The sequence below is a fragment of the Brevibacterium sp. UMB1308A genome, assembly GCF_030230605.1.
Classification (GTDB): Bacteria; Actinomycetota; Actinomycetes; order Actinomycetales; family Brevibacteriaceae; genus Brevibacterium.
On record NZ_JASPDO010000003.1, the window covers coordinates 57,672 to 115,342 of the forward strand.

Consider the following 57,671-nt stretch of genomic DNA (forward strand, 5'->3'; position numbering starts at 1 on the left):
GTTTTGAGCGCGTTCTTCTTGGTCAAGTTCGCGTTTGTGGGCCCTCTCATCACATATGAGCGGCTTTCAGTCAAAGATGCTGTGAAGCGGTCATGGAAACTTACCAATCAAGGTTTCTGGCGGATTCTTGGCGAGTTAGCTTTAGGATATTTTCTGTCCAGCCAGGTGGTTCAGATCATCGTGACGCCGTTGGTCATCCTGGTCCCAATCATCATGGCCATTCTGACTATTGCGACCGGGTTCGGGACAGCCGCTTTTGAATCGGTTGTCCTTGCCATGTTTAGCCTGTTCTTCATCGCGTTGAGCATTGCCGTAGCGGGGCTCATGTACGGCTATTGGTCAGCGCTTGTAGTGGTCGTGTTCTTTGACCAAAAGATTCGCCTAGAAGGGTTCGATCTGGTGATGTTGCGCGAGGCAGAAGATGAGATTCGGGCGCGCACACGCAACGAGGGAGAATCGGTGACAAAAGATGAGTGGCTCACGATCCCGCAGGAGGCCACGTGATTTGTTCCCCAATTCTAACTCTTACCCCCGGGCGTGATGAGGCGCGCCGGTGGGCAGAAAAGGAACTGGCAAAACCGGAGTATCGCGACTCTGACATTTCGTTCTTTGAACGAATTGGTCGCGCTTTTCAGCGTCTAGTGAATGACGCCGTCGATAAGGCGCTCGATCTGAATAACCCGTGGCTCATCATTGTTTTCGCTCTGGTCATTGTGGGCATCATTGTGTTTTTTGTGTGGCGAGCGAATCGCGGTACGGGCGATGCTTTCTCACCGCAGCTGTTCGACAAAACTGACGTCGCTGGAGTTGAGAAACCCAGTGAGTATCGGAAACGGGCTGCTGATGCGGCGTCCAAGGGCGACTGGAATACCGCGGTTCAAGAAATGGTGCGTGCCAGTGTCGCCCATTTGGCTCGGGCTGGAGCCGTCGAGCTCAGAGCTTCGTCCACAGCACACGAACTCACGCAAAGCGCCGCCACAACCTATCCACACCTCGGGCAAGACCTCAGCGAAGCCTCCAACCTGTTTGACGCGGTGAGTTTCAGCACATACCAGGCCACCCAGGAGGACTACGCTTTTACCCAGGCTGTTGACGCCAAGGTCACTCAAGTGACTAAAACGACGCCAGAAAAGGTTGACGCATGAGCGCACATCTTGACGTTGCAGTGCGCGGAACCGTTGGCGACACCTCTGCGAGCGCAGGTCAAAAAATCGCTGCTTTCGGTAAATCCGCTGTCGTGTGGATCGTGGTGGTTGCGCTCGTCCTCATTGCCGCGATCATTGGTTTTTTAAGCTCCACGGACGCTGGAGAGGAACGCTACCTGCACTACGACAACACGGGCGAAGACGGTACGGCGGCACTTGCAGGTGTGCTCCGGTCTCACGGAGTGAAGGTCTCGACGACCGAAGACTATGAGAAAGCGCTCGCTGGCGCTAAAGACCCAGACACTACCGTATTGGTTTTCAACCCCGACACAGTTGAACAGGCCAAACGCAACAGAATTCGTGACGCAGTCAAGGAGCATGGTTCACATCTGGCGCTGGTCGACCCTGGTTTTGAAGTTGCCGGCTATTCCTCGCACGTGTTATTCGCGGGTGACTCGACCTATACAAACACCCACCCCGAACCGTCATGTGACTTTGGGCCTGCGTCTAGGGCGGGAAAAGTCGAACGTAATGGTGCTGGTTACCGAGTTCTTTCCGGGAATGGCTACGAAGGCTGCTACCCCACGGACGGGGATGCCTATTCGCTCATTCATGCCCCAGAAGGCAAAGGGTCTGTCACGGTCTTGGGCGAAAGCACATGGTTCACAAACGCAAAACTTCGTGAAGACGGCAACGCTGCCCTGTCGGTTGGAACCGCGGGGCTTAAACCCAATGTGGTCATCTACTTTGCGATGTACGACTTTGACGAAGGCGCCGACCCGCTAAGCACTGTCCCTGGATGGTTCTTCATGACGCTTCTGTGGCTATTGCCAATTGGCCTCGTTGCAGTCATCTGGGCAGGGCGCCGGTTTGGCCCGCTTGCCGTTGAAACTCTTCCAGTGACAGTGCCACCCATCGAAACCGTCACCGGTTTGGCTGGACTCATGCACCGCACGGGTAATCGCAGTGAGGCTCTCAGGATTCTTCGCGCATCTGCACTCGTCAAGATGGGGCGAACCCTGGCAGTTCCGGCCAATGCGGAAAGTGCCGAGGTGTGCCAGGCTGTCGCTTCCCGCACCGGGTACGATTACGCCGAACTTGAGTATCTTTTCATCACAGCTGTCCCCGAGAACGACGCACAGCTATCAGATCTTGCAACTCGAATCGCGAATATCGAAAGAGAGGTCCGCGCACTATGACCACACCTGAAAAGCCACAGACCCCCCCAGGTCAGCCAGCTCAGGGCCAGCCATATCAGCAGCAGACGCCACAGCAAGAGCCGTTTAACCCAGAGCAGGCTCCATATCAGCAGTTCCAGCAGCCACAGCAGGGAACGGATTACCAGCAGTTCCAGCCCCAGGGGCAACAGTATGCTCAGCAACAGATGCTTCCACAGGAGCAAGCACACCCGAACGCGCACTCAGAACAAGCTGACCAGCGCTGGGCCTCTGAGCATCAGCTCGACGAAACGGACCGTGAACTTCGTGAAAGCTTCGAAAAGGCGCGCGCAGAAGTAGGCAAGGCGGTTGTCGGGCAGACCGAGGCGGTTGAAGGGATTCTGGTTGCCCTCCTGTCCGGCGGGCACGTGCTTCTCGAAGGTGTGCCAGGTGTTGCCAAGACCTTGTTGGTCCGGTCGATCGCCAGCGCTTTGGACCTTGAATCGACACGTATCCAGTTCACGCCAGACCTCATGCCTGGTGATGTGACGGGGTCCATGATTTACAACGCGCAGACGTCGAGCTTCGAATTCCGCGAAGGACCTGTCTTTACCAACATTCTCATCGCTGACGAAATCAACCGAACACCGCCCAAAACCCAGTCCGCTCTTCTCGAAGCCATGGAAGAACGCCAGGTTTCGGTTGACGGTCTCACCCGGAAGCTCGACGAACCGTTTTTGGTAGCAGCTACCCAGAACCCGGTCGAATACGACGGAACCTATCCGTTGCCTGAAGCGCAACTGGACCGTTTCCTTTTCAAGCTCATTTTGGACTTGCCTCCACGGAACACCGAAGTCGAAATCCTCACCCGCCACGCAGCCGGTTTCAACGCCCACGACCTCTCCCGCATCGAACCTTCGCTGAGCCGTGACGCTATTTTGGAGGCCAGCCAGCGTGCTCAAAACGTGTACTGCGCACCAGAAGTGCTCGAATACATTGTGGATTTAGTGCAGGCTACCCGCCGCGCACCGTCTTTCGCTTTGGGAGTTTCTCCCCGAGGTGCCACCCGCCTTCTCGCTGCCACCCGTTCACGTGCGTGGTTGCACGGTCGCGCGTTCATCACACCCGACGACGTCAAAGCGCTCATGGGCATCACGTTCCGTCACCGTGTCCAGTTGCGCCCCGAAGCTCAAATGGACGGCATTGGAATTGACCAGGTGCTCGACTCGATTGTGTCAACCGTGGCGGTCCCCCGCTAATGGCACTGACGTGGCGTTTTCTGGTACTCACGGTCCTGCTCACGTTCCCCATTGCGTTGGGAGGATCGTGGGAGTTCCTTGTTGCCGGATTAGCGTTCCTCATTTTGGTGGGAATAGGTGACTTCTTTTTAGCCCCCTCTACCAGATCCATCCAAGCCTTGCGCTCCCCCGGTTCCAGAATCCGCTTAGGGGCTCCCACCTCGGCGACCTTGACCCTGGTCAACACGGGAAAACGCACGGCCCGCCTGCACGTCCGCGACGCATGGGCGCCCACTGCCGGTGCCAGTGACAACCGCTTCCGTGTGGTCATCAAACCCGGTGACACCTTTGAGAGGGTTCAGCACCTGCTGCCTGTCCGCCGTGGCGTCCTGCCAGCCGACAAACTCACCTTGCGGTCTACCTCGGTGCTGGGGCTGGTAGCGCGGCAAAAGAGTTTCGACGTTCCCGCGAACATCAGGGTGATGCCGCCGTTCCATTCGCGTAAGCACTTGCCGTCGAAGCGACAGAAACTGCGTGAACTCGACGGGCGAACGGCACTCATGGTGCGCGGAATGGGAACTGAGTTTGATTCGCTACGCGAATATGTCCGTGGCGATGACATCCGGTCGATCGACTGGCGAGCTACCGCGCGAGCTCAAAAACTCATGACGAAGACGTGGCGGCCAGAACGTGACCGGCGGGTGGTCATTGTGATCGACTCGTCGCGCTTAGCCGCACGCCGGGCCGACACCGGAACCGTTTTCGACGCAGCAGTCGAATCGGCCATGTTGCTTGCCGCTTTGGCAGCTGGAGCCGGTGACCGGGTCGATGTCATCGTCGCCGATGCGCGCGTCCGCTTAAGCGTGGGTCCCCTTTCCGGAAAAGACCCCCTAGGAGTGCTCACCAACAAACTCACCCCTATTGATCCCGAACTCATCGATACAGACTGGGCGGCTCTCACCTCGGCGGTCATGGAAACCTCCCCCAACCACGCATTCGTCGTGTTCGTCACCAGCCTGGACGCGCTCACAATCGCCGAGGACGTGCTCCCAGCTATCCCGCTTTTGCGTTCGCGTCACACGGTCGCATTTGCCAGCGTCGAAGACCCGCAACTAGGCCCCATGAGCCAGAACACGTTTACCCCAACGCAGACATATCAGGCAGCGGCGGCCGCTCAACAGCTCATGACTGAGTCCTCACTTCAGGGTGCGCTCACCCATTTAGGGATTCATACGGTAAGCGGGTTCCCCGAAGACCTTCCGCCACGTCTGGCAGACCTTTACATTCACTTGAAGTCGATCGGTCGCTTGTAGAAGACCTGGTCGTTTAGTACACCCACAGGGCCCCTGCGCAACAGGCGAGTGCAATGCAGCTGGCGATGGTTCGCACGAGGTGTGCGCGTTGCCACGCTTGCGAGAACGCACCCCAGGCTTCTTGGGGCGGGCGTTGTGTGCGCGCCAGTTCCTCGTTGAGTGGAACGTTCATTGTCCTCGTCACCACGATGACTCCCAGGAGCTGAAGCCCTGCGGCAAGACCGAGCAAAATGGAAGCGACGGGAGCGCGTTCTATTGCGCATGCGATCGTTCCTACAAGACAGACCACTGGAGACGCGAAGAAGGGTATGAGGAACGCCGGAGTCAGTACTGATTCGTTGAGCGAACGCATCGACGTGACAGCGGCTGCAGGTGACACCTTGTCCAACGCGGGTAGCACGATGATTCCCCACGTACACCAGAAGCCTGCCAACACGGCAGTTACACACGTCGCGAGAAGAATAACGACCAGAGTCATGACCGTTTTACCTCAACCGGCTCGAAAACCACCGTTACGCTGCCGTCACCACGCGGTAGCCTGCGCGACTCTCTTCCAGGTCTCCCGTCAGACCCTGCTTCACCGCCGGGCGACCCAAGCCAATTGCGTACGCACAAATTCCCACTGTGAGGAGTGCGCCAAAGAACATCTTGACAGGAAACGGCATGTTAGAAGGCGTGACGAAACCTTCGATGAGACCCGAAAGAAACAACATGAAAATGAGCCCCACACCCACGGTAATGAGGGAACGCGCAGCGTGAGCCAGTGACTCCATGCGCGACATGTTGACGGGAATCATCCACGACGTAAAGATCTTGAGCCCGGCTGCCGCCGCAATCAGAATGCATGTGATCTCCGGAACGCCGTGAGGCAAGATGTACCCGAAGAAATCTCCGACACGGTCAAAGTGAAACATCACTGCACCGGAGATTCCCACGTTCACAGCGTTCATGACAAGCCCGATGATCACGTAGATTCCGGTTATCCCCAAAACAACCCACTGAAGAGCAATCCACGCGTTATTCGTCCACACGCCAACAGCGAACACACTGTTGGGGTTCTCTTTGTAGTAGTTCACGAAATCGTGTTCAGCCAGCCGTTTTGCGTCCTCGTACGGCACCATGGTGAACAGGGTCTGGGTGTCGTTAGCCAGCCACACGGTAGTCAGAATGCTGAGCCCTACGAACCCAATGAACACGCCCACAAAATACCAGCGAATCGAATACAAGGCCGCTGGGAGTGAGGTCGCAAAGAAGTCGAGCACAGTAGCTTTTGCTCCCCGCGGTACACCCGTGAGTTGCATACGCGACCGGTGAATAACATTCGACAGTCGCACCGCCACATCTGAATCGGGAGCTACCGACTGGACACGCGAGAGGTCCTTTGACGCCCGCCGGTACAGTTCGCGAAACTCAGTAGCTTGTTGCGTAGTGAGCTTCTTCTTGCCCGCGAGGACAGAAAGCCTGTCCCACTGACTTCCATGCATGTGGGCGAGCAGATTTGGGTCCATTTGGCTATCGTATCTGAGGTTGACCAAGTTCGAATACGCGTCACGGGTGTGGCAATATACAAGCGTGGACAATCTTGTGACCGGGGAAGCTGTTGAGCTGAGCATCCGCCCTGCTTCGCTCATGTCACGAGCCGTAGCCTGTGCTATTGACGCCGTAGTGTACACGTTCGTGTATATCGCACTACTCGTCACAATTATTTATTTTGTTATTGAGTACAGCCTGACGCAGGGCCTGCTAGTCAATTCGCTCATCATCATTTTCATGGCAGCCACCACGATCATGGTTCCGTGTACTGTCGAGATTCTGACCCGTGGAAGATCTCTGGGGAAACTCGTCATGGGACTCCGCATCGTCCGTGATGATGGAGGAGCAATTTCTTTCCGTCACGCATTCTTACGTGCGCTGATGTGGGACTTTGAAGTTTTCTCCAGTGGCGGTGGAATTGCCGCGCTCGCAGGGTTTTTGTCACCACGCACTAAACGTTTGGGCGACATGCTGGCGGGAACCATTGCGGTGAGTGAGCGCCCTCGAAAGATTGTTCACCGCTCGCTTCCGGTTTCTCCTCAGCTACACCAGTGGGCACAGACGGTGGACCTGACCCCAGTGCCATCGGGTCTGTTGTACCGGCTGACGCAGTTCCTTGATACGAGCGCAAAAAACACTGCGGAGTCGCGTTTGGAGCGGGCAATTGAACTGGCCACCGAGGTGAACCCGTATGTGGCTCCCCCTCCGCCAGAGGGCACCCACCCTGAAGACTTCATCGTGGCGGTCGTGGAACTCACCCGCACAGCCCAGTTCCACAAGCTCCGCAAGGCAGAGGCAACCGCCCATGCCTTTGCAGACCGCGTAGGGTCGTTACCCTATTCGCAGCGTGTCTAGGTGGTTGAGTAACGCCATGCTTTGCGCGCACCACTTATGACGTGCGGATAATTCCTAATACGCGTTCTGTCAGTTCACGTGTACACGCGGGATCTGCGGATTCGGCGTTAAACCGCACGAGTGGTTCCGTGTTGGACTTCCGCACGTTGAACCAAAAGTCGTTCGCAGTAAAGGTCACACCGTCCAAGTGGTCAATGTGGCCCTCACCAAATGCACCCGCTTGGCATTCCGCTTCGACACGCTCTAACACGTGCTCCGGGCATTCCACTTCAGAGTTGATTTCGCCGCTGAGAGCACCTGCGTTGAACGGTTCGAGAAGCTCTGACAGTGGACGGCCCGTTTCACGTAAAGCCGCAATGACGTGACACGCCGCCAGAATGCCGGAGTCTGCGCAGAAGAAATCTCGGAAGTAAAAGTGCGCTGAGTGCTCAACTGCGAAGACAGCGTTCTCTTTTCGCATCCGCTGCTTGATACCTGAATGCCCCACCGGAGTGCGAATCGCACGCCCGCCGGCTTTCGCAATTGCCTGCGGCACTGCGCGGGTAGTCAACACGTTGTGAATGACAGCAGGGCTCTCTTCGCCCAGGTTACGAGCGCGCTGGATTTCGCGCGTGGCCACCAAAGCACCAATCGCAGACGCCGAGGTGGGTTCGCCTCGTTCGTCAATAACAAAACACCGATCCGCGTCACCGTCGAACACGAGGCCGATATCCGCACCGTGAGCGCGAACTGCCTCCTGAGCGTCACGGAGCGTACTGGGATCTAAAGGGTTTGCAGGGTGATTAGGGAAGGTGCCATCAAGCTCTGTAAACAGGCCCACCAATGTCACAGCGTCACAGTCGAAAACGCGGTCCAGGAAGTTCCCGGCCATTCCATTTCCGGCATCTGCCACCACAGTGAGCGGGCGGGACGCTTCTGCCAGTCCTGTCAGCGTGTGAATACGCTGAGCGAACTGCTCAGCCAGTTCCGCCGCCTGCACGTCGTCAACCGGCCAGAGCGCAGTGTCAACAACGACCTCGGCGGTTTCCGCAACCTTTACAATCTCACCCAACGCGTCCTGACGCGAGATACCCCGGGCCTGCGGACCACACACCTTGAACCCGTTCCAGTCAGCCGGGTTGTGGCTTGCCGTGACCATGATTCCGGGCACGTTCAGCACGCCAGATCCAAAATACAGCTGGTCTGTCGATGCCAGCCCAATGTTGACCGGCGTACCCCCGGCTTGGGCAACACCGTGACACAAAAGTGACGCGAACTCAGCGGACTTTTCGCGCATGTCATGGCCAATGAGTACCTGGTTGCTCTGAAACTGAGCACGCATGACCTTGTGGGTCGCATACCCTACTGCTGTCACAAGTTCGTCGCTAAAGTCAGTGTGAGTGCGTCCGCGCATATCGTATGCGCCGCAGAGGTGAGCGAGTTGCGCTCGTCTGGTCATTCACGTCCCCCGATGACCCTCAGATGACCGTGCTTCCGACCTTGTGGCTGTTCCTGAGGTTTGGCGGCTTCACGTACCGCGTCTGCAATAGCGAGGAGATCGTCGCGGCTACGTTCGGGAGGCGTTTCGCCTGGTTCGAGTGAGATCAGCTGCCAACCGACCGGCGCTTTGAGACGCTGCGCGTGCTCTGCGCAAAGGTCATGTGCACCCGGTTCAGCGCGAACTGCCAACGGCCCAATCACGACGCACGCGTCAGCGTGAACGTACGTGAGAGTACGTGTTGCGGGCGCCCCGCAGTTGGGTTTGTTACAGGTTCGAAGCACGCCTTCCAGTCTATTACACCGCTATACAATGTGCTCATGAACGTCCGTTTGCGCCGTGACCGCCGAGGTCATAGCAGCTCCCGTTTACTGTTGCGTTCCGCGGTGCCGGCCCAGATCTCTCGACGTGAACGGTTCGAGCGCATAGCGGCCTCGGTCATGCGGAAGGTGCGTGTCAGAGCCCACGGCGAACTAGACAAGGTGCGCCTCACCGTCGACTACGTTCCGCCACTTTCGGCCGATCTCAGTCATGTTTTTGAAGCCACGCGCCACACGCCTGCCACGATTGTTGTGTACTACATTCCCCTGTCGCGCTTGGACGCCGATTGGAATGAGTTGTTAGGTGAGGTTGTGTCTGAGCAGGCGACGTTGCTCTGCTCCTACTCAGCTGAAGAGTTACGTCCCTAAGCCATGGTGTGGCTTACGCGTCTGTTTTGGGGGTTGCGTCGGTTTCTGGTGGCGCGTCCGTGCCCGCTTTGGCACTCTTACCTTTTAAGGCGAAAGCGATAGCCAAACCGATTCCTGAGCCAAGAGCGAGCCCATACCCTGCACAAACTGGCACATTCAGATCGGCGATCAACCCAACTGCAATGCCCACCACCAGGCCAATAGCATCTCCCACGAGTATTGCAACGTAATAGATCTTGCTATCTTTATGCGCCATCATCGAACTCCTGACTGTGCGCGTAGGGGGTAGCGGGTGACTAACTGTTTAAAGCATAGCCACTGGGCCCGCGCGTCGTGTGATGCGCGGGCCCTAAGAATTTCGTAAATGCACGCCATGTGATTAAACGATTTGCTTCTTCAAGCGACGGCGTTCGCGTTCTGAAAGCCCACCCCAAATACCGAAGCGTTCATCGTTTGCGAGTGCATACTCCAAGCATTCGCTACGCACTTCGCAGGACGCGCACACGCGCTTAGCTTCACGCGTTGAACCGCCCTTCTCCGGGAAGAACGCCTCTGGATCTGTTTGCGCACACAGAGCTTGGTCTTGCCACGCAACGTCATCGTCGGCTTCACCCAAAAGAAGTTGCAACGGCGACACGCTTGCAACAGATGGACTTCCACTTATTGGTAAAAGTTCTGCTGGATCTACGTCGAGTGGATCCGCGGTAGTTCCTGGCGCACCCTGCGGATCAACGAACCAGTCTTGAGCTGTTCGGCTACGCACGCCAGGCGTTTGAGTGCGCAGACTCTCTACGTACTTACGCGCTTCTGACACGTGTTTCCCCTTTCCTTGGTAGCTCGCGCCACCATATTCCCCACTAAAATTACACGCGTGTCATTACGGTTTCGTCAAGTGCGAAGGTGGTATAAAGAAGCCAGCAAACGAGATAATAGAACAAGAGTTCACTCGGAACTCGCCGATCACCACAACATCTAGTGGTGTCTCATTGACCCCGACACTAACTGCTGTGCTTGGGCGTGTCGGTTGAAGAATCTCATAATTTTTTCGGCGCACGGCGTGAATGAGACGTTTATCCCGGCCCCTTTGAGAAAATGGGCGCGAGCGCACTCACGCACACGATCGACAATTAGGTACGCATGAACTCACTTCTCACTGCCCTTTCTCTCAACCCCGGAACTATTACGCAGGGGGCAGACTTAGCGCGCATTTTGATCACCACAATTGACACTGCGCGGGTGAGCATAAAAGACGGTGACGTGATTGCCATCGACCACAAACTGGTAGCTATTGCGCTCAACGGAAGCACCTCGGGAGCGGGAGCAGAAGAGTTCGCGCGAGCGATTCGTGAGCATTCCAGCGAAACCATCGCAGCGCGCACATATGGCTACCCGCCATCCACCATGCGCCTGGTACGCACACCGCACAACACGGTCGAACTCAACGCGGGCATCAGCGTCACCAACGGCACCCTGATCCTCCCCTTAGACGACCCTCAATCTGCAGCCGAAAAGCTTCACGACACATTCCGTCGCGAATACGGCGTGCGTATGGGACTCATTCTCACCACCTCCCTCCCCCACCCTTTCCGCCACGGTCAGCGCCCAGCGGCTCTCGCCTCGGTCGGAATTGAAAGCCAACGCGTAGCCGACGAAATTGCTAGCGCGGCCTCACTCACCGACATCAGCATGGGCGTGGCAGTCATCCGTGGAATTGACGCCGGCATGTCCAATGAGCCAATCAACCACGACACCCTGGGGCCATTTGCCGACTGGTTCGCCCACGGCTCAGCTGAATCCGTGTACCTTGCCATGGGGGTTGATCCCAAGAAAACACCCGCCCTGTCAGGCGATGACACCGACGACATCCTCACTAAAGTCACGCGCGCAATTTCCGCGGTCCGTTTGGGAGCACCGCGGACCCCAGGGGAAAACGCGTGGCGCATCCGGCCAGCAGGCTCAGGGTCACGCATCGAAATTGACCCCGCGAACATCGAACTCACCTCCCACGCCGGTGGCCACCCCATGATGGAAGCGACAGTAGGGCTCGGCGCGCTGATCGACCGCCTCACAACCGCACTTTCCATCGAAAACCTCGACGTGAACGTCACATACGTGTGGGGAGACCGCGGAACGTCCGAAGGTGCCCACATTGATGTGAGCTTCCGAGGTGCACCATGATCGCGCGCACCGTTGAGGCGATCGCAGCCCGGACAGACCCGGTTATTGAGTGGACTGATCAGTACGGGCGATTAGAGCTCACTGGCCGCGTGTTCGCCAACTGGGTGTACAAGTCTGCTGGGCTCCTGCGCGACACTTCCCCGGATGCACTTGTCCTCAACCCCACCGGCCCCCTCCACTGGCGTGAGCTCGCGTGCATTTTTGCTGCATGTGGCAGTGATGTTCCCGTCATTGTGGGCGCCGAGGTTGGTGCTGAGTTGGGCACCGATTCGTGGGTGGGCATGATTGCAGCTGGGGACGATCTTGCGCCATTTGAGAACGCAGAAGAGCTGTGGGTTTTCGACACGGCACCACTGGCGCTGACCACTGAAGTCGAGCCAGGCGACACCGACTACATTTCAGCCGTGCGCGCATATCCCGATGTGGCCCCGCTTCTTGACGCTCCGCTCACGTATTACCGGCACGGCACTGCAGTCACGGCGCACCCAGTAGACGGTCCTGCGCGGGTGGCGGCCACCTCGGTCCCGGAAACCGATCAGCAACTTTCCGAACTGTGCCACGCCCTCACGCACGGACAACTCACAGTCGACCTCTCTTAGCCGTGTGATCTGCATCGCATGTATGGCAGAATGCAGACATGGACAAAGTAGTTTCGTCAGCAGCAGAGGCCGTTGCCGACATTTTTGATGGTGCACGCATTGCGGCCGGCGGGTTCGGAGTTTGTGGAGTCCCTTCCGTCCTCATCAATGCCCTGAAAGAACAGGGCGCAAAGAACCTGACCGTCGTTTCTAACAACTGTGGTGTCGATGGACAGGGCTTGGGCGTTCTGCTCGAGTCTAAGCAGATCGACACCGTGATCGCGTCGTACGTAGGTGAAAACAAGGAGTTCGCACGCCAGTACCTTTCAGGTGAGCTGCGCGTTGTGCTCACCCCGCAGGGCACGCTTGCAGAAAAACTGCGGGCAGCGGGCGCGGGCATCCCTGCGTTCTATACCGTCACCGGCGTGGGAACCCAGGTGGCCGACGGTGGGATGCCGCTGAAATACGACTCGGACGGCAATGTGATCGAAGAGTCGAAACCTAAGGTCACCCGGGAACTCGACACTTTCGGTGAAACTGAAACGTACGTGATGGAAGAATCCCTGCCATGTGACTTTGCACTGGTGCGCGCGGCAAAAGCCGACCGTCACGGCAACCTGGTGTTCAACTCCTCAGCACGTAACTTCAACCCACCCGTTGCGCAGGCTGGCCGGATCACCATCGTTGAGGCCGAAGAAGTGGTGGAACCGGGTCAATTGGATCCCAACGAGGTGCACCTGCCGGGCGTTTACGTTCACCGGATTGTGGAGCTCACGCCTGAACAAGCTAAAGACAAGTCGATTGAGAAGCGGACGGTGAGGAACTCATGAGCCTGACACGTAATCAAATGGCCGCCCGTGTTGCCCAAGAACTTGAAGACGGCAGCTATGTGAACTTGGGCATTGGCCTACCCACCTTGGTGCCCAACTATGTGCCCAAAGACGTTCATGTTGTTCTGCAGAGTGAAAACGGACTTCTGGGCGTTGGGCCCTACCCCACGGAAGACCAGGTCGACCCTGACCTCATCAACGCGGGTAAAGAAACCGTGACCATGCTTCCCGGCGCATCCTACTTCGACTCAGCTACTAGCTTCGGGATGATCCGCGGTAAAAAAGTGGACTTTGCTGTTCTGGGCGCTATGCAGGTGGCCCGCAACGGTGACATTGCCAACTGGATGATCCCCGGAAAAATGGTCAAAGGCATGGGTGGGGCCATGGACTTAGTCCACGGCGCTCGCACCATCCTTGTAGTCATGGAGCACGTCGCAAAGGATGACTCACCCAAGCTTCTTGACTCGTGTTCCCTGCCACTTACGGGTAAGGGTGTAGTCCAGCGCATCGTCACAGACCTTGCAGTCATCGACGTTCGCGACGGCGAGTTTGTCCTTGTCGAACGCGCCCCTGGTGTCGATGTCGACACGATCGCTCAAAAGACTGGGAGTACGCTCAGGGTTGAGGGCGATATTCCGGAAATGCAAGTGCCACAGGTTTAAGGCACTTTGCTCGTGTAGGCGTCACATCCGTGGCGCCTACATTTTTGTGTGCTCTGTTCAGCGCAGGTGCCTCCTACACCGAAGCGATAAACAACTTTCCGTCTCCTCGCACGTTGAGGTTGCCGTCGGTGGCGGGGACGAAAACCGATTCGCCGGTTTTTAAGATTGCGCTGTCCCCAGCTTGGGTGGACAGAGCGTAGGTGCCTTCAACACACAGAGCGATCGCGGGACCCCCAAGTTCAACAGTGGTGTCTGTACGTGTCAGGGGCATGAGTTTGAAATCGTCGGTTGCCCCTGTGAGCCATTGGCCTTCCCCACCATCGACGCAGTCGGGCTCTGTGGGTTCAAAGGTGACGACCGCGGTGAGTTCTTCAATGTCGATGTGTTTAGACGTGAGTCCACCGCGGAGCACGTTGTCTGAGCTGGCCATGATTTCAATTCCGAGACCACCCAAGTATGCGTGCAAAATTCCTGCATTCAACGCAATTGCTTCGCCGGGGTTGAGCGTGAGCATGTTGAGCATGAGGGCGACGAGGGCTCCCGGATCTGTGGGGAAGTCGGTGTTCACTCGCTTGAGTGTGGTGACCGGGTCATGTGCCGACCCTTCGAGCGATGGGTGGTTTGCGGCCACAGGTTCGTAGGTCAGCCGCGCCAATTGGTCGGCAAGCTCCCCGTAGCCCGGTTCCGTCAAGATTGTCGAAAGCGTCGTTTGAAGTGGGTCGGGCCCGTCAAGAGTCTGGATCACGCGGGCAAGAAACGGATTTCCCGAGGCGGTGTCCAGGCGTTCGAAAGTGGCCTTGATCGCGTGGGGCGGACGGAACCCGCACAGCGCATCAAAGGGTGTGAGCGCGTACATCATTTCAGGTTTGTGCCACGCGTCCTTGTAGTTGCGGTGGGGCGCGTCCACGCTGATGCCTTGTGCGTTTTCGCGTTCAAATCCCGCGCGCGCTTGGTCAAGAGTGGGGTGGGCTTGAATGGATAGGGCGGTGCGCGCTGACAGAATTTTTAGAAGAAAAGGGAGGCGGTCGCCGTACGTGCTACGCGCTGTTTCGCCCAAGTGTTCGGGGTGTGCGGTCACGTGCTCGAGTAGCGTAGATTCTGGGGTACGTGAAGGCGCTTTTGGATGCGCACCTAGCCAGTACTCGGCCGCTGGGGTTCCATCCACGGGAAGTCCCACGATTTGCTGAATCCCCTGCGTGTTACCCCACGCATAGTCTTGCACTGTTCCGCGAATCTCGAACATTTTCCTCCTTGTGTCCACGCCTAGCGTAGGCAGATACGTGTGAAAAACCAACGTGGGCGCTAGAGTTCACACTCTAGCGCCCACGAGGCATTCGCTTGAACTATTAGTCGTCCAAGTAACGGACGAACTTCGCTCCGCGCCTCTTCATCCAGTCGTAGCTACGTTCGGACGTGTTCGTCCTCCGCGAACCAGCGTCCAGCATCTTGCCCTTCTTGTCGGAGACGATCCCCACGTGACCTGGCGCCCAGATGATGTCGCCTGGCTTTGCTTCCTTCTCTGAAACAATACGGCCAGCGCGCATCTGTGCACTTGAGTGACGTGGAATCTTGATGCCAATCTTGTTGTACACGTAGCGGGTGTAGCCAGAGCAGTCCCATCCGTCAGGGGTGTTTCCGCCCCATACGTACGGAGTACCTAGGCCCTTTCTAGCCTCCTTGATGATCTCGCGACGAATGTCGTCAGTCGACTTCTTCTTTGGCTTTTCCTTGGGCTTATCTTTCGGCTTGTCCTCCGCCTTGTCCTTAGGCTTTTCTTCAGCCTTGTCACTTGGCTTGTTCTCTTGCTGAGGTGCTTCCGAAGGCTCAGGTTCAGGCTGAGGGTTCTGGTCGTTCGCTCCTCCGCGGATTGCCGGACCTGGGCCGTATTCTACGGTTCCGAATCCGTCGGTGTGTTGCACGCGAGCACCTTCGAAGCGCTGTTCCAACTGTCCAGCAGACTTTGTCACGTCAGACGTGGGGTATCCCATGTGTCCACGTTCAAAGCCTTTATCTTTCCAGTACTTCCAAATGACACCCCAGGTAGCGAACGCTCCATTTCCTGGCGACCAGTGGGTTGCTCCACGCTGGAACGCCTGGTAACTACCGCGCTGAAGTGGCTTTTCGTTCTGAGTGGGCAGACCCAGGTCGTCACGGTTGTTCTTCCATGCGCTGGCCATGCCATCGCGCAGGATGACCGCACCAGTTGCTTTGGTCCACGTGATGTAGCCACGGTCGTAGTTTTGTACGTACCCGTCGCCCCACTTGTATTCGTTACCCCGTGGTTGTCCCAGGGCTTTTTCATTGCCCTTGTACCCCTTTTGGATGGGGGTCAGGTTTTCTTGTTGAGGCTTGTTCTCTTTCGGAGCTTCAACCTTCTGGCCCTTCTGCAGTTTGGATACTGCGCTCCGGATTTCTCCCATTCGGGAGTAGAAGGCATCGCCAGGGCAGTCGGTGTTGCCTACGTCGCGGTGTGCGCTAATTGCGCTAATTGACCGACCGCCTACGTTTGCCCGGCTGTTGGCGTCGACACCGTTGAGCTTCCATGCGATAGCGTGTTCGACTGCGTTGAGGGCCTCGGCACTGGGGGCTTTCTTGTCGTAGTCACCCATGACCGAAATGCCGAAGGTTCCAGTGTTGTATCCCTGTGCGTGTGCACCTACAACTGGACGGTTAATATCCCCGGCACGTCCCTGCCACATGCGACCGTACTTGTCGACGAGCACGTTGTATCCCACATCGGCCCAACCACGTCCCTTGGTGTGGAATGTGTAGATTCCTCGGATGATTCCAGGAACGTCCCCCGCGGAGTAGTTGTTCGATCCGGCTGTGTGGTGGATGACCGCAGCCTTGACCTTTGGAGCGTAGGACGGGCTTCCCTTACGCAGACGCTCGTTGGCTCCCCATGCCTTTCGGCTAGCGATAGGTGGCTTGGCGACCTTTCCGGCCGACATGTTGCTTGCCGCAAACGCAACGTTTGTCGCGTTTTCAACACCCGTGCACCCGTTGTCATCGCATGCCGCGTTTGAGTTCGTTCCTTCGGCTGCTTCCCCGGCAGTCGCAGGAACTGGCGCATTGCTAGCAACGGCTGCCGAATCCCCGGCAGTCTTCTTTGGGTCGACCACGATCAGTTTTGCATCAGATGCGGCCGCATCCCCAAGGACACGCATCTGAATGTTCGAAGCCCCCGCTACCACGAATGGTTCGGTTCCTGGGCGCCCTTCGCCTGTGTTCTCTTGGTCGATTTCTTGCCATGCACCCCATGCGTCACCAGTCTTGGTACGTACTTCGAAGGTGACCTTCGCGTCACCGGTGTACGACACACCTACAACAGAGGGGTTTCCGGCAGGCACCTTAACGACCTTTGAGATCGAAGCGATGTTGACACCGTCTTCGGTCTTGTCCTTTGCTGATCCGGTGATTTCCGGAGCCGAGGTCGCAGGGGCCTGCGTCGGTGATGGTGCCTGAGATGGTGTACGACTCGGCTTCTGAGCCGGCGTTGGCTTCTGAGCAGGCTCTGTCGAGTCACTGCTAGAACCGCCCAGACCGTCTTGCGGTTCAGACGGTGCTTGAGAGTTTGCACCTAGACCCATGTTCTGGGCCATGAAGATACCAGGCAGATTACGTGTGCTGCGGTTCTGTGCGCTCGCGGTTGTATCAGATGATGCGCGTGCGCCGGGTTCGTCTATGCCGTTTTCATCAACTTTTGTGAGTGGCATTTCGTCCACACTTGGGCGGGCCGTTGACGCTTGTGCGTCTTGAGGCGCGCCCAGTGTACTGACCGCGACGGATGCGACGGCTAGCGCCGCTAAGGGCATTCTTATTCTCATAGTTCAAGCCTTTGCGAGGAAGTCGGGAAGTGAGGCTAACGCGGAGGCTGTCGCTGGCAACGACACTCCAACATCTCAAAATTGTTACATATATTTACGGCGTGTCGAGTTGAGAATAAGAAAATTTGAAAATTACAAGGATGTCGTTCCGCGTGTTGGCGGACAACACGCGGAACAGAAAATTGTTACTTTACTTCGCAGATTTCTGCGTCTTTTTCGTCACCATCGTTACTTTTGGGTTCAGCGAGGGTGTCTGAACCCATTGCGTAGTACGACACTTCTGGCGACGCCCCGAACCCTTGCTTGTCAGCTTTTGCGTCCTCTTGACTCTTCGTGATGGCTTCCTGCACAAGAGTGTGCGCCTTGTCGAAGTCCGGGTGTGAGGGCTTGATCCGAGGCGGGCTCAGGTTGAGCTTGCCAAGCTTGTGGTCCCGGGTCTTCTGTGCCAGGTCGACGAAGTAGTCGAGCTGGCTTCGCGGAACGTCAGTGGAGACAACGTTGGGGGCAGCCGAAGCGATCTTCTGGAACCGTGAAAGCACAGTGGCCGGGTCGAGCTGAGTGAGCATGGCTTCTTGCACGCATCGCTGGCGCGTCATGCGTTCATAATCTGAGGCGAACTCGCGGGAACGGGCGTACCACAGTGCGTGGTATCCGTCTAGGTGGATATTTTCGCCGGGTTCGATCCACCCTTTAGGCGGACCGTGCTTCCCTGTTCGTTTGTTGGTTTTCGACGAAATAGGGACGCGCACGTGACTGGTCAAGGTAATTCCACCCATCGCGTCGATGAGTTGTTCAAAACCTTTCAGGTCGATCATCGCGTAGTACTGGATTTTCAGGCCAGTAACACCTTCCATGGCCTGCTTGGTCGCTTGTACTCCCGCCGGAGGTCCTTCAGGGAACAGCGAGGCGTTCTCTTCGCCTAACTGGTAGACCGCGTTGAGCAAGCATTCGTCGCCACAGCTGTAGCCATTTGGGTATTTCTGGGCCAGCGGACTTCCTTTGGGGAATGGCACGTTCTGCATGTTGCGGGGTAGGCCAATCGAGACCGCAGCCCCGGTTTTTGCGTCGATCGAAACAACCGAAAGAGAGTCAGGACGAACACCGGTTCTTCCTTTACCGGCGTCTGATCCTAGAAGAGCGATGTTGTAGCGGCCATCGGCAGCTTTTTCGACTTTGCGCGAATTGAAGATGCTATCGAGCAGTTGACGGCCGGAGTTCAACGTAGTGACACCGTAGGTGAACGCACCTCCAACCACCAGAACACTGACCAGCGCAGCTGACAAAAAGGCTGGGCGGGTTCTCTTACCCAAGGACACCACGCGCACTAATCGCACGGTATCCAGCAAGCACAGAATCCACACAACGCCTAATAGCACAGCGAACGCCATGAGAGGGATCAAAACAAAGCTACTCGTGGCCAGACTTATCAGCCACTGTTTGCGAATGATCGCTAGCAGAAGAACGATGAAAAGAATCGCCCACGTGATGAGCGTGATGCGGAGGGCGAAACGCCCCATTTTCCGGTTTCCCAGCATGGTCTGCACAGATCCCGGAATGAGGGCGCTTGTGAGCAAAAGAACCCAACCTCGCCGATTGCGAACTTCTTCGGAGGCGAAGCGTGGATTTCGCAGCGGGTCGACGTACTTGAGCTGTCTGCTCACAAGCGTCCTTTCTTTCAGTTCAGGTTTGATTAGCCCAGGAGTTTACGACCCATGACCAAGCGCTGAACCTGATTTGTGCCTTCGTAAATCTGGGTGATCTTAGCGTCACGCATCATACGTTCGACTGGGTGGTCAACCACGTATCCAGCACCACCCAGAAGCTGAACGGCATCGGTTGTAATCTCCATAGCGACGTCTGAAGCGTAGGCTTTCGCCGCAGCCCCAAAGAAGCTCAAGTCGTCATCGTTACGTTCAGACTTAGCAGCCGCTGCGTAGGTGAGCTGGCGTGCAGCTTCAAGTTTGGTCGCCATGTCGGCCACCATGAACTGGATTGCTTGGAAATCAGCAATGCGCTTACCGAATTGCTTACGTTCTTTGACGTAGTCGATCGCATAATCCAGCGCACCTTGCGCAACTCCCACCGCTTGCGCTGCGATGGTCACACGAGTGTGATCCAGAGTCTTCAATGCGATCTTCAGACCCTGTCCTTCTTCACCGACCCGGCGGCTGTCAGGGATCCAGCAGTCTTCGAAGAACAGTTCGCGAGTAGGTGAACCCTTGATCCCCAGCTTGCGTTCTTTTTCACCGAAGCTGAACCCTTCGTCACCCTTTTCAACGACAAACGCCGTGATGTTATTACCGCGCTTTCCGTCAGGATCGGTCACAGCCATGACCGTGTAAAACTCGCTCACACCGGAGTTGGTGATCCACGTCTTCACACCGTTGAGCACCCATCCGTCACCGTCACGAACAGCGCGTGTCTTCATGCCAGCAGTGTCGGATCCTGCTTCACGTTCCGACAGACCGTAGCTAAAGCCTTCACCACGAGCCAGACGCGGAAGGTACGCCTGCTTGACTTCGTCGCCACCACCAATGATGACCGGCATCGAACCCAACTTGTTAACGGCTGGGATAAGCGAAGACGACATGCAACCGCGTGCAACTTCTTCAATGACAATCGCAGTAGCCAGTGCGTCTGCCCCTACGCCTCCGTATTCTTCACCTACGTGAGGAGCGAAGAAGTCGGTTGCGATGAGCGCGTCGTGGGCTTCCTGTGGGTAACGCGAATCGGCGTCAACTTCAGCCGCAAAAGGTGCGATCTTGTTTTCGACAACATCGCGTACAGCGGCACGAATTTCTTCGTGCTCTTCGCTGAGCTTGTACAGATCAAACATGAGACTCCTTCTGTGTGTGTTCAAGCTTCTGGGTAAGCGCCCGCCCTTTGTCGCGGGCCTGGGTGTACAGATCTTCACGGTAGGTGTCGAGGCGAGCACGTAGCGCGTTCGCTTCGTTGTCTACACCTGTTGCAAGAATACGGGCCGCCAGCAGCCCCGCGTTCTTTGCTCCACCTATCGACACGGTTGCCACAGGAACTCCCCCAGGCATCTGCACGATCGACAAGAGTGAATCCATGCCATCTAGGTATTTCAACGGAACTGGCACACCGATAACGGGAAGACTTGTCACTGATGCAATCATGCCTGGCAGGTGAGCAGCTCCCCCGGCGCCGGCGATAATCACCCTGACACCACGTTCAGCCGCCCTACTCCCCCACTCGATCATGTCGTGGGGCATCCGGTGAGCTGACACGACCTCGGCGGTGAAGTCGATTCCCAACTCACTGAGCACGTCAGCGGCGGCAGACATGACGGGCCAGTCCGAATCTGACCCCATCACGATTCCTACAGTCATGCTTTCTCCGTTCGGTTTGGCCAGGGGTTATCGTCGACCCCGGCGATGAATTCTGCTGCGTGGAGAGCGCGCTGGGCGACGTCCTCGGGGTCCTCACCTGTCACGTTGACGTGTCCCAGTTTGCGCCCCGGGCGCACCGACTTGCCGTACATGTGCACTTTGGCACGCGGATCGTGCGCAAGCACGTGGAGGTACGCGTGGTACAAATCGTCTCGGTGGGCTCCCAGAACGTTTCCCATTGCCGTGTACGGAGCCAACGGGCTGGGGTCGCCCAGTGGCAGGTCCAAAACTGCGCGCAAGTGTTGTTCGAACTGGCTGGTCACGGAACCGTCTTGTGTCCAATGGCCCGTATTGTGAGGGCGCATGGCCAGCTCATTGACCAGGTACCCGTCTGCGGTTTGGAACATTTCAAGGGCCATGACGCCAGTGACGTCAAGTGCGTGAGCCAGAGTCAAAACGTCCTGTGTGATTGTCCGCGCTAGATCCGCATCAAGACCGGGAGCAGGCGCGACCGCTTCGTAGCAGATCCCGTCCTTCTGTCGAGTTGCCACAACCGGCCACACTGCTGTCTGACCAGATGGCGAGCGCCCCACCATCACTGCAAGTTCACGGCTGAAATCGATGAGTTGTTCTGCTAGAAGGGGCCCTGAACCGAACCAGTCAGAGACCGCATCAAGGTCTGCTTCGGAGCGGATAAATGCTACGCCGTGCCCGTCATAGCCACCCGTGGGGGTCTTGAGGACGGCTGCTCCGTGTTCGCGCACAAACGCGCCGAGGTCGTCCACAGTTTCGATCTGTGCCCAGCGTGGGTTCGGAAGCCCTAGCTCGTCAATTTTGGCGCGCATTTTGAGTTTGTTTTGCGCGTACTGCAGGGCGTGTGGTCCGGGGTGGACGTTGAATCCTTCGTCAATGAGCTTGACCAGGTGCTCATTGGGAACGTGTTCGTGGTCGAAGGTGATGACATCCACCGTCCTGGCGAACTTTTTGAGCGTTTCGTAGTCCTTGTAGTCGCCCACGGTGACATGTGAGGACACGTGGGTCGCGGGACCGTCAGCGGATTCGGCTAGAACGTGGAAATGAACACCAAGAGCTTCAGCTGCTGGCGCCATCATGCGCGCAAGCTGTCCAGCTCCGATTACACCTACTCGTGGAAAACTCACGTTCTCACTTTAGCTACCGCGTGCCATGATCGTGTGGTGGCCCGCCGTGCTACTCACGTATCTTGTGTGAAATTGTCAGACCTTTCCACATCTACGAACTAGAATCGGCGTGGACCTTTTTCCAGTTGCAAGGGATGTAGATGAAGTTTCGCCGTGAAACGTTGCGGGTCGCCAAGTTTTCGGCAGTAGGCACCGTTGCGTTCATTGTGGACTTCTTAGTGTTCAATCTTTTGCGCCTGGAGGTTTTTCATTTAGGCCCGGTGTGGGCCAAGATCATTTCTGTGGCCTTGGCCACCACGGTTTCGTGGTTGGGTTCCAGGTACTGGACGTTCACGGATGGTCGCAACAAGTCAAAAACAAAAGAGGCCATCTATTTCTTTAGTGTCAACGGGGCGGGCCTTTTGATTGCCCTGGCGTGCTTGTGGGTATCGCACTATCTGTTGGGTTTCCGGTCTGCACTGGCTGACAATATTTCTGGCAATGTGGTGGGCGTTCTGTTGGGCAACATTTTCCGTTACTTCATGTACCGGTTTTTCGTGTTTAAACCAGCCCCTAAGCGGCAACGGCTCGACGTCTAGTTACTTACCCAGCGCAATAAGCGGGATCGCAAGTTCTTCTGCCGTGATTCCACCGTGATGGCCTCGGAGTTTCAACGCCGACGGACTGTCGTTGCGCGAGTCCACAATCGCGGTCCCGGCGTGGCTGATGGCCACGACATCGCCAATCCGGCCCAGGTTCTCAGGTCGCACTGGACCGAACCACCCGTCTGCCACCGCCTGTTTGCGGGTCATCGCGTAAACCCGTCCGGCTGCAATTTCGTTGATCGCCGAGGCGGTCTCAAGTGGCCGCGGTGTATAGAAGTGAGTTGCGCGGGGCTCCCCACCCACTGCACTGACAAGTTCGCATACCTCCGGGTGGTCGGCCAGGTCGATCCGAGCGTCATAGTCGACGTTCACCATGCCGTGATCGGCGGTGATGAGCAGTTGAGCGTCACGGGGCAGGCTGTTGGCCAGGCGCGCTAGCCCGGCATCGACTGCTTCGAGTTCATCTGTCCACGCGTGGGAGTCGGTTCCTTTTCCATGCCCTGTTTTATCGAGGGCACCCCAGTAAAAGTAGATGAGCCTGCGCCCTGGTTTTTTCGCTTCTTCCACCGCGTGTTGAGCCCGTTGATCAAATTGGTGCGAACCTCGGAAGGCGCCACCTCGCAGGGAAGCCGCATTGAGACCTCGGCCTACAAATTTCGGTTCCCCCAGGCTGACAACGTCAACACCGCTAGCGTGAAGGCGTTCAAACAGCGTGGCGTCAGGGACCCACGTGTGCGGATCCCGGGTGGTGTTCCACGTGAGCTGGTTGAACACGTCACCGGACTCTGGGTCCTTGAGCTTGTATCCCATCACGCCGTGGGCTCCTGGCAGTAGGCCAGTCCCCAGCGAAGACAAAGAGTTGGCTGTTGTTGAAGGGAAACCGGCGGAAAACTCGGCGACAGAGTCCCTCACTGACCTTAAGAATGGAGCGTACGCCCATGAGGCTCTTAAGAGTTCAAGCCCCATCCCGTCGATGAGGGCAACCACAACCACACGTGTTTCGTGGTCCAAGCCCACTTTTTCGGCACGCACACGCTGGCGGTCCTCAAGGATCTGACCGGCGCCCAACGTGACGGCGGCCGCGGGCACAATATCGGACAAGAGTCCTGCGTCCGCGTAGTCCGGTGGTCGCATTTATGAAGCGTCCCGTCGGGCGTAGTAGACAAGTTTCTTCAATGTGAGAGCGAAACGTTCTGCTTGATCCACGGCGTCTTGTCCTTCTGCCTGGGCAGACACTCGCAGGTTCACGTCTTCGGGAACCGAAGTTCCACCGTAGCCATGGTCCGCATCGCACTGCGGGTCGGCACACGACTCTGGGAACACTTCGAGCCTCCGCACCGATTCCCACCCCAGGCTGACTCCCACTTCCACGGGTTTCTGACCGGGCGTGAAGTGGGCGGGGTCTTGATAGATCCGGCTGAGAATCACTGTGCGAATCCTGTCGAACGGAATGTCTTCGACACTTGCTACACCACGCATGTTTTGTTCTGGACTACCCGGTTCGTCGTCGACATGAACCAGGATCAGCCGAGTTTCAGTCAGCACGAACGCTGTCACGTGACGGTGAATTGATTCGAAGTCCATGTGCGTTTCCATGTGCACACAGTGCTCAACAACAGGTTCATCAAAAAGAACGTCGTTGATGATATTCGCCGCGAGGTGTGGGTAGTACCCCGCGTCTTGCAAGTCACGAAGAAGCGCACCGGAAACAGACATGCACCCATTGTGCCAGTCCCCCCAACGTTTGCGGAAAAGACTATGCTTAAGACATGGTTACGTACCCGAAAAACTGGGAAGCCGATGTTGTCTTGCGTGACGGTGCGACGGCGCACGTCCGCCCGATTGTCCCCAGCGATGCCGACGGCATCCAACTCATGCACTCCAAACAGTCGCAAGAGTCGATCTACCTGCGTTTCTTTGCCCCCATGCCCACGATTCCGCCGCGGGATCTGGAACGTTTCGTCAACGTGGATTATCACGACCGTGTCGCACTCGTGATGGTCGCAGGCGAGGAGATCATCGGGGTGGGGCGGTACGACCGTCTGGATGAAACTTCCGCTGAAGTCGCGTTCAACATTGCTGATGCTCACCAGGGTCGTGGCATTGGTTCGATCCTTCTGGAGCACCTGGCTGCGGTGGCCCGGGAACGTGGTTTGAGTGTGTTTACCGCCGAGGTGCTCCCCCAGAACCGCTCCATGTTGCAGGTTTTCGCTGCCGCCGGCTACGAAATCTCACGCGAATTTGAAGACGGTGTCGTGGCGGTGCGCTTCGAGATCGATCCCACTGAACGGTCGAAGCAGGTGCTCGAATCTCGCGAGCACCGCGCGGAAGCACTTTCTGTTGGATCAGTTCTCAACCCCGCTTCCGTTGCCGTGATTGGCGCTTCACGTAAGCGTGCTTCCGCCGGTAACCTCCTTTTGCGCAACTTGGCGTCAGCGGGGTTCAAAGGGGAGTTGCACATTGTCCACCCGCACGCGCCAGTGGTCGCGGGAATGCCTACCGTGAAGTCGCTTGATGAGATCGAAGGAACCATCGACTTGGCAATCATCGCGGTCCCCGCACCTGCGGTGGTTGACGTGGTGAGGGATGCAGCTTCCCGAGGTGTCCGCGCAGTTGTCGTGATTTCGTCAGGTTTCGCTGAAACCGGGCCGGAAGGCCAGGAACTGCAGCGAGAAGTTGTTGCGACGGCTCGTTCACACGGAATGCGCGTAGTGGGACCCAACTCGTTTGGAATTGCTAACACCAGTACCGATGTTGCTCTTAACGCCTCACTGTCACCGTTCTTCCCCGAGCCCGGACCGCTGGGACTTTTCAGTCAGTCGGGGGCCTTGGGAACGGGACTGCTGGCCGCTGCGAAAAGCCGTGGTTTGGGAATTTCCACGTTCGTATCTGCCGGAAACCGCGCCGATTTGTCCGGTAACGACCTCTTGCAGTTCTGGGAAGAAGACGAAGCCACCCAGATTGTGGGGCTCTATTTGGAGTCGATCGGTAACCCGCGCAAGTTCGCCCGCATTGCCCGCCGTGTAGCCCGGCAGAAGCCCGTCATCGTTATTAAGAGTGACCTCACGGGACGTGAACTGCCCCCCGGCCACCAGGTACGCGTGTCCAGTTTGTCTGGGTCCGCACTCAACCAAGTGCTCACGCAGGCTGGAGTGATCCGCGCTGATTCGATTCACCAGATGTTTGACGTCGCACAGGTGTTCGCCACCCAGCCGCTGCCTTCGGGCGCTCGAGTGGGTGTGATTGGTAACTCCGCCGCACTTTCCACCTTGATCGTGCAACGTGCCCGGGCGGAAGGTCTGCGCATCGACACTCCTCCCGTTTCGTTGCACCCGGAAGTGACCACGGACGAATTTGAAGAGCATTTAGCAAAAATGTACAAGGACCCGTCCGTGCATTCGGTGATCGTAGCATTCGCTCCGTCAGCACGTGGCCAAGAACGCGAAATCACCCAAGTCCTGGCAGAGCAAGCCGCGGTGTCAGGCAAAACAACCGTGGCCTGTTTCTTGGGTCTCATGGGTGCTCAAGAGGAACTCACCGCGTACACCCGTAGCGCTGAAGGCAAGCGAGAGATCCACACGGTCCCCAGCTATATGGGCCCAGAAGATGCCGTGTGGGCGCTGGCCCGTGTTACCGAATACGCCCAGTGGAAACGCTCCGACCAGGGTAATTACCCCGAACTCGAAGGTTTCGACAAGCGTGCGGTGCGTGCCCTTATCGAAAAGGTCCTCCAGCGGGACTCTGAGCACGACGGTGAGGAGGGAACCACCTCGGCGACGGTCCGCCTCACGCGCGACGAAACCCAGGAACTCCTTCACGCGTGCAGCATTCAAGTCCTGCCGTACCACCCGTCTTCTACGGTGGAAGAAGCCAAGGAGATCGCGCGCGAAATTGGCTACCCGGTAGCGCTTAAAGCGGTGGACTCCCGTTTGCGTCACCGTTTGGACTTAGGTGGCGTGCGCTTGGACATTTCCAGCGACGAAGAAATGGATTTCTACTGGAAGTCGATACGCGATGTGATTGCCACCAGGCTCGACGATGACGCGGATACCCGCATCGATGTGCAGACGATGGCCGCACCCGGGGTGGCCTGTGTGGTCCGAGGTGGTGAAGACCCTCTGCTGGGCCCCATGGTGTCGTTCGGGCTGGCGGGAGATTCCTCAGAGCTACTCGACGATGTGCAACACCGTGTTGCCCCACTCACCGACGTCGACGCTAAGTCCATGGTGCGTTCGCTGGGCTCGTCTCCGAGGTTGTTTGGGTACCGAGGCGGGCCGGTAATGAACGTGGCGCCGCTTGAAGAGACAATCCTGCGAGTGGCAGCGCTAATCGACGAGTTCCCCGCGATTCGCTTAGTGGAGTTCAGGCCCATTTCTGTCACGGAAAGTGAACAGGATATTCTGTCGGTTCGTATCGAACTCAACCGCGAATCTGACCGCATCGATTCTGCACGACGACGCATGAGTGCCCACTAAATCCACGGTTTTTAGGGTCTTGGCTTATACCATGAGGGGAGTCTAATAAAGGAGCACGTGTGGCTGATCACATCGTAGATGTCGATGTTTCGCAGGAAATGGAATCCTCGTTCCTCGAATACGCGTACTCGGTGATCTACTCACGGGCCCTCCCCGACGCTCGCGACGGACTCAAACCCGTTCAGCGGCGCATCATCTACCAAATGGGCGACATGGGCTTGCGCCCCGACCGCCCACACGTGAAGTCATCCCGCATCGTGGGTGACGTGATGGGTAAGCTCCACCCTCACTCTGACGTGGCTATTTACGACGCGCTGGTGAGGCTCAGCCAGGACTTTGTGATGCGTGTTCCGCTGGTTGACGGGCACGGCAACTTTGGAACCCTGGACGACGGACCAGCAGCACCCCGGTACACAGAAGCGCGGCTAGACGACGCGGCACTCACCATGATCGCGGGACTGGATGAAGACGTTGTCGACTTCGTCCCCAACTACGACAACTCACTAACGCAACCGGAGGTCCTTCCCAGCGCGTTTCCCAACCTCTTGGTCAACGGGGCTAGTGGAATCGCCGTGGGAATGGCCACCAACATGGCCCCGCACAACCCCGGCGAAGTCATTGCGGCTGCGCGTCACCTCATCGAAAACCCGCACGCCACGGTGAGCGAACTCATGCGGTACGTACCAGGCCCCGACCTACCCACAGGTGGGCGCATTATCGGTCTCGATTCGATCCGTGAAGCATATGAAACAGGGCGCGGAACCTTCCGGACTCGCGCCACGGTGAAGTTTGAAAACGTTACGGCCAGGCGCAAAGGCATTGTGGTCACCGAGCTTCCCTACCTGGTGGGGCCGGAAAAGGTCATTGAAAAAGTCAAAGATCAGGTCCAGGCCAAACGTTTATCCGGGATCGCTTCCATTGACGACTATTCCGACCGCAAGCACGGCCTGCGCCTTGTCATTGGGATTAAAAACGGGTTCAACCCTGAAGCTGTTCTGGAGGAGCTGTACCGGCTCACACCTATGGAAGATTCCTTTGGAATCAACAATGTGTGCCTCGTAGAAGGGCAGCCACGCACCCTTGGTCTCAAGTCTCTTCTCGAAGTGTTCGTTGACCACCGCATTTCCGTTACCCGGCGCCGTACCGTCTTCCAGTTAGGGAAAGCAAAAGACCGCCTGCACTTGGTCGAAGGTCTTTTGATTGCCATCCTCGATATTGACGAGGTTGTTCAGCTCATCCGATCCTCAGATGATGCCGCTCAAGCACGTACCCGCTTGATGGACGTGTTTGACTTAAGCGAAATTCAAGCCACGTACATTCTGGACCTCCAGTTGCGTCGCCTCACCAAGTTTTCGCGCATCGAACTTGAGGCTGAACGCGATGAGCTGAAGTCTCGTATCGAATATCTGCAAGACATTCTCGACCACGATGAAAAACTCCGCGCACTGGTTTCTGACGAACTCCAAGAGACCAGCGACCGGATTGATTCACCGCGACGCACCGTTTTGGTCGAGGGAAACCTCAAAGAGCTTCGCGCTGCCAAAAAGGGCACCAAGCTCACCGTTGCCGACGAACCGTGCTGGGTACTGTTCTCAACCTCGCAACGTTTGGCTCGCACAACCGGTCAGGAACCTCTGTCGGCACAAGGCAGGCGCGCGTCCCACGACGCTTTGGTAAGCCAAGTAGCCACCACCTCGCGGTCCACAATCGCTGCCGTGACAAACACGGGGCGCGTGGTAGGTGTCGACGTTGTCTCTCTCCCCCAGCTTCCTCCGCAAGCTGCCCGCCCCACAGTGGCAGGTGGGGTTCGTGTGAGCGAATACTTCACGCTTGAAAAGAACGAAAAGATCATTGGGCTCATCGACCCTGAACGGGAATGCGTTGTGGGAACCAAGCAGGGAATCATCAAACGCATCAACGGCAATGACCAATTCAAGGACGGGTCCACCCTCATCAACCTCAAGCCCAAAGACGAAATCGTGGGGCTCGCTCAACCTGAGGACCTCAACACGCACTCCGCAGTGTTCATCACCTCGAACGCACAACTGCTCACGTTCGATCTCGAAGGCGTACGCGCGCAGGGCTACGCAGCGTCCGGGGTCGCCGGCATTAGGGTTGCAAGTGACGCGCACGTGATCGGGTTCTACGCTGTGGATCCGAACCACACCAACCAGGTGGTCACGATTGCTACCGGCATGAACTTCGACGGCAAACCCACGCAGTCCATCAAGGTTTCTGACTTCAACGAGTTCCCCCACAAAGGGCGTGGAACAGGTGGTGTGCGCGCCCACCGGTTCCTCAAAGACGAAACTGGACTGGTCCTGGGATTCGCCGGGCCATCGCCACAGGCCTCTGCCTCAACGGGTGGAGCCAGGCAGTTGCCTGCTGAACTGTCCAAACGCGACGCTTCCGGTCAGCCGCTCAACACCAAGATTGACGCGGTTGGAACCGTTCCCCTGGCCACCTCATCGCAGGAAACCACAGAGCCACCGGCCCACAATGAGGAAGCTGGGGCGACCTCGGGCACCAACACCGGCATGGCAACCGGCGGGCCAAACTTAGATGAGGACCCCACTGCCCACATTGGGCGCGAACGCGAAGACGACGACGGATCGCTGTTCTAAAACACCTACTGGGTCAGGTCTAAATCAATCGCGCGGGCAGAGCCACGGGTCATTTCGGTCACCGCGACTGTACCCAGCCCCTGCAGGGTGACGTTTCTGCGGTTCGAAAACACGTAATCGTCGCTGCGCTGGATGATCGAAGCGGTATCAACATCAGTCATGACCGTTCCCGGCTCTGTCATGGCCGTTAACCGTGCCGCCAAATTAACGGTGGAACCAAAAATATCGCCCATTCGCGACAGCACCTTGCCCCACGAGAAGCCCACACGCGCCTCGGGCAGTTCTGAATCTGCGCTGATCTGTTCTTGCAAAGACATCGAGATTTCGGCACCTGCGAGAGGGGTTTCAGCAGCATAGTAGACCTCATCGCCCACCGTTTTGATGATGCGACCGCCTCCAGTAGCCACGATCGCATACGCGAGATCCTGGAACTTCTTAACCAACTTTGCCAGCTGTTTCGGTTCCATCTGCTGTGACAAACGCGTGTAGGACACCAGGTCCGCAAATCCCACAGCACGAGCCAAGGGCATGGCTGAGTCAAACCAGCCTTCACGGTTCTCCATGGCCAGACCGTCGCCCACGTTGACATTCAGGCGACTGAGCACATTGGACATGTTGTGCTTCCACGAATACACCAGCAGGCCCTCTAACGGGTCTAACAGCTTTTCAAGAAGAGGCATGACTACCGAGCGAGCTTCCAAATCGGAAAAACCACGAGTGTCGGTAAGGAACTCAACCAAGGATTCCATCTGCCATACCACCAAGCGATCAGTGGTGTGCCCCACTGCACGCACCAAGGCCATTGCGGTGTCTTCGTCTAGCACTTCTTCGTCGACGAGGCTTGCAACAGCAGAAATCGCGCCCACGTCGTGCATGGTGTAGGCAACTTTCCCAGCAGGAATCTGTGGCAGACCCAAGGCCCGCCAGAACTTGCGGGCAGAATATGTAGACACACCAGCGAGCTGGGCGACTTCCTTGCGTGTGAGGACGCGCTTTCCACCAATCAGCGCTTCTTCTAGGTTCAGCGCGTTGGCTCGCAGCTGGGCTTCTGGCTCCAGCTCTTCGTGTTGCGGTTCCTCTGTTCCGAGGTCTGGTTTAGCCAGACGACCCGAAAAGTCAGTCATGCAGGCCTCACATGAACCACATCTCCTGCGCTCACATCCACCACACCGGAGTCGGTGCGAACACGCAGATCAGCTGAAGGAGAGATTCCAACTGCTTGGCCTTCCAGGTTTGTGTCGCCGGGAAGGGACACACGCACGTGTTGGCCCACTGTTGAAATGAGTGAGCAGGCTTGGGTCACAGCATGAGAGTGTTCCGGTTGGTCATTTTCAAACGCATTCGTCAGGGCATTTTGCAGGTGCAGCATAATCCTGGCGAGGAGCTCTGCTCGATCAATGGCACCGTGGCGGTGAAGCGAGGTGGCGGTGTCTACGGGCATGTTGCTCATGTGAACGTTGATGCCAGTTCCAATCACAATTGCGCCCGCTTCTGACACGTACCGGCACAAAATACCGCATACTTTTTTGCCATCGATCAGAACGTCGTTAGGCCACTTGACGCTAGCGTCCACGCCAAGGTCACGTATTGCCTGCGCAACTGCCCAGCCAGTGAGCAGTGGGACCCATCCCAAGTTCTCTGAGGCTTGTGCCCTGAACACTGTTGAAAAAGTGAGCGCTTCACCTGGTTGCACGGTCCACTGCCTATTCAGGCGCCCTTTTCCTGCGCTTTGAAACTCGGTTCCATAGATAGAAAAGTCGGGCCATGCGTCAGCGTCGCGCATGAGTTCGGACACGAGTTCATCATTTGTTGACCCTACGGATTGCGGCCACACCACGTGGGCGGGTTCGAAGCCACACGCGTGCGCTGCACGCTCAAATGCATGAGGAAAATGATGTGTCGACACCACTCAACTGTATTTTGTTTTGGTGCTCATTCACAATGGCCGGTCACCTGCGGATAGTCTGGGAGTATGAGTTCAGCAAAAACCACTGCGGCGAAGTTGGCCGAATTTATCGAACGTCGGCGCGTAGCTCACGCCGGTAACGAACGGTCCGTCGCCAACCAGCACAAGCGAGGGAAACAAACCGCCCGCGAACGCATCGACGCTCTTCTTGACGAAGGAACCTTCCAGGAGATCGACGAGTTTGTCCGGCACGACTCCACTGCGTTTGGAATGGAAAAGAACCGCCCCGACGGCGACGGCGTGGTCTGTGGTTTAGGGACGATCGCGGGTCGCACGGTAGCGGTCTTTGCCCACGACTTCACTGTCCTGGGTGGGTCACTTGCTGAAGCCAACGGCAAGAAGATCGTGAAAACCCAAAAGCTTGCGCTCAAGCTTGGGTGCCCCATCATTGGGATCAACGACTCCGGTGGAGCGCGCATTCAAGAAGGCGTTGCTTCGATCGCCTTGTTCGCAGAAATCTTCCACTGGAATGTGCAGTCATCCGGGGTTATCCCACAGATCAGCCTCATCATGGGCCCTTCGGCCGGAGGCGCGGTATATTCCCCGGCTCTCACGGACTTCACGATCATGGTCGATGGCACTAGCCACATGTACATCACCGGCCCCGACGTCATTAAGACAGTAACGGGCGAAGAAGTCGGACACGAAGAACTGGGAGGTGGACGTACCCACAACACGGTTTCGGGTAACGCTCACTACTTGGCTCAAGATGAAGCCGACGCTTTGGACTATGTGCGTGATCTGTTGTCCTTCCTTCCACAAAACAACATGGACCCAGCCCCGCACTACCCTCAACCTGCGGATCTGGAGTTGAACGAGGACGATTACGCACTCGACTCGATCATGCCGGACTCGCCATCCACTCCATATGACATTCTCGATGTCGTACGTGCTGTGGTTGATGACGAAGATGTTCTCGAAGTTTCTGAGCTTTTCGCACCCAATGTGGTGACGGCCTTTGCCCGTGTCGAGGGGCACTCGGTGGGCATCATTGCGAACCAGCCCATGCAGTTAGCGGGAACCCTCGACATTGACGCGTCTGAAAAAGCCGCACGATTCGTCCGCTTGTGCGATGCGTTCAACCTGCCGATCCTCACGTTCGTCGACGTCCCCGGTTTCCTCCCTGGAACGGACCAAGAGCTGGGCGGCATTATTCGGCGCGGCGCCAAGCTCATCTACGCGTACGGCGAAGCAACCGTTCCACTCATCACGCTCATCACCCGCAAGGCCTACGGAGGCGCGTACTGCGTGATGGGATCCAAACAGTTGGGCGCTGACATCAACCTCGCGTGGCCATCGGGTCAAATCGCCGTCATGGGAGCCCAGGGTGCCGCCAACATCGTGTACCGTCGCAAACTCAAAGCGGCAGGCGAAGAAGGGCAAGATGTCGAAGCCCTGCGCGCAGAGCTCATCGAGGACTACGAAAATGAGCTTCTCAACCCGTACAAGGCCGCCGAGGCGGGGTTCATTGACGCTGTTATCGCACCTCGGGAGACCCGCGAGCGGATCGTCAGGAGCTTGCGAGCCCTGCGGAACAAACACGTGCGGGGGCCTGAGCGCAAACACGGGAACATTCCACTATGACCAACTACTCCACGAGGCCACCTCTCACGGCGGCAGAAGAACTGGCCCTTGCAAAAGAGGCCGCCCTTGCCGCCCTGGTGGCGTTACAGCCCAGTGACTTAAGCCACGAGGAAGAACCACGCCGGTGGGCGGACCCACAGCGCAACGTGCGCCAGTCGCCACGCGGGTCGTGGGCGCACCGCGCATAATTATTCCGGTCTGCGTTGTCGGCGTGTGGTCATGACATACACGACGGCTGCGCACGCCACCAGCACAACAGCGGCCCAGTACATCGAACGTGGCCCCCACACATTTGCCAGACCGCCAATGAGAACGGGTCCCAAGCCAGTTCCGGTGTCGAGCAGAATGAAGAACGTGGCGACAGCGAGTGCGTAACGCGACGCATCCGACTGGTTGATGACAATTGCCTGTGCACACGGCATGACCGAACCGAAGCCCAACCCCAACGGGACAGCAGCGGCAATCACCATGCCAGACCCTTGTGCCGTCGCCAGCATGATGTATGAGACGGCCATGAACACAAAGATCGGATACATGACCACATCGTCGCCGTACGTGTCTTGAATTCGTCCCACAAATAGCCGCGATGTGAACGTGCACGCTGCCATCACAATGAAAAACCAGCTCGCACCCGCCGCGGCACCGATCTGGTGCGAGTACCCTTCCAGGAACGACAGCACCAGGGAAAACGCGATCCCGCACAGGGCCATCATGCTCGCGATTGGAAGCGCACGCGGATCGATAAACGACGTGATGTGGAACTTCCATTTGAGGAGCTGTTCTTCCCTGGAAGGCGTACGCTCGTCCACCTTCAAGAAGAGGGTGAGAAGCGTCCCCACGGTCGAGAGCACGATGCACACGACAAACACCCAGAACATCCCGTACTTCTGGGACATGACAACCGATACAAACGGACCAAGGGCCATTGCCAGTGACACAGTCATGCCAAAGTATCCGGTGCCTTCTGCCCGGCGATGTTGCGGAATCATCGTTTGGACTGCAGCGGATAGCACTGTGTTGTTGAGCCCGAATGCAGCTCCGTGTAAGAGTCGAATCACGATGAGGACAACAATGTTGTCAACGGGAATGTAGGCCGCACCCAGCACGATGAACGCAATCATGGACACCAACGCGAGGGTCTTCCGTCCCACAAAGTCCATGTATTTTCCGGCGAGCATGCGGGAGAACACCGCGCCCAGAATGAAGGAACTACTCGCGAATCCGGCAACCGCTTGACCAGCGCCAAATTCGCGGATTGCATAAGAAGCCATCGACGTCATGAGCAGGTAGAACATCATAGCCGCGATGAAGTTCACGCAGCTGGCAAGAATGAAATTACCCGTCCACAAACGGTTCATATGGCTCCCGCTCCTCACACTCTTCAATTTTCAACGCGTCCGTCTAGAACCGCGACCGGCTTGTTAGCATACACCCATGACAATACACACATCTCGCACCCCGTCTGCAGTCGACGACGTTGCCGAAGAATATGCACGACAGGTGTACGCAAACTCCTCATCCATGCGAATCGAGTCTGGCGTCGACGGCGACCCTTATGAACTCGACGACTACTCCCCCGCAGCAGCTGCGCGCCACGATGAACTCAACGCGCGCACACTGGCCGAACTCAACCGTGTTGAAGCCACCTCGGCCGACCTTGACGATGTCGACGCCGTCACTCTTGACGCCATGCGTGAACGCTTAGGGCTCGAACGCGAACTTCACGAACGTGGCCTGGATTCCGGGGATCTCAACGTCATCGCCTCCCCCATTCAGGAGCTTCGCGACCTCTTTGACCTGGTGCCCACCCAGACGGCAGAAGACTGGGACCACAACGCTGGCAAACTCGCGAATATCCCCAATGCTCTCGCAGGATACCGCGACGCGTTACAAGCCCGAGTAGCCTCTGGAAAGGCCCCTGCGATTCGCCAGGTTAAACGCGTGATCGAACAGGCCCAAGAGCTTGCTCAGCCCGATGGCCACTACGGCAAGTTCATCGCCAAAGCACGCGGAACCGCTGACGAAGCCCTCCAGTCGCGACTCACGGAAGCTGCAACGGCCGCGCAGGACGCGATGGCACAGATCGCGCAGTTCCTCAAGGTCGAAATCGCCCCGCTTGCCGTTCAGGACGACGCGTGCGGTCGGGAGGACTACGAGCTGTTCTCTCGTCAGTTCTTAGGTGCTCAAGTGGACCTTGACGAAACCTATGAGTGGGGTCTGGACCAGCTGGCGCACATCGACGCCGAACAGAAAAAAGTCATCGAACAGCTGTACCCGGGGGCGAGCCTCGCCGAAGCATTCGAAGCGCTGAACAAGGACCCCAAGTACACCATCCACGGGCTCGACGGGCTGAAGACGTGGATGCAAGAAAAAGCTGATGAAGCTATCAGCATGCTGGCAGGCACCCACTTTGATATTGCTGAGCCGCTCAAAACCATTGAGTGCATGGTGCTCGAAGACGGCACTGGCGGAATCTACTACACGGGCCCCACCGACGATTTCTCCCGTCCCGGCCGCATGTGGTGGTCCGTCCCCCGAGGTGTCGAAACGTTCGCCGCGTGGCAAGAACTCACCACTGTTTACCACGAAGGTGTACCCGGCCACCACCTGCAGGTAGCACAAGCCACCTACCTTCGTGACACGCTCAACACATGGCGTCGAAACCTCTGCTGGGTTTCCGGCCACGGAGAAGGGTGGGCACTCTATGCCGAACGATTCATGCATGAACAGGGCTTCTTAGAAGAGCCCGCATACTACTTTGGGATGCTGGACTCACAGCGCTTGCGTGCAGCGCGCGTGTGCTTGGACATCGGTGTTCACCTGGGTAAAGAAGCGCCGGAATCCATTGGTGGTGGCACGTGGGACGCTGACAAAGCGTGGAAGTTCCTCACCGACAACGCCGCAATGGACCGCAGTTTCTTGGCCTTTGAACTTGACCGCTACTTAGGCTGGCCAGGACAGGCGCCGTCATACAAAGTGGGTCAGCGACTATGGGAGCAGGCTCGCGATTCGGCAGGTGGTTCGCTCAAGGACTTCCACTCACGGGCCCTCAACCTTGGGTCGGTCGGTTTGGACACGCTGATGCGCGCCTTGTGACGGAGTGAGTCACAGCCTTCTGCGTATGTCTTGAGCGATGCCCAATGCTTGCCGAGTCTGATCGTCTGAAGCGCCGTATTCAGGTTGGCAGTCCATCAGCAGGACAACCACTTGGTCAGCGAGAACCCGGTCGCTCAGTTGCGGAACGACTCCAGTAGCGCGCACATCAGCCAGCTCCTGAAGGCTCATACGAATACGCTCCCGGCGCGAAACATTGTTCGCGTCGGGAGCGTTTAACTGTGCAGTTGTGAAACTGGAAATGCGGATTCGCAGACGGCGGATCTCATCGTGAAGATCTTCCGCGTGCGTGCTCATGTCAGTCTCGGAAGTACGAAAGAATACGCAGGATTTCAACGTACAGCCACACGAGCGATGTCATGAGGCTAAACGCACACATCCACGAGTACTTCTCTGGGATGCGGCCAACACTCTTTTCGATCATGTCGAAGTCGCTGACCAAGGTGAGCGCTGCCAAAATGACTGCGACTCCCGAAATCAAAACACCCAGTGGCATGTTGATGCCCATGATGCTGATGTCGATGGTGCGAGCGTTCATGCTGCCACCGGAGAACATTGCGAAGGCAAAGTTAATGAGCGCAAAGATTGCGTAGCCACCCACGGCCAACATGAGGAACTTGGTGAACTTGGGTGACATGCGAATGACGCGGAACTTAAACAGCGCAAACATCAGTCCGAACACAGCCAGCGTCGCCAGAACGGCCTGCATGACGATGCCTGCATACTGCATGTTGAAGATTTTGGAGATTCCACCAACGAACACACCTTCGAACACTGCAAAGGTCAGGATCAGGACAGGTGAAGGTTCGCGCTTAAATCCGTTAATGAGCCCCAGCACAAGAGCAATAATGCATGCTGGAAGCGCGAGCATTGGGACAAACCAGCCAACGGCTGCACCTGCAAGCAGGACACCAAACGACAGTAGCGACTTCATGTAAACGTCGTCGTACGTCATCATGCGGTCTTGCTGAACACGGTGTTCCGTGGTCGCCGAAGGTGCCATGTACATCGAGTTCAGTTCATCTGCCGAAGGAGTCTGAACGGAGTTCATCCCCTGGCGAACTGAGCGGCCCATGAGAGGGTTACTCATAAAAATTCCTCCTGTGTTTGGTATATCTAAGCCTAACTGAACGATCTGTCTGTATGAAAAAACCACCGGGCGAGTGATTTTGTTCCGCCCAGTGGTTTTTTTCTGCAAAAAGTCAGCGCTCTATGGAAGTTCGTAGGTGGTCTGCGCACCGGGACCCATGGGGATACCCGTTGCCCACCATCCGAAGAACAGAAGTCCCCAGGCGACGAACATCGCAAAAGAGAGTGGGATGGTCAGGGACAGGAGTGTTCCGATTCCAGCATCCTTCTTGTACCTCTGAACGAAGCCCAGAATCATGACGAAGTACGGGCTCATGGGTGACACGATGTTCGTGGTGGAGTCACCAATGCGGTAAACCGCCTGGGTCACCTCGGGAGCAATTCCCAGAAGCATCAGCATAGGCACGAGCACTGGAGCCATCAGCGTCCACAGACCGGATCCCGAAGTGATAAACAGTGCTCCTACAGCAGTCAGGATGTACGCTCCGAACAGGATCACGATGGCTGGGGTGTTGGCGCTCTGGAAGAACTCCGCGCCTTTAATAGCCAGAATCTCACCCAGCTTGCTCATCTTGAACAGCGCCAGGAACTGTGAGGCTGCAAAGAACAAGAGCAACACAGGAACCATCGGGGTAAGCCCCTGGACAATCATGTCGGGAACATCAGACGGGCGCTTGATGGACTTGGTGGCGATCCCGTAGACAATACCGACAACAAAGAATCCGAACCCGATAATCGCTGCGATACCGGCCATGAGTGGCGACTTGGGACCAAACGCTCCTTCTTCGTCACGCAAGAACGAACCTTCTGGCAGGGCCAGTACGAACAGCAGAACACCACAGAGGACGGTGGCAATGAGAGCGATCCACATGCCCCGCTTTTCAACAGGAGTGAGCTTCTTCGTCAGATCAGCGTCAGTGGAGGTGTCGCTTGTGTCGTTTTCGACCTCATCAGGTTTGAGATCCTCGCCGCGCTTTTTCAGCAAGGTTTCCGTGACGAGCACAATCGCACCGGCCACAACAAACATCGACACAAAGTTGAAGTAGAAGTTGTCCACTGGCGTCACGACGTATTCAGGGTCAATGATCGCGGCCGCACTCGTGGAAAGACCACCCAAGATTGCGTCGAGGCTGTTGACCATAGGGGCGGCCGAGTACCCACCGGAAGTTGCAGCATAGGCCACGGCACACCCGATGATGGGGTTTCGCCCAACTGCTTTGAACGCAATACCGCCCAAGGGAATCACGATCATGTAGGCAGCGTCTGAGGCAACCGAGGACGCGGTTCCCACCAGGGCGACGATCACGGTGACCCATTTGGGGGATGCGCTCATGAGTGCCGCACGCATGATCGCTGGGATCAGGCCGGAGCGCTCTGCTACTGCGACACCAAAAAGAACAACGAGAACGAGTCCCAGGGCTGGGAAGGTGACGTAGTTTTCAACAACACCGGAAACGATAGCGCCCAGCGACTCTGAGGACGTCAGGTTAACCGCGTTGATGGTTTCACCTTTTGCAGGGTTGACTGCAGACAGACCTGCTGCTGATGCCACCCAGGAAATGAGCATGACGATGACGGCCAGGGACAAGAACAGCCAGAACGGGTGTGGCAGTTTATTACCTGCTTTTTCGATGACGATGAGCAGGCGCATGAGCCAGTTCAGGTCGTCCTTGTGCTTGGTGGCAGGAGCTGACACGCGAGACCTCCTTGTGGTTTTTCGCAGAATAAACCAGAACTTTACAGGAAAACCTAAGACTGCGTGCAACCAAAGAAAAACTCGGAACACCAGGCGATGTTCCGAGTTTCTGCAGGTGGCAGGCCTAGTTAGATACTTTGCCCGCGATAAAGTCTTCGACGGCTTGGCGCGCAAGGTCGTCGTTTTGCTGCTCGGGAGGTGACTTCATGAAGTACGAGCTGGCGGACAGCAGTGCGCCTCCGATACCTCGGTCCAAACCAATCTTTGCCGCCCGGACCGCGTCAATAATGACACCAGCGGAGTTCGGTGAGTCCCACACTTCGAGTTTGTATTCCAGCGACACTGGTGCATCACCAAAGTTGCGACCTTCCAAGCGAACGTACGCCCACTTACGGTCGTCCAACCACTGAACGTAGTCGCTTGGGCCAATGTGGACGTCTCGGCTTTCTAGTTTCGCCGAGGTGTTAGAAGTGACCGCCTGTGTTTTGGAGATCTTCTTTGACTCCAGGCGCTCACGTTCGAGCATGTTTTTGAAGTCCATGTTTCCGCCCACGTTGAGCTGGTACGTGCGGTCCAGAATAACTCCACGGTCTTCGAACAGTTTGGCCATGACGCGGTGGGTGATGGTGGCACCGATTTGGCTCTTGATGTCGTCGCCAACGATCGGAACGCCAGCTTCTTTGAACTTGTCGTCCCATTCCTTGGTTCCAGCGATAAACACGGGAAGGGCGTTAACAAAAGCGACCTTGGCGTCAATGCACGCCTGAGCGTAGTACTCGGTGGCCTTTTGAGAGCCAACCGGGAGGTAGCACACCAGTACGTCGACCTTTTCGTCACGCAAAACTTGTGCAACGTCTACCGGTTCTTCTTGTGACTCTTCGATCGTTTCAAGGTAGTACTTGCCAAGACCGTCCAGGGTGGGACCACGTTTGACCGTCACCCCGGTGGTTGGTACGTCTGCAATTTTGATGGTGTTGTTTTCGCTGGCCAAGATCGCGTCAGCGATGTCCTGACCTACCTTCTTCGCGTCTACATCAAAGGCGGCGACGAATTCGAGGTCGCTGACGTGATAGTCACCGAACTGAACATGCATGAGACCTGGAATCTGTTCGTCCGCTTGAGCGTCCCGGTAGTATTCGACTCCCTGAATGAGGGAAGTCGCGCAGTTTCCGAGCCCTGCGATGGCTACGCGAATTGGGTTTCCCACTGTGCTCTTACTCTCCTTTAAACAACCGCGTCAAGCGTCGTTAAGACACCGGACACTCTATCCTAACGTTCAACGTGGACCTGGTATTCCTGTTCCTGCAATTGAGCAATGCGTGCGTTATGTCACAACTAAGGGTTCGAGTGTGAGGTTGGGGTGTTCACGCTCAACTCCTTGGAGCCTCCACCTGTCAGAAAACAGGGCCAACAGTGTGCCGTCGGAGCGTTGCAAGACTTCGACGCTACGTTCCCGGGCAAGGGTTGGGATGTCTTCTTGGACAGTTCGACGTGCGATTGTGTACGCCAGACGTTCAAGCGTGCACGGGGCGTTAAATTCGTTTTGCATGCGATCTTCTGCAACTTCGAACTGCATAGGCCCCACCGCACCCAGAACTGGTGCTTGATCACCGCGCAGGTCAGAACGCAAAACCTGGATGACACCTTCGTGGTCCAGTTGCTCAATTCCTCGCCTGAACTGTTTGTACTTCGAGGAGTCCTTGGCGCGAATCACCATGAAGTGTTCGGGTGAGAACGACGGAATGGGCGGAAAAGAAACTGGTTCGTCGAGGTACAGCGAATCCCCTACTCGCAGGGCTGATGCGTTGACCAGACCCACCACGTCTCCGGGAAAAGCCGTGTCGATGACTTCTCGGTCGCGCCCAAAAACCTGCTGAGCATATTTAGTGGCAAAAGGTTTTCCGGTGGCAGCGTGCGTAACCACCATGCCACGTTCAAATACTCCCGAACACACGCGCACGTACGCTAAGCGGTCGCGGTGGTTAGAGTCCATGCCTGCTTGCACTTTGAACACGAAACCAGAAAACGGCGCGTCCACTTCTCGCGGGTTTCCGTCCACATCAATCCGCGCATGTGCCGGTGGGGCGATGTCGACCAGCGTGTCCAGGATCTTGTGCACGCCAAAGTTCAGAACCGCTGATGCGAACATGACAGGGGTGGTGCGTCCAGCCAGGAACGATTCTTCGTCGTAGTTTTGGTCTTCGAGTTCCAAGAGGTCTGATTCGTCCACCGCATTCGTCCACGCGTCACCTTCGAGCTCTTCGGCGGCCTCGGCGTCCATCGTTTCTTCACCGGCGATGGTGGCTCCACCGTCCGTGCGCGTGAACTTGGTGTACGTACCGTCTTCCCGGTTGAGAACACCTCGGAAATCACCGGACTGACCCACCGGCCATGTCAGTGGCGTGGGCACCATGCCGGTGCGTTGCACAATTTCATCCATGAGTTCGAGCGCGTCAATACCGGGCCGGTCCCACTTGTTGATCACGGTGATGATGGGAATTTCGCGGTGCTTACACACGTCAAAGAGCTTCATGGTCTGGGTTTCTAGCCCTTTAGCCGCATCGACAAGCATGATGGTGAGGTCGACCGAGGACAGTACACGGTACGTGTCCTCAGAAAAATCCGCGTGACCAGGGGTGTCGATGAGGTTGATGACGGTGTCGCGGTACTCGAATTGGAGTGCTGCTGAGGAAATCGAGATTCCGCGGTCCTGCTCCATTTTCATCCAGTCGGACACGGTCGACCGTCGCCCAGCCTTGCCATGTGTTGCACCCGCCTGCCCAATGACGCGGGCGTGAAGGGCCAGAGCTTCTGTCAGCGTCGATTTACCGGCGTCCGGGTGCGAAATCACCGCAAATGTGCGACGTCGCTGGGCCTGCGTGCGAATCTCTTTAGGGCTGAAGTCTGTTGGAGTCACCGCACCATTCTATGTGTGCCCATGTGTCTCCCGTACAGTGGAGGGCGTGGAAGAGTTCTCCAAGGTTCGAGTCGACCCGCACCGCAACCGCCTGTGGCCCGTTGTGGTTGCTGCGATTGTCTGTATTCCTCTCTTGGTTCTGTCTGTGCGTTTCTCCCTGTTGGCGGCGGACTTTATGAAACCCATGGTGGAACTGGGAGTTGACTTCCCGGTGCTGGCGTTCATGTTTTTCTTGTCTTCTGCAGCGTGGTTGGCAATCGCTACTGTGTTGATTGCGCTTTGGGTCGCTCTTGTTCGCAAGACGTTCAAGTGGCGCGTCATCTGGTGTGTTGTTGCGGTCGTCGCGGCTGGTCTTTTACCTTTAAGCTGGGTGTTCTCGGGCGCACTGTTTTAGCGCTTTGAGGATCCGCTGTTCGGATACCGGGTGCGCGGCTTGGACCTGCGGAGCCCACAGCGAGATCCGGAGTTCTTCCACATCAAACACCACGTCTTGCCACGCCGGTGGCAATAGACCCACGGTTTCGGGCGTGAACGCCGGGGCACGTTGTGTGATTGCGCTTTGCACTGTGTGAATCCGGTCCATGAATTGGCGGTCGCGGGCGGGTTGTTGCCCCATTTTTTCTGTGCGAATCCGGGCGGCTTCCAGATACGCGGGGTATCGGGGAAGGAATCTGGGGTGAACGTGGGCAACCCAGCCGGGGTGGGTGAGCGTTTCCACGTGTTCTTTCACATCGGTGAGCCCGGTCAGAATTTCCAGTGACGAAGATTTACTGATGAGCTTGAAGACGGCCTGCGCCACAGTGAGTGTCTTCACAGTGTGGGCAAGCGTTTTTTCTAGCGCGCTAAGAATCTGCTCGTTAACCGCACGTTCGCACGCCGAGTACGCCTCGCGATCGCGCACGGGTTCATGTTGAACCACAATGCCATGGACCGCACTATAAACGCAGTCGCTCACAATGTCGTTCGGTTGCCCCGCCAGCACCAGTTTGTCTGCGTGTGCCAGCCCACCCACCACATAGGCGCGCGCTTCTGCACAGTTACGCGCAATCAGCCGGGCAACACCTCGGTCGTGGATGAGCCGGGCGCGCCCAGCATCTTCCACTTCCTCCAGGTCCACGTGCCCTCCCCGGTCTATCAGGGTGCTGCCCGCCGGCAGGCTGTCCCAGCGCCACTTCGTCACGCCGGTGACGGGGGTAAACGCCGAGGTCGCCCCCGCTGTCCGTGGTTGCTCGCCTGCCCGGGTTGCGGGTTCAGTGCGTGGTGTGGGGGCCGAGCTCTTCGATTCGGCGCGGGCCTTGAGGAACTCCGCTAGTTGGCTAGGTTTTTTGCGGGATTGGTGGACGATGATGCGCATCCGCAAGTGTGGTGGGATGCGTTCGGTGTCGAAGTCGTGGGCGTGGACGTCGATGGGCATGAGGTCGGTGAGTTCCCCACCTCCTGCCCGTGCGGTGAGTGCCTGCGCTACCGCGTCTTCAAGTGTGCCCTCATAGGGTTCGAGCTGTTGATTGAGCTCACGTGCAACATTGGGCGCGGGAACAAAGTATTTGCGCTTTGCTTTAGGGAGCGCACGAATGAGCGCGGTGATGAGTTCTAAGCGCAGTCCGGGCACTTGCCACGTGAACTGTGCTGGGTCGGCGTGGGTGGCCTGCTGTTCGTTGAGGTGGATCGTGACACCGTCGCTGTCAGCACCTGGGTCATATGTGTAGCGCAGCTTGGCGTTAGGTTTGACGTTCTCGGGTAATCCGCGCAGTTTCCATTCGAGCGGGAAGGCTGCTGCCGCGGTTTCACGCGCTTCATCAGTGTTCCCGGCTACCAGTGCATCCGGGTCGATGTTGAGGGCAACAGGGTTGGCTTGGCGGGCTTTTTTCCACCACGCGTTAAAGGACGGTGCAGACGTCACTTTTGCAGGCAAGGCTTGGTCGTAGAACTCGAAGAGAAGTTCATCATCTGCCCGTAGCCGGTTGTCGCGCATGCGGTCGGCCAGTTGGTGAGCAGTACGGAGCGCTTTTTCGTTGTGGCGCACGAACGCGTGATCTTCGTTCCATTCCCCGTCAATGAGGGCGTGGCGAATAAACATGTCACGGGCTTCCGCCGGGTTGATACGCGCGTACCCAACCCGGGTGTCCGAGGTCAGCGCGACTCCGTACAGGCTCGTGTGGTCGTACACGAACGCTTGCCCTTTTTTGGTGGACCAGTGCGGTTCGGAGTACTGGTGACGAATGAGAGGACCCGCGGCTTTGATCACCCAGTCAGGGTCGATTTTCGCCACGGTGCGCGCCCACAAGCGTGAGGTCTCAACGAGTTCGGCAGCTACCACCAGGTCCGGTTTAGTCTTAAACAGCCCAGAACCAGGGAAGATCCTAAACCGGGTTCCGCGAGCGCCCAAGTAGTCGGGTGAGTTATGGGTTTTGGCCCCGATCGAGGACAGCAGCCCAGTCAAAAGGGCCGTGTGAATCGCTGGGTCCTGGTCCCCTGCCCCTAATCCCCCACCGGGCTTCTCAATGGGGTGGCCCGCAGACTTGAGCATGGTGCACAGCTGGGTGACCAAGTCCATCCATTCGCGGACTCGCACGAAGTTAATGAATTCGTCCTTGCACAGTTTGCGCAGCTTAGAGGTCGAAAGCTTCTGGGACTGTTCGTGCACGTAGTTCCACAGCGCGATGTAACTCATGAAGTCGGATGCGGGGCGGGCAAACCGGGCGTGTTTTTCATCCGCTTGCGCTCGCATCTCAGTTGGGCGTTCGCGTGGGTCCTGTAGGGAGAGCGCTGCCACGATGACAACGACCTCGGCGGCAACCCCGTATTCCACGCCGGCCATCACAATGCGTGCCATGCGCGGGTCAATGGGGAGCGCACCCAGAGCGCGGCCCAACTTAGTCAGGCGCAACCGCCCGTTTTCTTTTCGAATCGCGCCCAGTTCGGAAAGCAACGCGGCACCTGAGCGCACGGCGGCGGAGTCCGGTGGGGTGAGGAACGGGAAGGAAAGGATGTCATTTTCGTTTTGCACCAGCCCCAGCGTGAGCATTTGGAGGACCACGCTGGCCAAGTGAGTGCGGAGGATTTCCGGGTCGGTGTATTCCGGGCGGGTGTTGAAGTCTTCTTCGCTGTAGAGGCGAATACAGATTCCAGGGCTGGTACGCCCGGCGCGCCCGGCGCGCTGACGGGCCGAGGCTTGCGAAATGCGCTCGATGGGCAGGCGTTGGACTTTTGTGCGGTTGGAGTACCGCGAGATGCGCGCCGTTCCCGCGTCGATCACGTATTTGATTCCAGGCACCGTGAGCGAGGTTTCTGCCACGTTGGTGGCAAGGACTACGCGCGTGGAGCTGTGGGCGGCGAAAACGCGTTGTTGTTCGGCTGCTGAGAGACGCCCAAATAGTGGCACAATCTCCCACTGGCTGTACCGCGCGCCTTTTTTGCGTAGGTGGCTGCTGAGGGCGTCGGCGGTGTCTCGGATTTCGCGTTCACCGGATAAGAACACCAGGATGTCACCGGGTTCTTCGCGGGAAAGTTCGTCAACGGCGTCGAGGATTCCGTCGGTTTGGTCGGCTGTTCCCGTGTCGTACGTGCCGTCGGTGCCGGGGCCGTCGGTGTCATCGTCGCTTCCGGCGCCTTCGAGTGGCCGGTACCGCATTTCCACCGGGTAGGTGCGGCCGGACACGCTCACAATGGGGGCGTTCGCAAAGTGTTGAGAAAAGGATTCGGGGTCAATCGTGGCCGAGGTGATAATCACCTTGAGATCGGGGCGTTTGGGTAACAGCCGGGCCAGGAACCCTAGAAGGAAGTCGATGTTGAGGCTACGTTCGTGGGCTTCGTCGATAATGATGACGTCATAGGCGCGCAGGTATTTGTCGTGTTGGAGTTCCGCGAGCAGGATCCCGTCGGTCATGACTTTGACCCGGGTGGAGTCGTCCGTGTGGGCGGTGAACCGCACCTGATAGCCCACGCCTTCACCTAGTTCAACCCCGGTTTCTTCCGCGATCCTAGTGGCCACAGACCGGGCGGCGATTCGGCGTGGCTGAGTGTGACCAATCATGCCGTTGATCCCATACCCCAGCTCCATGCACAGTTTGGGCAACTGGGTGGTCTTCCCGGAGCCGGTCTCACCTGCCACCACGATCACTTGGTGGTCTTTGAGCGCTTGGGCGATTTCACCTCGGGCAGCACTGACGGGCAGTTCTTCCGGGTAGTGGAATATAGGGTCAACGGCTTTGCGCGCTTCGATTCGCTTGTGCGTCAAAGCGTGGTTGTTGTGCGCGTGTGCTTTTCCTCGTCGCCTACCGCGACGCTTCCCCGGTGAGTTCATTGCGTCTCTAGGCTACCGTGTGGACACGTCAACATCAGACGTGGACTACCCCGTAACCTAGGTTGGCAGGAAGGAGAACGATGCTGGGAGCACTTGAAGGTTTCGGGGTTATCGGTTGCATTATTTTGGCCGGTTTCCTTTTGGGGCGTTCGGGTGTTCTGGGATCGCAAGGTCAGCAGGTGCTGGCAAACACCGTGTTTTTTGTGGGAACCCCTGCCCTGATGTTCACCACGATCGCATCCACGCCGGTGTCGCAGGTATTTACTCCGGCATTGTTTGCAACGGCCGGGTCGGCCTTGCTCATGGCGGTGGTGATGTTCGTGTTTACCCGCGCCCGAGGTCGTTCTTTGGGAGAAGCGACCGTGGCGGGTTGGTCGGTGTCGTACGTCAACATTGGAAACTTGGGAATCCCCATCGCCACATATGTGTTGGGCAGTTTGAATGCGATTCCACCGGTTCTTTTGTTCCAAATTATTGTTTTGGCTCCGATTGGTTTCGCCATTTTGGATGCGACGCGAACTGTGGGGGCCGAATGGTGGCGCCCCATCATTCGAGTGTTCACTAACCCCATTTTGATTGGGTCTGTCGCGGGGTTGATCGCCTCTGTCACCGGCTTTAAACTGCCAGCTGTTTTGGCTGATCCCATTGCCATGTTGGGTGCCACGTCTGTTCCGCTGACCCTCATGGCTTTTGGCATTTCGCTCAAGGACGGGTGGACGTTACCTCAGCCTGGCACGCGCACGCAGTTGACTGCGATGACGTTTCTCAAACTTGTCGTTCACCCGTTTGTCGCGTGGCTCATTGGTGGCCCGCTCTTGGGGTACTCAGGTGGCGATCTGTTAGCGATTGTGGTGACGTCGGCGCTTCCTACCGCGCAAAACGTGTACATTAACGCTCTGAAGTACCGGCAGTCCGAGGTGGTGACCCGTGACGTCGTTTTCATCACCACACTGTTGTCAATTCCGGCCGTTGTCATTGTGACCGTACTGCTGGCTTGAGCATGTGACGCTGCTCGCCACCGTGGCTTAAAGGTGTGTCGATCCCCCACCGCCCGGGCAAAACCACGAACAATAGGTGTGTGGCTACTGACAAGAACTCTGACGACCTCGTTTCGCGACGCATGAACGCACAGGACGACGATCCGGAAGCGACCGCGCAGTTCGACGCGTTTCCACGCGAGAGCACACCGGAGAAACCCAGCATGCTCAGCGATGAAGAGTGGGCGCTCCTTTCCGACGGGCCCGGCAAAAAGTCCTCGGAAACCACGGACACCTCTAAGGTCGCTTCGAAGGACACCAAGGACACACATGAGTCCGCCCCAACCAGAGAAACTTCGGTCAAACGCCAACACTCCTCGGCACGCCCAGCCGAACGCGATGAACCCACCCGAGTCATGCCAGCTCCGGCACCCGCCGGCGGTTCCACGGCTGCGACAACGACCTCGGGAACCGCAGCGTCGACAGCCACCACCTCGGCGGCGAAACCCGGCTTGTATCACCGCTTTGGGTTCCTCGATTTCATCGCTACCGCGATCATTGTTGCGTCAATGCCTTTCATGCTTGTAGCGCTTGCAGTCAAGATCGCGGCAAGTGGCATGTTCTTGCGGTTCGAATACTTCATCAGCCCGTGGTTCCCCAAGGACGAATACGGTTTCCATTCCGATGACCGGCTCCACTACGCGTCCTATGTGACGGACTATCTGTTCAACGGCGACTCGTCGCGCTATCTGGCAGACGTAGTCTTCCCTGACGGCAAACCGGTCTTCACCGACGGCGAAATTGCCCACATGGCCGATGTGAAAGGCCTGGTCACGTTGCTCGTATTCATTGCGATCGTGGGCGTGATCCTGTCACTCATTTCCGCAGTGTACTTGGGAAGGAAATACGGCCCAGGACTCCACCACGCGCTGCGCTGGTCAGGGATTGTCACACTGGTGCTGTTCGCGGTTTTGACGGTTCTAGCTCTTGTGGGATGGGATCGGTTCTTCACCGGATTCCACGACATGTTCTTCGCTTCAGGAACCTGGCAGTTCTACTTGGACGATTCGCTCATTCGCCTGTTCCCACCACAGTTCTGGATTGACGCGGGAATCTTTGTCGCAGGCTTCGTGGTGCTGATTTCGATTCTGTTCATCGCCTTGAGTCGCATCGGGCACAAGAAGCGCAAACTGGCCCGTGACGCCGCGAAAAAGGCGTAGTTTTAGCTAGACCTGACTACATGCGTAAGGCCCTCAGAGCTTGAAGCTCTGAGGGCCTTACGCATCGCGCCTTCGTTGCCTAGGCCTTAGTCACCTACTGCGTCGCGACCACGGATCACGATCTTAGGGTCTGGCGGGTACACCACTGAGGTGTCTTTGTCTTCGTATTCGACAGAGTTGAGGAAATAGCGCATAGCGTTGAGGCGGGCACGCTTCTTGTCGTTGGACTTCACCGTAATCCACGGAGCGTGGTCCGTGTCAGTGCGCAAGAACGTCTGTTCTTTCGCTTCCGTGTAGTCATCCCAACGGCCCAGGGATTCGAGGTCCATGGGTGAGAGTTTCCACTGGCGAACAGGGTCGATCTGACGAATCGCAAAGCGTGTGCGCTGTTCGTGTTCGGTCACCGAGAACCAGAATTTGGTCAGGTGAATACCGGACTCCACCAGCATCTTTTCAAACAGTGGAGCCTGCACCATGAACTCTTCGTACTGGCTGTCGGTACAGAAGCCCATTACGCGCTCAACGTTGGCGCGGTTGTACCACGACCGGTCGAACATCACGATTTCGCCACGTGTGGGCAAGTGCTTGACGTAACGCTGGAAGTACCACTGACCCGATTCCTGTTCAGTGGGCTTGTTAAGTGCAACAACACGAGCTGCACGCGGGTTGAGGTGTTCGGTGAACCGCTTAATAGTTCCACCCTTACCTGCCGCGTCGCGCCCTTCGAACACCAGAACGTGACGCAGACCGTGGTCTTGGCCGTAGTACTGGAACTTCAAGAGTTCGATCTGGAGTTTGTACTTCTCCTGTTCGTACTCGGAACGAGTCATGAGCGTGTCATACGGGTAGCCTTCGCGCCACGTTTCAACTGCGCGGCCGCCTGGATCAATGAGGTCAGGATCTGGTGTGTGCCCGTTGACCACCGTGTAGCCTTCGGTACGGAGTTTGTCGATGTATTCGCGCAGATTTTCTTTCTGATGTGGGTGCATGACTCTCCTTTGCCCTATAACTACAGCCTAGTCGATGAAGTACGCGTGTTTTGTGTGCTAGTGAAGGTCTGCCTTCTTAGGCGTCACGGTAAATCCATGGTCTTTGTGAGTGCACGACACTCCCCCGTCGTCCGTCACGGTGCACGTGGTGTCGTGGGCGGTGAGTTTGACGCCTGCCGGTAGTTCTTGGCCGCCTTCGGGGGCGTGTTCTGTTGCCAGGTAGGTGTACGTGGGATTGGACGTGGCTTGGAATTTCGCTGCCTTGCCGTAGTCCATCGCGACTGAGTCGGCTTTCTCTTTCTGCCCGTACGTGTTCTTGAGTTCCGGCACGTCGTCAGGGAGGTTTGAGGAGTTGCAACCCACAAAGGTTTCACCAATTGTGCACGAGTACGAACGGTCCGCGTTGCTGAAGTAGTACCCGTTTTCTGTTCCCGCAACGGTTCCGCGGTAGGCCTCTGGATCTGCTTCGTCACCGTTCGGTTCAGGGGCTGGGGGTGCTTCGGTAGCAAGCGGTTTCTTTGCAGGGTTGGGGTTCGAGGGTTGCTCGTCCCCGCCACCGCAGCCTGCGAGCGCAAGGGCCAGGCAGGCCGAGGTGGCAGCGAGTAAGGCACGGTGAGGTGTGAGTTTCATAGTCCTATTTCTTATGGGGATGTTGGTTATGGGGATGACAAAACAATGACGGACTGCGCTGGGGCCACGTAGTGTTCGGTGAAGTCCCCGTGAGCGTCCTCATGTGCTGAGTCTAATTCGAGGTGCCACGAAATCTGGGGAGGAAGGGCTACTTCGGTTTCATCTCCCACGTTGAGGATGAGAAAGACGCTCCCTGTCAGTTCTTCGCCAGAACGGTAGCCTGCGACTCCGCGGATCTCAACGCTTAAGGTTGTGAGCTCTGAGCTATGCCAGTCATCGTCAGTGGGTGTCTGGCCGTTGGCTTTGAACCACTGGATGTCGATCTGGCCGTCTTCGCGGGTTCCACCGTGGAGGAAGTTTCTTTGTCTCAACAGTGGGAGGCGTTTCCGCATGGCGCTTAAGCGTGAAATGAACTCGACTTCGGAACGTTGTGACCAGTCGACCCACCCGATCTCGTTGTCTTGTGCGTACGCGTTGTTGTTGCCACCTTGCGAGTTCCGCAGTTCGTCGCCAGCTAAAAGCATGGGGACACCCTGGGACACGAACAAGGTGGCGAGCATTCCGCGGATTCGGCGTTCGCGGGCCTCGTTGATGACTGGGTCCTCAGTAGGGCCTTCTGCTCCCATGTTGTCGGAGACGTTTTCGTTGTGCCCGTCACGGTTATCCTCGCCGTTGGCTTCGTTGTGTTTGTTGTTGTAGGAAACAACGTCGTTGAGCGTGAATCCGTCGTGGGCGGTGACAAAGTTGATCGAGGAGCTAGCACTGCGGCCCGAATGGTCGAATAGGTTGGCTGAACCCGTCAGGCACGAGCCCATATCGGTTGTTCCGAGGCTTTCGCCACGCCATGTCCGCCGGACTTTGTCACGGTAACTGTCGTTCCATTCTTTCCACGGGTACGGGTAATGCCCCAGTTGATAGCCGTCAATACCCAGATCCCATGGTTCAGCAATGAGTTTGACTCCCGCTAGCAGAGGGTCCTGGCGGACAGTATAGAAGAACGGGGAATTAGGGGTAAAGCGGTCTTCTGTGCGCCCCAGGGTGCTGGCCAGGTCAAACCGGAAGCCGTCGATTCCGTACCTGGTGACCCAGTGGCGCATGCTGTCCAGGACCAGCCGGATCACCATGTCGGAGTCGGGGTTCAATGAATTTCCGGTTCCCGTGACGTCCACATAGTGACGGCCCCCGTCCGTGAGTTGGTAGTACCCCGGGTTGTTCAGACCTCGGTAGCTCAAGGTGGGGCCCATTTCACTTCCCTCGCCTGTGTGGTTGAAAACGATGTCTAAGATGACTTCGATTCCAGCTTCGTGAAGGGTGTGAACAGCATGCCGGATCTCGGTGTCTGCATCACGGTACGCATAACGGGGTTCGGGGGCTTGCCACGCAATAGGTTGGTATCCCCAGTAGTTGCTTTTGTCGTGACGCACTAAGAATTCGTCGTCAATGAACGCTTGAATGGGCAGTAGTTCCAGGGCTGTGACGCCCAGTTTCTTCAAGTGCTCCACAACCACAGGGTGAGCCAGAGCGGCATACGTCCCTCGGATGTCTTCAGGAATATCCGGGTGTTGTTGTGTCAGTCCTTTTACGTGCGCTTCGTAGATGACCGTGTCACACCACGGGTGAATGGGCCGGTTCAGAGAAGGGTCGGGACCTTGAGCCGAGCCCTGAACGATCGCTTTGGGCACGACAGGTGCGGAGTCACGGTCGTCTTGCACCATGTCATCCCCTGGTCCCACCGCATATGCATTCATGAGGCCGTCCCACGACACAGGCCCGGTCAACGCTTGTGCATACGGGTCAATCAGTAGTTTGGCCGGGTTGAAGCGCAGCCCGTTTTCCGGTTGGTGCGGTCCAGTAGCACGTAGCCCGTAGCGCGTACCTTGCGTGATGCCCTCAACGTGGGCGTACCACACACCACCGTCACGATACGGAACAGGAATACGCTGTTCTTCTGCGTCGGTGAACACGCACAGTTCCACCAAGGTGGCATCCGGGGCCCACACAGCGACATTCGCGCCAGTCTCCGTGAGCGTTACTCCCATGGGCCACGACTTGCCAACGCTCACTCGGGAATGCTGTTCAGTCACGCGGTAAGCCCTTCAAACAGCTCTGCGTACACGCGCGCAGAGGACTCCCAGCCCACCGGCGTGCGCATTCCCTTGCGCAGAATCGACCGCCACACTTTCTTCTGAGCGAACAGTTCTGTCGAGTATGCAAGTGCTTCGGAAAGCCCGTGCGTGCTGATGTCAGAGAAGGTGATTCCGGTGGCGGTTTTGTTCTCAATGTTTTCCGCCGAGGCGTGGGTCACCGAATCCTTCAGTCCCCCAGTTGCTGCCACAATGGGGACGGCTCCGTACCGGAGCCCATACATTTGAGTGAGTCCGCACGGTTCGAACCGGGATGGCACCAGGACAGAGTCACCACCGGCATACATGCGGTGACTCAACGGTTCGTCATACCCAATTCGCACACCAACAGAACCCGGGAACCTGCGAGCCAAGTCGTGTAACGCGCTCTCATAACCGGGATCTCCGGATCCCAGTACAGCCAGGGAACCACCTCGGGCAACATAGTCAGGAACCGCGTCAATCAACATGTCGATTCCCTTTTGGTGCGCCAACCGGGTCACCACCACGGCCAGCGGGCCCTGTGGTTTAGCCAGGCCGAACTCAGCGACCAACGCTTTACGGTTCTTCTTCTTGCCTTCCTGGCTGGACGCGGAATACGGAACAACGTGCGGGTCGTTTTCTGGGTCCCACACGCGAAGATCAATTCCGTTGAGAATCCCGAACATTTCACCGCGATCGGCGCGCATCCTAATGACACCGTCGAGGCCAAACCCCCACTCAGGTGACGCGATCTGCTGAGCGTATGACGGGCTCACCGTGTTCACGGCTGACGCGTGCACCATGCCAGCTTTTAACGCGCTCACTGTTCCGTGATATTCCAGAGCATCCGGGTGGTAGTCCCATGTAGGCAGGTTGACACGGTCCAACTGGTCCGGGCCAAAAATGCCCTGAAACGCGATATTGTGCAAAGTCATCACGCTGGGCACCGGTGTCCCAGCGTATTTCAGGTAGGACGGCACCAAGCCGGCTTGCCAGTCGTGGGCGTGAACGACCTCGGGCACCCACCCATCCGTGGTACCTTCCACGGCCAGTCGGGAACCTACCCAGGACAGGGCTGCGAACCGCATGTGATTGTCCGGGTAGTCGTGCCCGTCGACGTTGTAGGGCCCGCCTTCGCGGTCGAAGAAGTGCGGGGCGTCCAACAGCAGGTATTCCACGTCGTTGGATGTACCCAACAGCACGCGGGCGGGACCGCCGAACAGGTCATCGGTTTCCCACTGAACACTGGTGCTTTCCAGCCGGTCAGTAAGCCCCGGGTACGCCGGCATCAGGACGCGACTCTCCCACCCCAGCGGGAGAAGAGCGGAAGGCAGGGCGCCAACAACGTCGGCCAAACCTCCCGTTTTGACTAGTGGAGCCGACTCACTTGCCACCGACAGAACACGACGAGCCATCACAACCCCAGTTCGGCTGCGCGCCGGTCCAGCATGGGCTGGGTGATGAGAACGACGCCATTGTCCGTGCGCCTAAACCAGCGAGCGTCTTCCTCTGGGTCCTGCCCCACAACCAGGCCTTCGGGTATGACCACGCGGGAGTCCAGGACGCAATCTGTCAGCTGTGCAGAGCGGTGGATCTGGACGCGAGGCAAGGCGACGACACGTTCAAGAGAGGAATACGAGTGGACACGGGAACCTGTGAACAGCAGGGAGTGGCGCACGTCTGAACCAGAAATAATGCAGTCACCGGAAATGAGTGACTGGATGGCCTGCCCGCGCCTGCCTTCGTCGTCGTGGATGAACTTGGCAGGTGGGGTCAGCTCCGAATACGTCCAAATGGGCCACGAGTTGTCATACATGTCCAAGGCCGGAATGAAATCCGTGAGGTCGATGTTCGTCTGCCAGAACGAATCGATGGTCCCAACGTCGCGCCAGTACGGTTCGGTTTCTAGGCCAGACATCACGCACGATTCACTGAACTTGTGAGCGTGCGCGTACCCGTTTTGCACGATGTGTGGGATCAAGTCGTGGCCAAAGTCGTGGCTGGAGTCCACGTTGTCTGCGTCTTCGAGGAGGAGCTCACGTAGGAACGCCCACTTGAAAACGTAGATTCCCATGCTGGCGAGTGCGAGGTTCGGGTCGTCTGGCATTCCGGGCGGGTCCGCTGGCTTTTCGAGGAAGTCGACGATGCGGCCGGTTTCATCGGTGTGCATGACGCCAAACGCACTGGCTTCTTCACGTGGCACGGTCAAGCACCCGACCGTGACATCTGCGCCGGTTTCAACGTGCTGGCGCAACATGATTTCGTAGTCCATCTTGTACACGTGGTCGCCGGCGAGGACGATGATGTACTCGACGTTGTAATCGTCCACAATGTCGATGTTCTGCGTCACCGCATCCGCAGTTCCCATGTACCACTTGGTTTCAGCCACGCGTTGGCTGGCCGGCAGGATGTCCAAGTATTCGTTACGTTCCGCGCGGAAGAAACCCCACCCGCGTTGCAGGTGTCGGATCAGCGAGTGTGCCTTGTACTGCGTGGCCACCGCGATCTTCCGGATTCCAGAGTTCACCGCGTTGGACAGTGGGAAGTCAATAATGCGTGATTTACCCCCAAAGTGCACGGCCGGTTTTGCACGTCGGTCGGTGAGTTCCTGCAGGCGTGACCCACGTCCACCGGCCAAAACAAAGGCCATCGCCTGACTGGTCAAACGGGGGGCTGCCCCACGCGAGTTTCCGATAACGCTGGTTGGGCTCATGATTGATCCTCGACAAAGTAGATCGCGGTTAAAGGTGGCAGGGTGAGTAGAGCGGACTGGGCTTCTGTTCCACACGGCACGGGTTCAGTGTCAATTGCCCCGCAATTGCCACGGTTCGCCCCGCCGTAGTGTGACGAGTCGGTGTTGAGAGCTTCGTGCCAGCGACCAGGCACGGGGAACGCGATCCGGTAGTTGGTGCGTTCAACAGGGGTGCAGTTGAGCACCACTACAACATGTGGGTCTCCCGGGTTACCGCGGCGCATCCAGGCGATGACTTGGTCATCCACGGCTTCTAACAGGAGCCATTGGAAGCCGCGTGGATCCGTGTCGAGGGCGTGCATCGCAGGCTGGTCGCGGTAAAACAGGTTCAGATCACGGACTACGTTCTGTACGCCCGCGTGGCCGGGGTCATCCAAGGTGTCCCAGTCCAAGCTGGCTGCGTGGTTCCATTCGTGGTGCTGCCCAAACTCTTGGCCCATGAACAGCAGCTTCTTACCTGGGAACGCCCACATGTACGCGTAAAACAGTTTCAGGTTGCCCAGTTTGTCCTCATGGGATCCGGGCATGCGTTGGTACATGGACCCTTTTCCGTGAACCACTTCGTCATGGCTGATGGGCAGCACGTAGTTTTCCGAGTACGCATACGTCATCCCGAACGTGAGCTGGTTCTGGTGGTACTTGCGATACACGGGGTCCTTTGCGAAGTACTCCAAGGAGTCATTCATCCAACCCAGATTCCACTTGTACCCGAATCCCAGGCCACCAGCGTGAACCGGCTTCGTCACACCGGGAAACGCAGTGGATTCTTCGGCTACGATCGCAACCGAATCGTCCGCACCGTACGCGGCGGTGTTGGTCCGCTGAAGGAAATTGATGGCCTCGTAATTTTCGCGTCCGCCGTCGCGGTTAGGCACCCACTCGTTATCCTTGCGCGAATAGTCCAGGTAGATCATCGACGCGACGGCGTCGACGCGTAAACCGTCCAAGTGGTACTCGCTGAGCCAATACAAGGCATTGGACACCAGATAACTCAAAACTTCTGGACGGCCATAGTTAAAGATGAGCGTGTTCCAGTCAGGGTGGAAGCCCTGACGTGGATCAGCGTGTTCATACAAGGCCGTGCCGTCGAAGTTGCCCAAGCCGTGCGAATCGGTTGGGAAATGCCCCGGCACCCAGTCAGCGATCACGCCCAAACCGCGCGCGTGTGCCGCGTCAACAAACGCCTGGAACTCTTCCGGAGTGCCGTAGCGGATGGTTGGCGCATACAACCCAATAGGCTGATACCCCCACGAACCGTCAAACGGATGCTCACTTACCGGCATGATCTCGATGTGGGTGAATCCCATGTGGTGGGCGTAATCGACCAGTTCGTCTGCGAGTTCACGGTAGGACATGAAGCGTTCGCCGTGTTCGTTGCTCACGCGCTTCCATGAGCCTAAGTGGACTTCGTAAATGCTCACCGGCGCCGAGGTGGCAAAGGCTTCCCCACGGACCTCCAGCCAGTCGCTGTCAGTCCAGGTGTGGGCGTCGATGTCGCGCACCACCGAGGCGGTGTGCGGCGCGTGCTCACTACCAAACCCAACAGGGTCGGCCTTCAGAGGAAGTTGCCCGTTTTCGCCAAGAATGGAGTACTTGTACGTCTCCCCCGCCCCCAGACCAGGGATGAATAACTCCCAGACTCCTGTGGCACCTCGGGAGCGCATGGGGTGGGCCGTGTGGTCCCAGCTGTTGAAGTGACCGACGACGGACACACGTTTAGCGTTTGGTGCCCACACGGCAAAGTGGACGCCGGGGACTTCTTCGTGCGTGATGAGGTGAGCACCCAGGGCGCGCCATAGCTGGTGGTGGGTGCCCTCGCTCAAGAGGTATTCGTCGATTTCGCCTAAAACCGGGCTGAAGCGGTACGGGTCGTGACGTTCCTCAACGTGACCGCCGGGCCGCTGGATGCGCAAGCGATAGTAGGGCACATAAGGCCCGTGGAACACCGTAGGTGCGGACACGTACGGTTTGAGTTCGTGGGACTCTGCGTCGTTGACTGCCCACACGCGTTCCGCGCCAGGAATATGAGCCACGATTGTCGACTGGTCTGCGCTGGGTCCCAGAACCGAAAAAGGGTCCCAATGCCGGCCATCAACGACAGCCTGGATTTCAGCGGGCGCGGGACCGACCTCGGTCACACCGTCCGAATCTGAGGTGATATCCCTGGCCACGTTTACTCCTCGTCGCTCGCCCTTAAATCATTCAATCACAGCAGGTGACGTGGCAGACCGAAAGTTCGATGAGTTCAGGCAAAGTTCACTCGAGGTTACAGCGTTACAGAATGACAGCCTCGCAGCCTCACAGCGCCGAATCGATGTTCCAGATTTTGGCCATGTATTCGCGTACTGAACGGTCCGAACTGAAGTACCCCATGTTCGCAATGTTGAGCACGCTTGCGCGTTGCCAGGCCCGGGTATCCTGGTACGCCTCGTCAACACGGGTTTGGGCCTCGTCGTAGGAGTCGAAGTCGCTGGCTACCAGGAACCAGTCGGAGTTCCACATGTTGTCGACCAGGCTGCCGTAGCGGTGCGGTTCGTCCGGGCTGAAGGTGCCTTCTGCAACGGCTTGGAGAATGTCGCGCATAGGTTGGCTGGCTTCGATGGCTGCACGGCTGTGGCCCGGCTCTTCCCTGCGTTGGGCGACTTCTTCAG

General features: G+C 57.4%; 50 protein-coding genes (2 of these 50 cut by a window edge). 20 read left to right on the plus strand and 30 right to left on the minus strand.

Features of this window, described 5'->3' with window-relative positions; all coding sequences use genetic code 11:
* The 5 genes in view from QP868_RS02660 to QP868_RS02680 are tightly spaced (each overlapping or abutting the next) and all read left to right on the plus strand, a layout consistent with a single transcriptional unit that may run on beyond the window.
* A protein-coding gene (locus tag QP868_RS02660; protein ID WP_284925109.1) for a glycerophosphoryl diester phosphodiesterase membrane domain-containing protein crosses the window boundary here: on the plus strand, positions 1-504 show its end. Its footprint begins 630 nt before the window's first position; 504 of the gene's 1,134 nt are visible here — the last part of the coding sequence; the start codon falls outside the window, past its left edge; it ends in the stop codon at positions 502-504.
* Positions 501-1,145 (plus strand): DUF4129 domain-containing protein, encoded by a 645-nt coding sequence (locus tag QP868_RS02665; protein WP_284925111.1) that lies wholly within the window; start codon positions 501-503, stop codon positions 1,143-1,145. Before QP868_RS02660 ends, QP868_RS02665 begins: the two co-directional genes overlap by 4 nt.
* Entirely contained in the window at positions 1,142-2,344 is a 1,203-nt protein-coding gene (locus tag QP868_RS02670) for a DUF4350 domain-containing protein (protein WP_284925113.1), read from the plus strand. The genes QP868_RS02665 and QP868_RS02670 overlap by 4 nt, the downstream gene beginning before the upstream one ends.
* Entirely contained in the window at positions 2,341-3,561 is a 1,221-nt protein-coding gene (locus tag QP868_RS02675) for an AAA family ATPase (RefSeq protein ID WP_284925114.1), read from the plus strand. The genes QP868_RS02670 and QP868_RS02675 overlap by 4 nt, the downstream gene beginning before the upstream one ends.
* On the plus strand, positions 3,561-4,853 hold the full coding sequence (locus QP868_RS02680; RefSeq protein ID WP_284925116.1) for a DUF58 domain-containing protein: 1,293 nt from the start codon (positions 3,561-3,563) through the stop codon (positions 4,851-4,853). The genes QP868_RS02675 and QP868_RS02680 overlap by 1 nt, the downstream gene beginning before the upstream one ends.
* A 13-nt stretch (positions 4,854-4,866) precedes the next feature.
* Here the strand turns inward: QP868_RS02680 and QP868_RS02685 are convergent, their stop codons facing one another.
* Positions 4,867-5,331 carry an anthrone oxygenase family protein gene (locus tag QP868_RS02685; protein WP_284925118.1) on the minus strand — a complete coding sequence of 155 codons (465 nt, stop codon included), beginning with the start codon at positions 5,329-5,331 and terminating at the stop codon, positions 4,867-4,869.
* Between the two features lie 34 nt (positions 5,332-5,365).
* Entirely contained in the window at positions 5,366-6,361 is a 996-nt protein-coding gene (locus QP868_RS02690) for a stage II sporulation protein M (protein ID WP_284925119.1), read from the minus strand.
* A gap of 64 nt (positions 6,362-6,425) precedes the next feature.
* Between QP868_RS02690 and QP868_RS02695 the strand changes: the two genes are divergently transcribed.
* Entirely contained in the window at positions 6,426-7,241 is an 816-nt protein-coding gene (locus QP868_RS02695; RefSeq protein ID WP_284925121.1) for an RDD family protein, read from the plus strand.
* A 34-nt stretch (positions 7,242-7,275) separates the two neighbouring features.
* Here QP868_RS02695 and QP868_RS02700 read toward each other — a convergent pair whose 3' ends face one another.
* Positions 7,276-8,679, minus strand: coding sequence for a phosphohexomutase domain-containing protein (locus QP868_RS02700; RefSeq protein ID WP_284925122.1), 1,404 nt, complete (start codon positions 8,677-8,679; stop codon positions 7,276-7,278).
* The gene (locus QP868_RS02705; protein ID WP_040348501.1) at positions 8,676-9,002 is read right to left on the minus strand and encodes a DUF3499 domain-containing protein; all 327 of its coding nucleotides are present in this window, start codon (positions 9,000-9,002) and stop codon (positions 8,676-8,678) included. The genes QP868_RS02700 and QP868_RS02705 overlap by 4 nt, the downstream gene beginning before the upstream one ends.
* Before the next feature lie 36 nt (positions 9,003-9,038).
* Between QP868_RS02705 and QP868_RS02710 the strand changes: the two genes are divergently transcribed.
* Positions 9,039-9,407 carry a hypothetical protein gene (locus QP868_RS02710; protein WP_284925123.1) on the plus strand — a complete coding sequence of 123 codons (369 nt, stop codon included), beginning with the start codon at positions 9,039-9,041 and terminating at the stop codon, positions 9,405-9,407.
* A 13-nt stretch (positions 9,408-9,420) separates the two neighbouring features.
* On the opposite strand, the gene QP868_RS02715 is transcribed toward QP868_RS02710, so the two are convergent.
* Together QP868_RS02715 and QP868_RS12130 are read right to left on the minus strand one after the other, a co-directional pair.
* Positions 9,421-9,666, minus strand: coding sequence for a hypothetical protein (locus tag QP868_RS02715; protein WP_284925124.1), 246 nt, complete (start codon positions 9,664-9,666; stop codon positions 9,421-9,423).
* A gap of 120 nt (positions 9,667-9,786) precedes the next feature.
* Positions 9,787-10,221: a WhiB family transcriptional regulator gene (locus QP868_RS12130; RefSeq protein ID WP_425543264.1), complete on the minus strand. Its 435-nt coding sequence runs from the start codon at positions 10,219-10,221 to the stop codon at positions 9,787-9,789.
* A gap of 323 nt (positions 10,222-10,544) precedes the next feature.
* On the opposite strand from QP868_RS12130, the gene QP868_RS02725 reads away from it, so the two are divergent.
* From QP868_RS02725 to QP868_RS02740, 4 genes are read left to right on the plus strand one after another with little or no spacing between them, the layout of a single operon-like run.
* Complete coding sequence (locus tag QP868_RS02725; protein WP_284925125.1) at positions 10,545-11,585, plus strand: coenzyme F420-0:L-glutamate ligase; 1,041 nt, start codon at positions 10,545-10,547, stop codon at positions 11,583-11,585.
* Positions 11,582-12,184: a hypothetical protein gene (locus QP868_RS02730; RefSeq protein ID WP_284925126.1), complete on the plus strand. Its 603-nt coding sequence runs from the start codon at positions 11,582-11,584 to the stop codon at positions 12,182-12,184. The genes QP868_RS02725 and QP868_RS02730 overlap by 4 nt, the downstream gene beginning before the upstream one ends.
* 38 nt (positions 12,185-12,222) lie before the next feature.
* Positions 12,223-12,993, plus strand: coding sequence for a CoA transferase subunit A (locus tag QP868_RS02735; protein WP_284925127.1), 771 nt, complete (start codon positions 12,223-12,225; stop codon positions 12,991-12,993).
* Complete coding sequence (locus tag QP868_RS02740) at positions 12,990-13,655, plus strand: CoA transferase subunit B (protein WP_284925128.1); 666 nt, start codon at positions 12,990-12,992, stop codon at positions 13,653-13,655. Before QP868_RS02735 ends, QP868_RS02740 begins: the two co-directional genes overlap by 4 nt.
* A gap of 73 nt (positions 13,656-13,728) precedes the next feature.
* Here QP868_RS02740 and manA read toward each other — a convergent pair whose 3' ends face one another.
* From manA to QP868_RS02770, 6 genes are all read right to left on the minus strand, one after another.
* Complete coding sequence (manA, locus tag QP868_RS02745) at positions 13,729-14,898, minus strand: mannose-6-phosphate isomerase, class I (protein ID WP_284925129.1); 1,170 nt, start codon at positions 14,896-14,898, stop codon at positions 13,729-13,731.
* A 103-nt stretch (positions 14,899-15,001) separates the two neighbouring features.
* The gene (locus QP868_RS02750) at positions 15,002-17,470 is read right to left on the minus strand and encodes an NlpC/P60 family protein (RefSeq protein WP_284925130.1); all 2,469 of its coding nucleotides are present in this window, start codon (positions 17,468-17,470) and stop codon (positions 15,002-15,004) included.
* Positions 17,471-17,667: 197 nt separating this feature from the next.
* Entirely contained in the window at positions 17,668-19,143 is a 1,476-nt protein-coding gene (locus tag QP868_RS02755; protein ID WP_284925131.1) for an LCP family protein, read from the minus strand.
* Positions 19,144-19,172: 29 nt separating this feature from the next.
* Positions 19,173-20,318 carry an acyl-CoA dehydrogenase family protein gene (locus tag QP868_RS02760; protein WP_284925132.1) on the minus strand — a complete coding sequence of 382 codons (1,146 nt, stop codon included), beginning with the start codon at positions 20,316-20,318 and terminating at the stop codon, positions 19,173-19,175.
* Positions 20,311-20,835, minus strand: coding sequence for a 5-(carboxyamino)imidazole ribonucleotide mutase (purE, locus tag QP868_RS02765; RefSeq protein ID WP_284925133.1), 525 nt, complete (start codon positions 20,833-20,835; stop codon positions 20,311-20,313). Before purE ends, QP868_RS02760 begins: the two co-directional genes overlap by 8 nt.
* Complete coding sequence (locus tag QP868_RS02770; RefSeq protein ID WP_284925134.1) at positions 20,832-21,995, minus strand: 5-(carboxyamino)imidazole ribonucleotide synthase; 1,164 nt, start codon at positions 21,993-21,995, stop codon at positions 20,832-20,834. The genes purE and QP868_RS02770 overlap by 4 nt, the downstream gene beginning before the upstream one ends.
* Positions 21,996-22,135: 140 nt before the next feature.
* Here QP868_RS02770 and QP868_RS02775 point away from each other — a divergent pair, with 140 nt between their 5' ends.
* Positions 22,136-22,573 carry a GtrA family protein gene (locus tag QP868_RS02775; RefSeq protein WP_284925135.1) on the plus strand — a complete coding sequence of 146 codons (438 nt, stop codon included), beginning with the start codon at positions 22,136-22,138 and terminating at the stop codon, positions 22,571-22,573.
* Here the strand turns inward: QP868_RS02775 and QP868_RS02780 are convergent, their stop codons facing one another.
* Positions 22,574-23,713: an alkaline phosphatase family protein gene (locus tag QP868_RS02780; RefSeq protein WP_284925136.1), complete on the minus strand. Its 1,140-nt coding sequence runs from the start codon at positions 23,711-23,713 to the stop codon at positions 22,574-22,576.
* Positions 23,714-24,295, minus strand: coding sequence for a DUF5998 family protein (locus QP868_RS02785; protein WP_284925137.1), 582 nt, complete (start codon positions 24,293-24,295; stop codon positions 23,714-23,716). It abuts the gene before it with no gap.
* A 53-nt stretch (positions 24,296-24,348) separates the two neighbouring features.
* On the opposite strand from QP868_RS02785, the gene QP868_RS02790 reads away from it, so the two are divergent.
* Together QP868_RS02790 and QP868_RS02795 are read left to right on the plus strand one after the other, a co-directional pair.
* The gene (locus tag QP868_RS02790; RefSeq protein WP_284925138.1) at positions 24,349-27,054 is read left to right on the plus strand and encodes a bifunctional acetate--CoA ligase family protein/GNAT family N-acetyltransferase; all 2,706 of its coding nucleotides are present in this window, start codon (positions 24,349-24,351) and stop codon (positions 27,052-27,054) included.
* Between the two features lie 98 nt (positions 27,055-27,152).
* A complete protein-coding gene (locus tag QP868_RS02795) occupies positions 27,153-29,678 on the plus strand; it encodes a DNA gyrase/topoisomerase IV subunit A (protein WP_284925200.1) in 2,526 nt (841 codons plus the stop codon).
* 5 nt (positions 29,679-29,683) lie between these two features.
* Here QP868_RS02795 and QP868_RS02800 read toward each other — a convergent pair whose 3' ends face one another.
* Together QP868_RS02800 and QP868_RS02805 are read right to left on the minus strand one after the other, a co-directional pair.
* Complete coding sequence (locus QP868_RS02800) at positions 29,684-30,802, minus strand: adenylate/guanylate cyclase domain-containing protein (protein WP_284925139.1); 1,119 nt, start codon at positions 30,800-30,802, stop codon at positions 29,684-29,686.
* A complete protein-coding gene (locus QP868_RS02805) occupies positions 30,799-31,584 on the minus strand; it encodes a biotin--[acetyl-CoA-carboxylase] ligase (protein ID WP_284925140.1) in 786 nt (261 codons plus the stop codon). Before QP868_RS02805 ends, QP868_RS02800 begins: the two co-directional genes overlap by 4 nt.
* A 66-nt stretch (positions 31,585-31,650) precedes the next feature.
* Between QP868_RS02805 and QP868_RS02810 the strand changes: the two genes are divergently transcribed.
* Together QP868_RS02810 and QP868_RS02815 are read left to right on the plus strand one after the other, a co-directional pair.
* A complete protein-coding gene (locus QP868_RS02810) occupies positions 31,651-33,228 on the plus strand; it encodes an acyl-CoA carboxylase subunit beta (RefSeq protein ID WP_284925141.1) in 1,578 nt (525 codons plus the stop codon).
* Positions 33,225-33,416 (plus strand): hypothetical protein, encoded by a 192-nt coding sequence (locus QP868_RS02815; protein WP_284925142.1) that lies wholly within the window; start codon positions 33,225-33,227, stop codon positions 33,414-33,416. Before QP868_RS02810 ends, QP868_RS02815 begins: the two co-directional genes overlap by 4 nt.
* On the opposite strand, the gene QP868_RS02820 is transcribed toward QP868_RS02815, so the two are convergent.
* Complete coding sequence (locus QP868_RS02820) at positions 33,417-34,586, minus strand: MFS transporter (protein WP_284925143.1); 1,170 nt, start codon at positions 34,584-34,586, stop codon at positions 33,417-33,419.
* A gap of 76 nt (positions 34,587-34,662) precedes the next feature.
* Between QP868_RS02820 and QP868_RS02825 the strand changes: the two genes are divergently transcribed.
* Positions 34,663-36,324, plus strand: coding sequence for a DUF885 domain-containing protein (locus QP868_RS02825; RefSeq protein ID WP_284925144.1), 1,662 nt, complete (start codon positions 34,663-34,665; stop codon positions 36,322-36,324).
* A 9-nt stretch (positions 36,325-36,333) separates the two neighbouring features.
* Here the strand turns inward: QP868_RS02825 and QP868_RS02830 are convergent, their stop codons facing one another.
* The 5 genes from QP868_RS02830 to QP868_RS02850 all read right to left on the minus strand — a co-directional run bounded on the left by QP868_RS02830 (position 36,334) and on the right by QP868_RS02850 (position 42,044).
* Positions 36,334-36,639 carry a hypothetical protein gene (locus QP868_RS02830; protein ID WP_284925145.1) on the minus strand — a complete coding sequence of 102 codons (306 nt, stop codon included), beginning with the start codon at positions 36,637-36,639 and terminating at the stop codon, positions 36,334-36,336.
* Between the two features lies 1 nt (position 36,640).
* On the minus strand, positions 36,641-37,432 hold the full coding sequence (locus QP868_RS02835) for a Bax inhibitor-1/YccA family protein (protein WP_005884590.1): 792 nt from the start codon (positions 37,430-37,432) through the stop codon (positions 36,641-36,643).
* A gap of 120 nt (positions 37,433-37,552) precedes the next feature.
* A complete protein-coding gene (locus tag QP868_RS02840; RefSeq protein WP_473964620.1) occupies positions 37,553-39,082 on the minus strand; it encodes an AbgT family transporter in 1,530 nt (509 codons plus the stop codon).
* A gap of 169 nt (positions 39,083-39,251) precedes the next feature.
* Positions 39,252-40,334 (minus strand): inositol-3-phosphate synthase, encoded by a 1,083-nt coding sequence (locus tag QP868_RS02845; protein WP_284925147.1) that lies wholly within the window; start codon positions 40,332-40,334, stop codon positions 39,252-39,254.
* Positions 40,335-40,451: 117 nt separating this feature from the next.
* Complete coding sequence (locus tag QP868_RS02850) at positions 40,452-42,044, minus strand: peptide chain release factor 3 (RefSeq protein ID WP_284925148.1); 1,593 nt, start codon at positions 42,042-42,044, stop codon at positions 40,452-40,454.
* A gap of 46 nt (positions 42,045-42,090) precedes the next feature.
* On the opposite strand from QP868_RS02850, the gene QP868_RS02855 reads away from it, so the two are divergent.
* On the plus strand, positions 42,091-42,438 hold the full coding sequence (locus QP868_RS02855) for a hypothetical protein (protein WP_156798204.1): 348 nt from the start codon (positions 42,091-42,093) through the stop codon (positions 42,436-42,438).
* On the opposite strand, the gene hrpA is transcribed toward QP868_RS02855, so the two are convergent.
* On the minus strand, positions 42,406-46,347 hold the full coding sequence (gene hrpA, locus QP868_RS02860; RefSeq protein ID WP_284925149.1) for an ATP-dependent RNA helicase HrpA: 3,942 nt from the start codon (positions 46,345-46,347) through the stop codon (positions 42,406-42,408). The genes QP868_RS02855 and hrpA overlap by 33 nt on opposite strands.
* An 80-nt stretch (positions 46,348-46,427) precedes the next feature.
* On the opposite strand from hrpA, the gene QP868_RS02865 reads away from it, so the two are divergent.
* Both QP868_RS02865 and QP868_RS02870 read left to right on the plus strand, forming a co-directional pair.
* On the plus strand, positions 46,428-47,345 hold the full coding sequence (locus QP868_RS02865; RefSeq protein WP_284925150.1) for an AEC family transporter: 918 nt from the start codon (positions 46,428-46,430) through the stop codon (positions 47,343-47,345).
* An 80-nt stretch (positions 47,346-47,425) separates the two neighbouring features.
* Positions 47,426-48,544 (plus strand): TIGR01906 family membrane protein, encoded by a 1,119-nt coding sequence (locus QP868_RS02870; protein WP_284925151.1) that lies wholly within the window; start codon positions 47,426-47,428, stop codon positions 48,542-48,544.
* An 86-nt stretch (positions 48,545-48,630) separates the two neighbouring features.
* Here QP868_RS02870 and ppk2 read toward each other — a convergent pair whose 3' ends face one another.
* The 7 genes from ppk2 to QP868_RS02905 all read right to left on the minus strand — a co-directional run.
* Positions 48,631-49,533, minus strand: a complete 903-nt coding sequence (ppk2, locus tag QP868_RS02875) for a polyphosphate kinase 2 (RefSeq protein ID WP_005884607.1) — start codon at positions 49,531-49,533, stop codon at positions 48,631-48,633.
* A 57-nt stretch (positions 49,534-49,590) separates the two neighbouring features.
* Positions 49,591-50,163: a hypothetical protein gene (locus QP868_RS02880; RefSeq protein ID WP_284925152.1), complete on the minus strand. Its 573-nt coding sequence runs from the start codon at positions 50,161-50,163 to the stop codon at positions 49,591-49,593.
* A 26-nt stretch (positions 50,164-50,189) separates the two neighbouring features.
* Positions 50,190-52,247 (minus strand): glycogen debranching protein GlgX, encoded by a 2,058-nt coding sequence (glgX, locus tag QP868_RS02885; RefSeq protein WP_284925153.1) that lies wholly within the window; start codon positions 52,245-52,247, stop codon positions 50,190-50,192.
* On the minus strand, positions 52,244-53,683 hold the full coding sequence (glgA, locus tag QP868_RS02890) for a glycogen synthase GlgA (RefSeq protein ID WP_284925154.1): 1,440 nt from the start codon (positions 53,681-53,683) through the stop codon (positions 52,244-52,246). Before glgA ends, glgX begins: the two co-directional genes overlap by 4 nt.
* Positions 53,683-54,981, minus strand: coding sequence for a glucose-1-phosphate adenylyltransferase (gene glgC / locus QP868_RS02895; protein WP_284925155.1), 1,299 nt, complete (start codon positions 54,979-54,981; stop codon positions 53,683-53,685). The genes glgA and glgC overlap by 1 nt, the downstream gene beginning before the upstream one ends.
* Positions 54,978-57,191: a 1,4-alpha-glucan branching protein GlgB gene (gene glgB / locus QP868_RS02900; RefSeq protein WP_284925156.1), complete on the minus strand. Its 2,214-nt coding sequence runs from the start codon at positions 57,189-57,191 to the stop codon at positions 54,978-54,980. Before glgB ends, glgC begins: the two co-directional genes overlap by 4 nt.
* 127 nt (positions 57,192-57,318) lie before the next feature.
* A protein-coding gene (locus tag QP868_RS02905) for a glycogen/starch/alpha-glucan phosphorylase (protein ID WP_284925157.1) crosses the window boundary here: on the minus strand, positions 57,319-57,671 show its 3' portion. The gene runs 2,134 nt beyond the window's last position; the window shows 353 of its 2,487 coding nt (coding positions 2,135-2,487); the start codon falls outside the window, past its right edge — the gene reads right to left on this strand; it ends in the stop codon at positions 57,319-57,321.

Bases quoted from the DNA above. Each gene is read 5' to 3' on its own strand.
- QP868_RS02670 (WP_284925113.1), top strand. From the start codon at position 1,142: ATGAGCGCACATCTTGACGTTGCAGTGCGCGGAACCGTTGGCGACACC.
- QP868_RS02675 (WP_284925114.1), top strand. From the start codon at position 2,341: ATGACCACACCTGAAAAGCCACAGACCCCCCCAGGTCAGCCAGCTCAG.
- QP868_RS02680 (WP_284925116.1), top strand. From the start codon at position 3,561: ATGGCACTGACGTGGCGTTTTCTGGTACTCACGGTCCTGCTCACGTTC.
- QP868_RS02685 (WP_284925118.1), bottom strand. From the start codon at position 5,331: ATGACTCTGGTCGTTATTCTTCTCGCGACGTGTGTAACTGCCGTGTTG.
- QP868_RS02690 (WP_284925119.1), bottom strand. From the start codon at position 6,361: ATGGACCCAAATCTGCTCGCCCACATGCATGGAAGTCAGTGGGACAGG.
- QP868_RS02700 (WP_284925122.1), bottom strand. From the start codon at position 8,679: ATGACCAGACGAGCGCAACTCGCTCACCTCTGCGGCGCATACGATATG.
- QP868_RS02710 (WP_284925123.1), top strand. From the start codon at position 9,039: ATGAACGTCCGTTTGCGCCGTGACCGCCGAGGTCATAGCAGCTCCCGT.
- QP868_RS02715 (WP_284925124.1), bottom strand. From the start codon at position 9,666: ATGATGGCGCATAAAGATAGCAAGATCTATTACGTTGCAATACTCGTG.
- QP868_RS02725 (WP_284925125.1), top strand. From the start codon at position 10,545: ATGAACTCACTTCTCACTGCCCTTTCTCTCAACCCCGGAACTATTACG.
- QP868_RS02730 (WP_284925126.1), top strand. From the start codon at position 11,582: ATGATCGCGCGCACCGTTGAGGCGATCGCAGCCCGGACAGACCCGGTT.
- QP868_RS02735 (WP_284925127.1), top strand. From the start codon at position 12,223: ATGGACAAAGTAGTTTCGTCAGCAGCAGAGGCCGTTGCCGACATTTTT.
- QP868_RS02740 (WP_284925128.1), top strand. From the start codon at position 12,990: ATGAGCCTGACACGTAATCAAATGGCCGCCCGTGTTGCCCAAGAACTT.
- manA (WP_284925129.1), bottom strand. From the start codon at position 14,898: ATGTTCGAGATTCGCGGAACAGTGCAAGACTATGCGTGGGGTAACACG.
- QP868_RS02750 (WP_284925130.1), bottom strand. From the start codon at position 17,470: ATGCCCTTAGCGGCGCTAGCCGTCGCATCCGTCGCGGTCAGTACACTG.
- QP868_RS02760 (WP_284925132.1), bottom strand. From the start codon at position 20,318: ATGTTTGATCTGTACAAGCTCAGCGAAGAGCACGAAGAAATTCGTGCC.
- purE (WP_284925133.1), bottom strand. From the start codon at position 20,835: ATGACTGTAGGAATCGTGATGGGGTCAGATTCGGACTGGCCCGTCATG.
- QP868_RS02775 (WP_284925135.1), top strand. From the start codon at position 22,136: ATGAAGTTTCGCCGTGAAACGTTGCGGGTCGCCAAGTTTTCGGCAGTA.
- QP868_RS02780 (WP_284925136.1), bottom strand. From the start codon at position 23,713: ATGCGACCACCGGACTACGCGGACGCAGGACTCTTGTCCGATATTGTG.
- QP868_RS02785 (WP_284925137.1), bottom strand. From the start codon at position 24,295: ATGTCTGTTTCCGGTGCGCTTCTTCGTGACTTGCAAGACGCGGGGTAC.
- QP868_RS02790 (WP_284925138.1), top strand. From the start codon at position 24,349: ATGGTTACGTACCCGAAAAACTGGGAAGCCGATGTTGTCTTGCGTGAC.
- QP868_RS02795 (WP_284925200.1), top strand. From the start codon at position 27,153: ATGGAATCCTCGTTCCTCGAATACGCGTACTCGGTGATCTACTCACGG.
- QP868_RS02800 (WP_284925139.1), bottom strand. From the start codon at position 30,802: ATGACTGACTTTTCGGGTCGTCTGGCTAAACCAGACCTCGGAACAGAG.
- QP868_RS02810 (WP_284925141.1), top strand. From the start codon at position 31,651: ATGAGTTCAGCAAAAACCACTGCGGCGAAGTTGGCCGAATTTATCGAA.
- QP868_RS02815 (WP_284925142.1), top strand. From the start codon at position 33,225: ATGACCAACTACTCCACGAGGCCACCTCTCACGGCGGCAGAAGAACTG.
- QP868_RS02820 (WP_284925143.1), bottom strand. From the start codon at position 34,586: ATGAACCGTTTGTGGACGGGTAATTTCATTCTTGCCAGCTGCGTGAAC.
- QP868_RS02825 (WP_284925144.1), top strand. From the start codon at position 34,663: ATGACAATACACACATCTCGCACCCCGTCTGCAGTCGACGACGTTGCC.
- QP868_RS02830 (WP_284925145.1), bottom strand. From the start codon at position 36,639: ATGAGCACGCACGCGGAAGATCTTCACGATGAGATCCGCCGTCTGCGA.
- QP868_RS02835 (WP_005884590.1), bottom strand. From the start codon at position 37,432: ATGAGTAACCCTCTCATGGGCCGCTCAGTTCGCCAGGGGATGAACTCC.
- QP868_RS02840 (WP_473964620.1), bottom strand. From the start codon at position 39,082: ATGCGCCTGCTCATCGTCATCGAAAAAGCAGGTAATAAACTGCCACAC.
- hrpA (WP_284925149.1), bottom strand. From the start codon at position 46,347: ATGAACTCACCGGGGAAGCGTCGCGGTAGGCGACGAGGAAAAGCACAC.
- QP868_RS02865 (WP_284925150.1), top strand. From the start codon at position 46,428: ATGCTGGGAGCACTTGAAGGTTTCGGGGTTATCGGTTGCATTATTTTG.
- ppk2 (WP_005884607.1), bottom strand. From the start codon at position 49,533: ATGCACCCACATCAGAAAGAAAATCTGCGCGAATACATCGACAAACTC.
- QP868_RS02880 (WP_284925152.1), bottom strand. From the start codon at position 50,163: ATGAAACTCACACCTCACCGTGCCTTACTCGCTGCCACCTCGGCCTGC.
- glgA (WP_284925154.1), bottom strand. From the start codon at position 53,683: ATGGCTCGTCGTGTTCTGTCGGTGGCAAGTGAGTCGGCTCCACTAGTC.
- glgC (WP_284925155.1), bottom strand. From the start codon at position 54,981: ATGAGCCCAACCAGCGTTATCGGAAACTCGCGTGGGGCAGCCCCCCGT.